The sequence below is a fragment of the Paenibacillus sp. W4I10 genome, assembly GCF_030816325.1.
GTDB classification, from domain to species: domain Bacteria; phylum Bacillota; class Bacilli; order Paenibacillales; family Paenibacillaceae; genus Paenibacillus; species Paenibacillus amylolyticus_B.
This window is the reverse complement of the sequence record NZ_JAUSXX010000001.1, coordinates 6,459,207-6,516,877: the sequence shown is the minus strand read 5'-3', so window position 1 is coordinate 6,516,877 and position 57,671 is coordinate 6,459,207. Positions and strand designations below refer to the sequence as shown.

Below are 57,671 nucleotides of genomic sequence, written 5' to 3'. Positions count from 1 at the left end.
CGTTTGGAATCTCTTTCCCGGAATTCCTCTTGGAATCCAGACTACTACATGCGAAACAACTGCTCGCAACAACCAACCTTTCCATTAAACAAATTACGCTGGAAACGGGGTTCTCTCAATCAAGCTACTTCATCCGATGTTTTAAAACCCAGGAAAACGTAACACCTATGCAATTTCGAATGATGCACAATCATTCGTTATAGGCAAAAAGTTACTTCCTCAAGCTGACGTAAAAGAAGACTCTGCATACAACATGCAGAGTCTTCTTCGGTCATTTTTCACAAATGTTCATTTGTATCTTCGTCCTCGTCAGCCTTATATTCCAAAATATCTCCAGGCTGACAATCCAGTGCTTTACAGATGGCATCCAGAGTGGATAAACGGATCGCTTTCGCTTTTCCTGTTTTTAATATGGAAATATTGGCGATCGTGATCTCAACTCTCTCTGCTAGCTCGGTAACCGTCATTTTACGCTTTGCCAACATCACATCAATATTGATTATAATGGCCATATATTCACCTCAGACCACTAGGTCATTTTCTGATTTGATATCAATCGCTTCCTGTAACAATCTTTGGAGCACTGCGGAAAACACTGCAATGACCAATGAAGCAAAAATAGGAACCATTCCCATAAGAATGAGGCCTGGGGCATCATCTTTCTCTGCTACAACAAAAAGGAATGGCAACATCACAAAATAAAGACTACTAATTACAATAGCACAATATTTTATTGTTTTTAAGGATCTCACTGACATTAGAGAGAACGCTTCATTTTTGTCGATATAGCTCAGCAGACGGAATGCCTGGTACAGTGCAACGATAAACGGAATAACTGACACATACATAATAATCACTATGGGGTATAGCGCACCTGCATAATTCGGATTCACCGGATTGTTCGCTAACCAGGGTATGCCGAATATGCATAAGGCAAGAATGGGAACACCAATAAGCAACACAGCCAATTTTAAAAAGATGGTTGTACCTCGCTTCACAAAAAGCACCTCACTTGTTTTAAGTGATATGAATTTATCATAATATTTATCGTTTTACAATAAATTTTTATTGCAAAACAGATTTTATTTATTCTTTTGCCCATTAAGGAAGGAAGACCAAAAGATCCCCCCTCTTTGCTTCATTGATTCTTGGACACAAAAAAAAGTCCAAAGATAGCCACTGAATGTGGTTATCTTTGAACTCACTCACGTCCGCCAGAACAGCCCAGCCTCATCCCGTTCCACCTGCTCGAGCACATTTTCAAAATCGGAACAAGGTGTAATAACATCTACCGGATTCCAGCTGCTCTGTTCATCTCTGGCAAACACCTTCCACTGATTTTCTTCCCAGTAAAATCGGGCAATATGCATCTTCTCCCATTGATACCGTTCCTCGGCGGGTCTTTCTTCGGTCAGGATCAATTCATTGTCATTCATCACATAGGTCAACTTCACCATCGTACGCAGTGGCGCAGGAACCTTCTCGTGAATATAGCCATTCATCACCGACTGAATTCTTCGTAACGTAAACGAGTCCAACATGAAGATGCACACCCTTTCAGCAAAATACCACCCTTTGATCATGTTACCAGCTGGATTTTGTTACACCAGGAATCTGTCCTTGATGGGCCAATTCACGGAACTTAATCCGAGATACCTTGAACTTGCGTAGATAACCCCGCGGGCGGCCTGTCACTTCACAACGGTTCTTCAAACGAGTCGGAGATGCATTCCGCGGCAATTTCTGCAATGCCTCGTAATCCCCTTTTTCCTTCAATTCCCGACGCAGGTCCGCATATTTTGCCACGATCGCCTGACGTTGCTTCTCACGTACCACTTTAGATTTTTTAGCCATGAAATCCAGCTCCTTTATCCCTTGAATTTATGTTTGTAAATTGAACTAAAGAATATTTACACTGCACACTCCGATGACAGAACAACCTTCCGATCGCTGTTATCCCCAGATTTTTTTAATTCCTTTGATAAAGGGGAAATCCGGGGATAAAGGTGAAGCATATGCTTCCGATGCAGCTTTCTTTCAGAAAGCTTTTAGCTTCGCTTCTTCAGGTCCTTTCTGTCCTCTCTGACTTATACAGCTTCCACAGGCCATGGTAGGGGATTATCAAAATGGCCCCAGTCTGCCAGCATTTCTTCATCACTGAGCAGGCACTGGTCCAGCTCGTCTTCAATGCTGGCACGTTCCATGTCGATCCCGATCATGACAAGCTCCGTTTGACGATCTCCCCACTGGGCATCCCATTTCTCCAGAACATCCGGCTCGTTACGTAAAATCTCTTCCTTGTCCGTTTCCGGCAACGCCGCGACCCAATGTCCCGCAGGACCAAATTGAATGGATGGTCCCGCCTGACTCAGGCTTGCAGCAACATCCCCTTCGGCCGCAAGCCATACTAAACCTTTGGCACGTACCACTTCTTCCGGCCAGTAACTCATGAATTCAGCCAGACGGGAAGGATGGAACGGCTTTCTCCGGCGATAGACAAAGGAACCAATACCATATTCCTCCGTTTCCGGTGTATGCGACTCTTTCTCCAGCTCCTGAATCCATCCAGCGGACATGCTCACTTTCTCAAAATCAAAACGGCCTGTATTCAGAATCTCAGAAGGATTCACCTGTCCATTCTGGGTCCGAATGATCTTGGCGTTAGGCTGTAGCTTCCGGATGATACCTTCGAGCTTGTTCAGCTCGGTGTCATCGACCAGATCACATTTGTTCAGCAGTAGCACATCACAGGTTTCGATCTGATCAATCAACAAGTCTACAACATCACGGGTGTCCTCATCTCCGGTCGCCTGATTACGATCCAGAAGACTCTGTCCTGATCCAAAATCATGCCAGAATCGATTGGCATCCACCACCGTTACCAGACAATCCAATCGGGCCAGACTAGTTAGATCAATACCCGACTCCTCATCGGCGTATGTAAAGGTCTGTGCAACTGGAACAGGTTCACTGATGCCGGTGGATTCGATCAAAATATAATCATACTTGCCTTCGTTCACCAGCTTCTCAATCTCCTGCATCAGATCATCCCGCAAGGTGCAGCAGATACAGCCGTTCGACAACTCCACCAGCTTCTCTTCGGTTCGAGACAAGGTTGCCTCCCCCTTAACCAGCGCAGCATCAATGTTCACCTCACTCATGTCGTTGACGATCACCGCAACTTTGAGTCCCTGTCTGTTGTTCAACACATGATTCAAAACCGTCGTTTTCCCTGAACCGAGGTAACCACTCAGTACGGTTACCGGAACTTGCTTTTGTGTCATAGAAATCTACTCCTTATATTTGCAGTCTGTGTAACTTGGACTTTAATAGTAATTATTACGATTAACAACAATGACTATAATCCTGTTGCACGGTCGTTGTCAAACTATTTTTACGAAATAGTCCAGAAAAATGGATAAGAAAAACATTTATCGACGTACTTTCACAAAAGGAAGACCGCGTTCAGTTGTAGTTTTTCTTGCGATAATCGAATTGTCCTGCTCCGCTGAAAACTTATAAATGCTAGATATAAAAAAGACTCATGATCTGTCTCCTTCAGCTTTGTATCCTGACGATACGTCCCGGAAAATTCAGTTCATGAGCCTTTACTTTACTATTCAGCTTGCTACCACAGATCTGGCCTTATTGCCCGCTTCCATCCGTTGCCTGAATACCAACACCAGAACCATCGCTGCAATAGAGAGCAACGTGCAGATCATAAACATGGTCGAATACGAACTTACCTGTACAATAAGCCCCATCGCCAGTCCACCCAAAGAGAATCCAAGGTCATACGAGGACATGAAGATCCCCATGAGTACATATCTGGAATCCGCAGGCAACACAAAAGACAGGTATGTGGTTAATGTCGGGTACAACAGTGCCAGGGCAAAGCCGCTGAACACCGCGGAGAGATACACCAATGGCCCGATGATCTCCATTAAGCTAAGCAACTGGGTCCCAAGTGCAGCACACAGCATTAACCCTGCCATCAGCCAGGTATTCCAGCTACCGTCGGACGGAATTTTTTTACGCAAAATAAACCTGCACAGGATCACAACCAATCCCTGTATCGTCAGAAATACCCCTGCACTCGCCAGTCCAGTGGATACCATATACAGGGGAAGAAAGGTCGCTGTCGCCCCAAAGACGCAGGACGCAAACAACATCACCACACTGCTGATCAGCAGTGGCGTACTGCGCCAAATGCCGCCGAATGAACGAAACATGTCACCCAAGGTGTACGATTTATTCTGCACGGTACTCCGTGGCAGATCCACATTATATCCAATCAGAAGTGGCAGCGCCGCCAGTCCGATCATCAGCAGCGTAAACGCCAGATCACTGGCATTTTCCCAGATTTGTATGGCGAGGATCGGAATGACCAGAGAAGGAACCATCGTAAACAGGGTGTACATGGACAGCCCTTGTGCCCGGTCTTTGTCCTCCAGCTTTTCCACAATGCCTGCCTGCATCGTCATGGAGAAAAAGGCCGTAGCCACCCCTTGCAGGGCTCGCAACCACAGATACGTCTCCACACCAAAAACAACAAACAGCAGCAACGTCCCGGCGTGTAAAAGCAATAGCCATTGCATCACACGAAGCGGCCCGTGCTTACCCAGCAGCTGTGCTGCAAAAGGTCTCAAGAGCATACAGGTGAACATATATGCCCCCATCATCAGACCAATCTCAGCCTGATTCAATCCCGCGGCTTCGCTTCTCAAAGGCAGAATAATCGTCAAAGCTGAATTTGCCGCAAAAAATAAAAAGGCCAGCATATAAAACCGGATAAACGAAAAGGATACCGGATTTAATTTTCCATTGGATGTTGCCGTCATTGAAGCCTTCAAACGTTCGTCACCACTTTCTCTTCTGGCAGTCAATTCATAGATGTACCTGTCACGGGTCTACGCCGTTCATAGGCAAAAACGATCATTACCGCTCCTAGGATAGCACAAATCATGTACATAAATGAATAGGAAGAGAAGTCAGCGACGGGTCCCATAATCACACCACCCAGAGAAATACCCAGATCCGCCATCGCAATAAATAGGCCGATCAGAACGTTCCGGTTCAGCTTAGGCAACACAAAAGATAAATAGGTCGTGAGTGTCGGATACAGGATCGCCTGACCGATTCCCATGAATACAGCGCCCACATAGAAAAAGACCACCCCGCCTGTCACGGCAAAACTGACACATTGCGCAGCTACGGCGAGCAGACACATGGTGCCCATCATGAAAGGAGAATGCCAACTGCCATCAGACGGAATCCTTTTCCTAAGCATGATTCGAGCCAGCACCACCGTCCCGGCCTGAAGCATCAGATACACACCCGCATTCCCATTTGGTACTTGACTCGCATACAGCGGGATAAAGGTGGTAATCGCACCAAATACAACGGAAGCGGCGAGCATTAACACACTGCATCGAAACAGAAACGGATTCTTCACCAACTGACCAAAGGATTCCCACATACTGACGTTCTGCTCCGAAAGATTCTCAGCAGGTTGCTCCTTGTTTGGTTCCATTTTGGCGGTATATCCGAAGACACCCGTACAGACGGCAATGCCGATCAGAACCACTGTAAAATAATCCATACCACCCGTCTGCCAGATTCCTAACGCAATAACAGGCCCCACGATCCCCGGTATATAACTGAATAGCGAATAATACGAGATCCCCTGTGACCGATCTTTCTCCGGAAGTGCATCAATAATGCCAATCTGCAAAGCCATAGAAAAGAACGCTGTCGATACACCCTGCAAAATACGAGCAACCAAATAACCTCCGAGTCCCGTAAAGGTATATAAAATCAGCGCAAATCCATTGATGATCAGAATCAGACGCAATATTTTGATCGGACCATGCTTTTGAATAATCCGACCTGCCCATGGTCTGAAAAACATGGTTGTGAACATATAAGCGCCCATGATCAGTCCAATCGTTGTACCGCTCGCACCCAAAGACTCCCCTTGCAATGGGATGATCACGTTAAGAATGGCATTGGCACTGAAATATAGAAGAACCAGTATGTACAAGCGCAGAAAAGGCCAAGACATCGCTCCACTCACAATGGGTGTTCCCCCTAAAATGTAATTAAATGCTTCAATAATTTCTTCGCATAGTCTGACTGAACATCCTTTAGCTGCTCAATCGGAACGATCTCTTCAATCTGACCCTCTCTGAAAATGATCACCCTGTCACAGATATAGGCTGCCGCCTGTATATCATGCGTGATAAAGACGTAGCTCAGCTTGTAGATTTCCTTAAGCTCTTTCAACAATTGCAGCACCTGAATCTGAACAGACACGTCCAGTGAGCTGATCGCTTCATCGAACACGATGCATTTTGGGGCGGTGGAGATGGCCCTGGCAATGCACACTCTCTGAGCCTCCCCGCCGGATAGTTCATGCGGATATTTGGATCTATAGGAAGGGTCCAGTCCAACTTGGTTGAGCAACAGATCCACCTTCGCTGAGTTACCCTGATCCTTTCGCAGCTTTTGCTGCGCTTGCATCGGTTCCATAATGGCAGCTTCCACATTAAGAAATGGATTGATCGAAGACGTATAATTTTGAAAAACGGCGCTGATGTTACCCATCCGTGCACGTCGATCCTGTACGTCTTTACCATCCAGCGAGATCGTTCCACGATCCGGCCGTTCAATGCCGAGAATCAGACGGCCCAATGTAGATTTACCGCTTCCGCTTTCACCAATGATGCCCAAACACTCGCTCTGCGGGCATTCAAAGGTAACTTGTTTCAATACCTGTTGTCTGTGCTTGGAGAACAGTCCGCCTTGGTTATATGATTTTTCAATACCTTCCACCTTTAGCATCTATAAGTCCCCCTGCATCAATGCCTTGAAATGATTGCTCAGCTCCAATCGGATAGAGACCAGATACTGCGTATAGGCATGCTTCGGCTCTGTCAAAACAGAATGCATGCTGCCACGCTCGACGATCTTGCCGTCTTTCATGACCATCACGTCATCTGCAATCTTCTGAACGACGCCGAGGTCATGGGAGATGAACATCATGGAACAGCCCATGCGTTCGCGTAATTGAATCAATTGCTCCACCACTTCATATTGGGAGATCGTATCCAGCGCCGTTGTCGGCTCATCCGCAATAATCAGATCAGGCTCAAGCACCAATGCCAGTGCAATCATGATTCGTTGCAGCATCCCACCGGACAGCTGATGTGGATATTGATTCAGAATCTCGCGCGGATGTCTGAGCATGACGCTTTCCATGGCATTGATGATTTTCCGCTCAATCTCGCGGGTGTTCCAGCCAAAATGCTGCTGAAGCGTCTCCCGAATATGGACACCAATGACACAGGAGGGATCAAATGCACTCATGCCATTCTGCAAAATCATACACAGATGCTTGCCCCGCTTACGCCGCATCTCCGGTTCCGAAAGCTGGTTCAGATCTTCGCCCTGGAATAACATCTTGCCCGATTGGCGAATCCATGGCTTGTTCAGTCGCATGATGGCCCTGCACGTGACGGACTTGCCGCTACCACTTTCCCCCACGATGGCCATACAGCTTCCCTGTTTAACTTCGAATGAACTGTTATGAATGATCACTTTATCTGTATTGGTGTCCCATACTTTCAAATGTTCAACCTCGACTATATTCATAAGCGGCCTTTCTCACCTCACTTTCGTAAGACTTGTCAGACTTACCTTGAGAGGTCATCAATTTGGGGTCCAGAGCCACTTGAAGGGCATCCGATAGAAAATTAAAAGCAGACACGACCACCACAATGGCCAGGCCCGGTGCCAACATCAATTCAGGTCTGGAGAACATGACTTCCCTCGCCTCATTGAGCATCATGCCCCACTCCGCATGCGGAGCCTGGATTCCAAGCCCCAGAAAGGAAAGGCCGGAGATCTGCAACATCATCGAACACATGGAACCGCTGGCAATGACGGCAATATCGGCAAAAGTAACCGGAACAATATGTTTGGTTATAATTCTCAGATTAGGTGTGCCGGAGGCTTTGGCGAATTTTACATAATCCATATCGGAGAATTGCATCACAGATGTTCGAATAACGCGGGCAAACCAGGCCCATTTCATCCACACAAAGGCAATCAAAATGTTCTCCAGTCCTGCACCCAAAATGCCAACCACCGCCAGTGTCATCACGTATCCGGGAAAAGACAGCATAATATCACAGACTCTCATGATCCATGCATCCACTTTCCCCTTGAAGTAACCCGCGATGAATCCAACAATAGCCCCGATCAGAACAGATAGACTGAGCGCAACCAGAACCCATAACACACTTGGACGGATGCCATAGATAAGCCGGGATAATACACATCTGCCCAGATGATCATTGCCCAATAGATAATCCCAGGATGAGGAGGCATAACGAAGCTTCATATTCACTTGTCCAGGATCATGGGGCGCAATAAGAGGGGCGAAAATGCCCGCTATAATCATGACGATAATTACCATCAAAGAGGTCATGGCCAGCTTGTCTTTGCTCAGATTTTTCAATATTCGCATCAGAATTCCTTTCTCAACCGGGGATTCATCGCCGCATTAATAATGTCGGATAACGTATTAAATAAGACAAAGGTTACAGCCAACATCAGAACATACGCCTGGATAATCGGAAAATCCCTGCTTAAAATGGATTTCACGCTGAGCCTACCGAGTCCCGGCCAGGCAAATACATTTTCGATGACTACCGTACTGCCCAGCACGATCGGGATCGCCATACAAAAGATGGACACAGCCACCTGTAATGAATTTCTCAGAATATGCAGGGTAACTTTCTTCTCACTCAGACCGCTTGCCCTTGCATATAACACATAGTCCTCATTCATATTGCTCAGCATGGAACTTCGAACCGTTCGGAAGTAAATGCCCGTATAACTCACCGTGATTACGATCACCGGTAGAATGTAACTTCGATACGAGTCCATGCCGCTGGTAGGTAACAGGTCCAGCTTGACGGAAAAATACCAGATCATCATGGCTGCAAGCCAGTAGGATGGCATGGCGGTAAGGAAAAATGATGCACCTCTGACCGATCGATCCAGCAGCTTGCCTTCTCTCATGGCACAGATCACTCCCAGCAGAATGGACAGCGCAATAATGAATACCGATGAGACAAGTGTTAACTTCAATGTGTTCATAAAAGCAGGCCCCATCAATGACCACACGGGTTCGCCAGATACATAAGAGTTGCCAAAGTCCAACTGCACAACAGCCATGATCCAGTTCACATACTGGGTCATGAACGGCTGATCGAACCCCAATGCCTGGTTGGTCTGGGCAATTAATTCCTCTGTAATCTGCGGAACTTCCTGTGCCTGTAAGACAACAACCGCCGGGTCCAAGGGAGATAGATTAATCAGAACAAACGTTATAAATGAAATGATAATCAGTAAAGGGATGGTTAACAGAATCCTTTTGACGATATAACTTCCCATATCCATCTCCGCTCTATTTAAAATTCATTTGTTCAAATGGCAGTTCATATTGGGTCTGCTTGAATGAGATTCCATCGAGATTCTCAGGAGCGACTACGGTGACCCGCCCGTTGGTAATCGGAATGAACAACGCTTCATCATGGACGATCTTCATAATGTCGGCATACAGAGATTGGCGTGATGTCTCATCCGTGGAAACCATGACCGCATCGATTTTCTGGTACAGTTCATCCGCTTCGGCAATTCCGCTTGTCGTATGCTTGTATGCTGAATCTGACGTAAATGCAGCAATGGTACTCTGTGGATCATAGGCCAGTCCCCAGGTTTGATTAAAGAGCAGGTCATATTCCCCGGTGGCTCTCCGATTCGCAATGGAAGTGGACTCTTCGCCCATGATCTCAAGCTGAACACCCAATTCTTTCAGGGAATACTGGATCAATTCGGCCTGTATTTTCTGTGAAGACGAGTTGCTGTCATAGTATAATTTCATGGCTAAAGGCTGACCGTTCTTCGTTCTCACCACTTCACCGTCTGCCAATGTCCAGCCAGCTTGGTCCAGAAGATTTCCAGCCAATTCCGGATCATACTCCCGTTTCTTAAGGTCCACCTTGGCGTAATTGACGTTGGCTGAAAATAGCGTGTCCGCTACAGTCTGCGTTCCGTTGAAAATATCTTTACTGATCGTTTCCCGATCAATACCAACCCATAGCGCTTCCCGCACTGCCGTTTCCTGAACCGGACTATTCTGGCGACTGCTATTGGCTACGATCATATTCGTATTCATCGCTTCACTTCGAACCACTTGATAACCACCGGATTCAGCCAATTGGTCCATGGCTTCGACATCGATACTATCTGCTCCCCGGTCATCGGTGAACACAAAGTTGATCTCTCCCTTTTGCAATGCCAGGAATGTTGTTTCTCCAGCCGGAAGAACCTTGGATGTGATCTTCTTGATTGCAGGTGCACCACCCCAATAGTCTTCATTGGCTTCAAATGTGGCATTCTCTTCGACTTTATGAGCAGTAAGCTTGTAAGGTCCTGTACCGTGGAAACCACTTACCCCGTCTTTGGTTCCGCCATCTTTGAAATCCTTGGGTGATATGAAGACATAAGGTCTTGTCATGGACAATTCCACCAATGCCGGATAATAGGCTTCCGACAGCGTCAGCTCCACCGTATGCTCATCGATAACTTTTACACTCGTGATTTTGGTAGACAGCTTGATCCAGGCATGTTTTTCGGCATTCGCCTGTACTGCATCGATATTTTGTTTAACCGCCTCTGCGTTGAACGGCTCTCCATCATGGAATTTCACATCTTGTCGCAGATGAAAGGTATAGGTCTTGCCATCCTCGGAGATATCCCATGATTCAGCCAGCAATGGCTTGATTCCGTCAGGTGTGTTTTCCACCAGCGACTCATATACAATTCCTTGCGCAGGCATGGAACCTGTATACAGATGGGGGTTCATATCATTAATATCTTTGGCAGAAGCATAGATGAGTTCTGTTTGTACCTGGCTATTGGCAGGCTCCGTTTGGGCGCTCTCTTTCTCTTTTGGGCTCTGTCCGCATCCGGCGAGCAGCGCAATGGCAGACACCAGCAATAGTATGGATGTAAAAGTAAGACCCTTTTTCACAACATTTCCTCCTGATGATTAAGTTACAAGCAGACCTTGTAGGTTACATCGGACCACTCCGATTGCAGTACCATCTTCCGATCGCTGTTATCCCCAGATTTTTTTGATTCTCTTTTCCAAAGAGAAAATCCGGGGATAAAGGCGACCGCTTCGCTTCTTCAGATTCGTTCTGCACTCTCCGTTATGATGTAAACATCAGGTTCAACTTGATTAATTTGAGATGTAATTAACCCTATTACTCAAAGTCAAAGTCCGGTGCAGATCATGCGGATATCCTCGTCAAAGGATTGGATGACAAAGGCTTCGGACAAGCGTTGATTCGGGTGTGCGTCAGCCACTTCCTGAAGCTTCGCTTCATATCTGGCGATAAATTGATCAATGGTTGGACAGCTCACATCGAGATGTCTGGCTATGCCCTGAATGATTTTGATGCGGTAGTAATCTTCATTGGGCATACGGGGGATGTCCAGTTCCCCTTCGCGGTTCATGAACGTTTGACGGAATGGGACTGCTGAAAAGTCAAAATATTTGCCTTCCGAATCAGGTTCCGAGAATGGATCAATCAATAATGAGGTGTATCGTATGTATAATAAATACTCTTGATGAATGACCTGCAGCTGATTGAAATTCTCGATATCCTGGCGTGATATACTCTCTAATCGAACCGGATAGTTGTCATCCGTCATGAATTGAAGCAGGTTCACTCCCTGGATATGGAGTCGGTCCGTAATGTTCATAATCTCCTGCCACTGTGCCCGCATATCCCGTATCAAAACTTGAGTAATCGGGCCTTCGGGATACATCTTATATACATATTTCTGAATATCCGATGCTTCAAAGATGGCTTCTAATGAGAAGTCATTCATGAACAAGGGCGGATGAACGTACAACGAGATATTTCTCGTTTCCGCCTCCAGTGGGGATCGCATCACTTCCAGCGCAACACCCAAACGCTCATAACCTTCGCGTAGCTTACTCACCTGTTCAGACGGGTAACGAGTGGAACCGATATAAACCTTTTTCTTCACCCCTGTAGTAATCACATGATTCGACGGATGTTCGTGCATCCAACGGGTATCTCCAAGGTAGGTAGAGAAACTGACCACTTCCGGCTCTGCATTCCGCTCTCTCATATAATGGGTCACAAGTCGATTCGACCCAAACGTTGGAGAAACCAAAATGATACATTTCAGTTGTTTGATGAATTCATTTTTCATTTGCTCCAATACATCGATATAAGCATCCGTTGTTACAGCCAAAATGAGTGTGTCCCACTCACCATCAATGGTGTCATATCCCTTGAACACATGATCAACGAAACATTCACCTGCGAGCGATTGATGTTTCTCATTTTGAATGCTGACCTGAATACGTTGATTGCTCTCTTCAAGGGCTGAAAAAATCGATGCTGAACGAACCGATTGTCTCCCCGCAATGCCTATACAGCAGTTGAGATGATCTTTGAGCGTTACCGCAAGCTGAATGGATGCAGGGCCGGTTCCGAGTATCAGAATTCGCTGAAGATTACTCATATATGCCTCCTATATTCAAAGTTCAATCTGTAATCCATATGGACACACTTGGATGCACTTGCATACCTATGCTTTTTGGTACAACGCAATATCAAACACATCATCCGGGCGCAAGATCGTATCCACCAGCTTCCACTTGTTGCTGTCCGTCGCTTTCATCGGATAATTGAACAAAGATTTCAACTGATCACCGTATCTCATGGCTACAACCACCTGTGTATTCGTCAGAGCATGCAGTTGATCGAGCAGCTCATATTTAGGGGCCACGGTAGAGCTGAAAATGATATGGGTTGCTTCCCTGGTATAATCCAGATTCTCCAGCAATGTTGACTCCAAACGAATCTTCAAACCCGTGCCCAGTGTCTCCACCACTTTTCGCCCGAGGGTAATGGATTCTTCATCAATATCGATCCCTACGACCTCTGCACCTGTTCGCTTGGCGATGAGTAATGGTGTCATGGGGAATGAACCGGAGCCTACCAACAACACTCTGGAATCGGAGGTGACATGGAAGCTGCCGAATTCTTTATCGATACATTCTTCTATGTTTTTGAAATAATCGGCAATCTGCACATCCCCGTTCTCTAACTTCAATGCACGATATTTCTCCATGATCGCCACACACTGGGCGGATTTATTTCTTAACTGCCATACAAGCGAATCCAGTTCTTCCAACTCCGAATGCTCCAACTGTTCCCAGGCTGCCTTATTCTCCTGATTGGTCACAAAGCGGGAGTAGTCATTGATCACAGCTTCCAGCTCCGAACTATGCTGAATCGTATGATCATACTTGCTCGCGAGCTTATCGAATTTCTCTGCAAATTCACTCAAACATGTCTGAAAATGAACCAATGTGATCATTTCTTTTCCCCCAATACGTTGTCTCGATCATGTCATGTACCTCATGCGTTTATAACGCTCCATTCTGCTGGAGCATCTATGAAGGCTTTGCCTTGAGCCACGATGCCAACCGATCCTTCAATCGTAATACTCCCAAGTTCTGCGCCATCCCACTGGGCTACCACTTTGATCGCACCACCAGGCTGCTTGATGTACTGAGTAATTCCTCTCTGTTGGTTCCATGCGAGATAGGCTCCGACGGAGGCCGTACCCGATCCACATCCTCTCTCCCAGATCAGACTATCCAGCTCCGGAACATAGATGAGTGGAGCCATTTCTTCCAAGTGTGATTGATATAACAAGATACCGATCAGCTTATCTCCCAGGGTTAATCCCAGTAATCTTGCAAGGGTCTGTGCCCTCTTCTTCATCGTATCGTCAAAGTCATCGACTTCAATCACGATATGGATGAACTCAGCGTACCGGATGATCACCATATCGAGCTCGATGCCTTCATATCGAATTGTTCGCTGCTCGATCTGTTTGGGAACCGGCATGGTTACCTGGCAGTTGTATTCATGCTGCTGCTTCTTCACATGGCACATGATCAATTGATCGGTTCCGGAAACCTCCAGCATGATATCCATAGACTCCTGTTGTGCCAGTCCTGCTTCAGATGCGTGGTGTGCTGCAAGTGCCATACAGGCATTGCCACAGAACTCTCCTCCGGCCATTTCCAGACGGGCCACAGCTTCCGGTCTCCTCGTTGGTTCAATGAATCCCACTTGTTCGGCGTAAACGTTATCATACGACATTAGACGAGTCGCAATATGATTGTATTTCTCTGCTGCATGATCCGTTTTAACCAGAATCGTCATGTTTTGGGTGGGACTGAACTTGATAAAATCGATCTCCTGTTTCATCGCAGCGACTACTCCTGTTCTTCTTTTTTATCTAATAGTAATTATTACGATTAAAAGGTCGAGAAAAATATAGCACATCCTTTTGGGAAGCGTCAACAAATATTTCCATTTTAAAAAATAAAAATTTCAAAATACCTTTAGCTGCCCTCCCTATAAGAAAACCCAAACAGAGCTGACGCTTCTGCGCCAGCCCTAGCCATAACTATACCGTCTGATAAGATTCAGCGAATCGTCGTTCCTACCCGCTCTCACTTAAAAAAGGGAATACGAAAAACGGCTGCCGTCGAACGGAACCGTTTCGATCTGGATATGATCCAGTGATTCACTATACTCATCACTCTTGATGTGCTTGCACATTGTGCAGTGCTTTCTCAGCCAGTGCAGCCAGAAGATGTGCTCCCAACGGCAGCGACTGTTCATCCACATCAAAGCCAGGGTGATGCCACTCATGCGGGCCAGAGGTGCCCAGAAAAAGGAACAGGCCCGGAACTTCTTTTTGATAAAAAGAGAAGTCCTCACCTGCTGGAGAAGGTAGCGGTCTAACACTGTTTAATCCAATCTCACTTGCAACTTGCTCCGCCGCAGATGCCAGAGACTCATCGTTGACCACGGCAGGTGGTCCCTGAATCCAGCGAACCGTAGCCCGTGTGCCATAGGCTGCGGCCACACCGGCGACTACCTGATTGAAACGTTCGCGAATCCGTGCACGCACTTTCTCATCAAAGGTACGCACTGTGCCATCAAGGATCGCTTCATCGGGAATAACGTTCCAGGCTGTGCCGCTATGAAGCTTGGTGACGCTGATTACAGCACTCTCCTGTGCTCCCACATTGCGGCTTACGATGGCCTGTAATGCCGTAACAATATGTGCGGCAACCACAATTGGATCAATGCCGGCTTCAGGCACAGCTGCATGGGTGCCTACACCTTCCACTTTGACAACAAAACCGTCTGCTGCTGCCATCAATGCACCTTCCCGAATGCCCACCGTACCTACCTGGAGATCAGGCTTGTTATGCAACCCAAATACGGCCCGAACATCGGATAATGCGCCGCTCTGGATCACTTGCCGTGCACCCGTTGCTTTCTCCTCCGATGGCTGGAATATCAACCGTACTTTTCCCGGTAGAATGGACTCGCGCTGTTTCAGTAATCGTGCAGCACCAATTAGAATTGCCGTGTGTGCATCATGTCCGCAAGCGTGCATCTTTCCATCTACTTGGGAGGCAAATTCCAGCTTTGTCTCTTCCTGAATGGGCAGCGCATCAATATCTGCTCTTAGGGCAACCACAGGACCGTCCCCTTGACCTACTTCAGCGACAAGTCCTGTCCGCAGCGCATATTCGTCTGCAATACGGACGCCTTCCTCTTCCAGCCACCTGCGAATGGCAGCTGTCGTCTCCTTTTCCTCGCCGGACAATTCCGGGTTACGATGCATGTGTCGCCGAATGGTGATTAAACGTTCCGCGAATTCTTCCGCCCGTTCACCGTGAGGTTCATGCTCGGGGCCCTGCACTTGTTGCTCAGCCTGCTGTTTAGGCTGTTCCAGATCACTTTTCATCACACGGCCTCCCATTCGTATATATTCACTGCTATATTCACTGTCTACTTCTATCCGATTGCTGCTTCTTCCTTGGATTCCAGTGCAAATTCCCTTAGTCCCTGCTCTGCCAAAATTTCACGCAATAATTCGAATGAACGAATGCGCTTGGCAAAGTCCCGTGTAGCTGTAGTCACAATGAACTCTTCTACAGCAAACTCCTGCTGGAACTTCAGCAGTGCCTGACCTACGCTTTCCTTCGTACCCCGGGTCACACTTGGCTCCAAAATTTCGATCCGATAGGTTTCGTTTGATTGACGGCCGAATTCTTCCGCCTGTTCCACAGAACCAACCGTCAGCACCTTTCCACTCTCCAGATGAATCTTCACCAGCATATGCTCACTCGCAAGCCCTTCCGCTTCTTCCTCACTCTCGGCCACAATTAACGATATGGCTAGTGCAGCGTAGGGCTCCCGTCCCTGGGAACGATCAAATTGTTCACGATATACACGGATCGATTGAAGCGCTACCTCTATATTACTGTTAATGAATAGTGAAAAGACATATGGAAGTCCCAGTTCCGCAGCCATGCCTGCACTATCAACACTGGCTCCAAGTACGTACAGCTCCGCTGGAATGTCCGACACAGGCGAAGCGCTGAGACCTGCAAGTGGATGTGATGGATCTTCAAGCGGCTCATTGTGGATGTATCGTTTCACCTGAACAATTTTCTCTTGAAGAGATGCGGCTTCCTGAATACCTTCCTGCAACGCCTGTGTCGAACGTGGTAACCCGCCTGGTGCACGACCGATTCCCAGGTCAACTCGTCCTGGTCCGAGCGCTGAGAGTATGTTGAAATTCTCGGCGACTTTGTATGGACTGTAATGCTGGAGCATTACTCCGCCAGACCCCAGCCGAATCCGCTTTGTATGCGCAAGCAAGTGGGAGATGAGTACTTCCGGGGAGGAACCTGCAACATGCCCTGAATCATGGTGCTCCGACACCCAGAATCGATGGAATCCAAGCTGCTCTGCCCGCTGTGCCAGCTCAATCGTATGCCGAAAAGCATCCACTGCCGTTTCCCCTTCATAGATGGGAGTCTGATCCAAAATGCCAACACGAATACTCATATCCTTCTCCTCCTTGATTGTGCTGAACCGCTGTTCTTGAATCACTACTAGGTTGAACTAGAGATGTTACACTTTATCACTCCGATTGCAGTACCATCTTCCGATCGCTCTTATCCCCGGATTTTCTGTACTCCCTTGGTCCAAGGGAAAAATCCGTTGATAAATGCGTACGCTTCGCTTCTTCAGATTGGTTCTGCACTCTCCGTTTTGGTGTAAAAGTCAGATTCAACGTTAGACGCTTTATAATTGCCGCAGCAGTTCCCCGAAAGGCTCTGCCAATGGCGAATATTCTTCTTTTAACGTGACGACGCTGATCTGCAACGATACACCTGCGACCTCATGTACCTGAATGGGGAACAGCTCCTGATTCTGCACTTCCTTCTTCACCGTGAGCCCCGGGAGAAAGGCAATGCCTGCCCCTTGCATAACCAGTTTCTTCGCCGTCTCCGAATTATCGACATGATATGTAATATTCGGCGGATGTTCCAGCGAGTCGAAAGCCCGGTGAATGCGAAGCCAGTCCAGTGAACCACATTCAAAAAAGACCAGTTGCTCATTCCGGATGGCTTCCATGCTGACATGCCCGCTCTCAATGAATGGATGCCCTTTGTACACATAGAGCTGGATAGGATCTTCATAAAAAGCAACCGTACGGATCGCAGGGTGCATGACCTTGCGCACAAAAGCAAGATCGATCTCCTGACCAAGCAGTTTGGCAATCAGCTGATCCGTCGTTGCTGTCGTCAGTTTGATATTAATTTCGGGGTAAGCATCCTTGATCTTGGGTAGAAAGTCGGGAATGACATAATTGGATACCGATACTGTACTACCGAGCCGAAGAGCATCCGGTGTTGTCCTGCGCTGCTGAATCTTCTGCTTGCCCTTCTGAATCACTTGCAGCACTTGCTGCGCATACGGCAGGAATTTCCGACCTTCCTCTGTCAGCACGATTTGCTTGCCAAGCCGATCAAACAACTTGCAGCCCAGCTCCCTTTCCAGTGACTGAATGCGAGCTGTGACCGAAGGTTGGGACAAGAAGAGTACTTCGGCAGCCTTATTGAAGCTTCCATAATGATTGATATATACAAATGCTTCAATATTCTCGATATTCATGAGTGCCTCCGTATCCACGTCCGCAGACGTTTGATCTTATATTGATTTATCCAATATATTTACTTGGTTTTACGATATCGTAATCCCATCCTTTTCCAGTGTCAATAACAATTCATCCAGTGAGCGATCCAGACGTGTAGTAATATCCGCAGAGAGCACAAATTTCCCATCATCCAGTCGTTCGATTCCCTGATCCACAGCATACACGCCACCCAGAATATGTCTTCCACCAAGGGCTGCCAGTACAGGCTTCAATGCATAATCAATGGCCAGCAGATGAGCAATGGAGCCACCGATGGCGAGTGGGAGTATCAACTTACCCCGTAACCCTTCTTGCGGAATCAGATCCAGGAACAGCTTGAGCACTCCCGAGTACGATGCCTTATATACCGGCGTAGCCACAATAACTGCATCCGCGGCTTCCACGACAGCAAGTGCATCACGAATGAATGAGCTGTCGAACCGGGCTTGCACCAGATCCTCAGCAGGCAGATCCACAACGTGAATAACTTCGACGGTAATGCCTGCCTCCGTTAATTTTTGGCTGCTGTAATCCGTCAGACCTGTCAAACGCGAACGTTTGGAAGGTGATCCGGCAATAATGACAACATGTGACATGAATATCTCCTCCTTGGAATAGCGGTCAAGCCGCTCCTTTTACTTTGGGGTCCAGCCGATCGCGAATATCGTCTCCAATCAGATTAACCGCCAGTACAAACAAAGTGATCGCCAGACCCGGGAACGTACATATCCACCAGGCAACCGTCAGATAACCCCTACCTTGCGAGAGCAATGCGCCCCAATCCGGTATTTCCTTCAACACCCCAAGTCCCAGAAAACTGAGTCCGGAGCCGGTTAAAATTGATGTCCCTACGCCCAGCGTAGCCATGACCAGCAGGGGTGACAATGAATGTGGCAGTACATGTTTCCAGAAAATACGTGCATTGGAACCGCCCAGTGAACGTGTCGCTGTAATGAAAGGCAGACCTTTAACTGATATGACCTGCCCACGCATCACCCGTGCGTAGCCCGGAATGGAGGAAACCGCAACAGCCAGTGCAATGTTTATCAGTCCTGGCCCGAGAGCAGCTGCAACAGACAATGCCAGGAGCACGCCGGGTACAGCCATTAGAATATCGACAGCCCGCATCGTGATGGTATCAACAACGCCTCCGGCATAACCGGAGATAATACCAAGCGCACTGCCAACAATGCCTCCCACAAGCACCGAGGCAAATCCAATGAGCAGCGAATCCCTGCTTCCATGCACAACCACACTGAAGATATCCCTGCCAAAATAGTCCGTCCCGAACAGATGCGCAGCAGAAGGAGCCTGCAGGATAACATCCGTCATCATCTGAGTTGGATCATAGGGCGCAATCCAGCCCGGTACAATCGCACATGCCACGGTAAACACCACCACCAGCAATGCTGCATAAAAGAATAATCGGGATACCGCGAATGAGACGCGATAACGCCAAGGGCGGCGATTCCACAGACGGATACGTCCTACACTGCCCGCCCATGCTTTTTTGTCACCAGCCAAAGGTTTCATGCTCATGAGCAACAACTCCTCCTTTCATACTCCGCGTCAGGACACTTCTGACTGTTCCATCCATGATTATGTGCGGACTGCACGCCGAACCCGGGGATCAATGTACGAATACGAGATATCCACTAGCAAATTCAAGACCACATAGATAATGGATGTAAAGAAAACAACCCCTTGCACCACTGGCAGATCCTTGGCCATTAGAGCATCGGCAATAATTCGACCGATTCCTTGTCTGGAGAAGACAGTTTCCACCACAACGGTTCCCGCAAGCAGATCACCAATCAGCATGCCGATTACCGTTACTGCAGGAATAAGTGCATTACGTAGTGCATGACCATACATGATGGCACGTTCCGAAAGTCCTTTGGCCCGTAACGCCACGATAAACGGTTCATTGATCACTTCCAGCATGCTGTTCCGTACCATCCGTACGATAAATCCTGCACCCACGAGACCCAGTGTGGCAGCCGGAAGAACCAGTGAGCTGAATCCGTCGGAACCCATCGCCGGGAACCAGCCAAGCTGTACCGAGAATAACAGGATGAGCAGAATCCCCGTCCAGAAGGTTGGCATGGAAATGCCGAACAGTCCAACGAGCCGGGCGACGAAATCAATCACGCCATTGCGATGAATCGCAGACAATACACCAAGTGTAATTCCAATCGTGATGGCAATGATCGAGCTGAGTGCGGTCAAAGCCAGTGTGGCTGGGAAATGTTCCAGGATTTTTGGCAAAACCGGATCCGAATTGATCATTGATTTGCCGAAATCGCCACGCAGCATATCACCGAAATAGTTCGCAAACTGGATGTAAAACGGTTGATCCAGTCCTAGCTGGACCCGCAGATTCTCGATCATCTCCGGGGTAGCCGAGGACGGATCCAGCATGAGCAGAACCGGATCACCCGGCAGAAGATACATGATGCAGTACACCAGCACCGAAGCTCCGAATATAACCAGAAGCGATGTTGCAAGTCGTGACAGTATCGTTTGAACCATACCGGGATATCTCCTTCCTGTATCTGGATTGGTCGTTCCTATAGTGCGTGTTCAAAAAGACCAGTTTTCAGTACCGAGAAGATGGAATGAAGCTAGAAATGGAGTAGCGGAGCGTAGGAAACTACGTGAGCAACGGACATTTCGGCTGAATTTCATATTCGATGCTGATCATGCCATTAGGCATGACTCGTGATCAAAAGTGGACTTTTTGAACAACCTCTGTTAGGGCTGAATGCGAACATCATTAAAGAGCGGATACCCCAATGAATCAAACTTGATGCCTTCGACCTTTTTGGATGCTGCGACCGTATACGGGAATACATAGATCGGTAGAATTACCGCTTGCTCAATCAGGTATTGCTGGATCTGATTGTATATCTCGACACGTTTATCGGGATCTGTCTCAACCGCTCCCTGCTCTAACAGTTCATCGATCTTTGGATCAGACAAACCGGACAATGTCGGACGCTCGCCCTCTGCACTCGTATGATAGAAAGCGTACAAGGCATTAGGATCAGAATTGACCTGACTGTTGCCATAGAGATCATAATCCCAGTTCTGATAGATGACTGTTGCGATATCTTTTGTAACCTCGACTTCAACGGCAATGCCAACCTGTTTCAACTGTTGTTGGATAATGGCAGCAATGTCATTACGTTTCTCCCGATTGGGCGAACCATCGACATAACGCAGGGTCAGCTTCTGGCCGTCTTTGGCACGAATACCGTCAGCGCCTTTCACCCAGCCTTGTTCATCAAGCAGCTGATTGGCCTTGTTGATATCCGGGTTAATGCTACCTTCCAGCGATGCATCATAACCCAGGATTCCAGGAGACAGTGCAGACCATGCTCGTTCGTAGTTGCCCAGATACAATGTTTTAACTATCGATTCCACATCTACAGCGGATTGCACTGCCTGCCTTACTTTCACATCATCCCAAGGCGCTTTGCGCAGATTGAAAAAGAGTGTGTACGGCAGTCCAACCGTATTGGCCTGTAGCAATTGCTGGTTCGGATCGTTTTTTAATGCAGCGATATTTTGCGGTGGAACCGTCTCGGCAGCGAGTACCTGACTACTCTGTACACTTCCGATACGCGTTGCTTCTTCCGGTACAATTTTGAATGTGATCGTATCCACATGTGGTGTAGCTTTATTTTCAACCGTCTCAGGTCCCCAGTTGTAATCCTTGTTTTTGGCAACGACGATATCCGCATTTTCATCCCATTTCACAAAGGTATACGGACCTGTGCCCACCGGATTTTTACCTAGCTGGTCACCATATTTTTGGGCAGCCGTAGGGGATACGATCCCCAGAAGTGCCTGGCTCAAGTTGCCAAGAAAGGCTTGCGATGGTGATTCCAGATTTACCTTGATCGTATATTCATCAATGACTTCGGAGGAGCTATAGGGTCTAATCAGGGCCAGAGAATTGGCAGCTTTGGTGGCTGGGTCGATCACCCGGTCCAGATTGTATTTCACGGCTTCCGCATTAAACGGTGTACCATCGTGGAACTTCACGCCTTCACGCAACTTGAACGTATAACTCTTGCCGTCCTCGGATACGCTCCATTCCGTGGCAAGCCAAGGTTTGATGGAACCATCAGGCAGCTGCACGACCAGATTGTCGTAGATCGTTCGGATGGCACGCACCGTTACGGCAAGCCCACTGCGATGAGGGTCCAGCGTATCCGGTGAAGTTGCAAGTGCAAAAGTCAGTTTGCCTCCTTCCGCTTGCCCGGTCTGACCCCCGCCTGATGCCTGTGCCGTACTGTTCGTACTGCCTCCCGCTGCTCCGCAACCGGACAATACCATCACCAATACTGCTACCAATGCCATATATTTCATCCATGAGATAGACCTGTTCATATCGCTTCCCCCTCTGTGTATACAGGTGTCATTAAATTGATGTTTATACCAATACTCTATATATCCCATGAGTTAAGTCGGTTTTAAGATAGTACGAAACGTAGTGTACATTGAATAGGGTTCATCTCAGTTATGCCAAATCAGATACAACTTGCTTCTTTGCAGCCGTGTTACGATTAACCGGAATCTGTACCCCAAGATTCCCCCGCAAAGTATCGTGTTCATAGTCCGTACGATACAGACCGCGTTCTTGCAGAATCGGAACAACCAGTTCCACAAAATCAGACAATCCACTTGGCAGCTCCGAAGCAATAATGAAACCATCCGCGGCTTCCGTCTCAAACCATTCCTGAATCTTGTCAGCGACCTGCTCCGGTGTGCCCAGGAATTTGCTGCGTGGTGTTGCTGCCCGCAGAGCTACTTCACGCAAGGTCAATCCTTGCTCTTTGGCATCCTTCTTGATCTTGTCGGTTCCACTGCGGAAACTGTTGCTTCCAATGCCATTCAGCTCCGGGAATGGTTCATCCAGCGGATATTGGGAGAAATCATGATGTTCGAAGAAACGTCCCAGATAATCCAGCGCTTTATCAATGGTAACCAGGCTCGCGATCTCCTGATATTTCTGTTCAGCTTCCTCTTCGGTCTGTCCAACAATGGGATTGATGCCTGGCAGAATAACAATATCCTGTGAAGAACGTCCATAGGAAGCCGCACGTGTTTTGACATCCTTATAGAATGCCTGTGCATCTTCAATCGTATCGTGTCCGGTAAAGACAGCATCCGCTTCTTGCGCCGCCAGCGTTTTGCCATCTTCCGAAGAACCTGCCTGGAAAATCACCGGCTGTCCTTGCCGTGAACGGGCAATATTGAGCGGACCTTGTACGGAGAAAAACTCTCCTTCATGATTAAGCGTGTGCAGTTTGGATGGGTCGAAGAATACACCGCTCTCTTTGTCTCTTACAAAGGCATCATCCTCCCAAGAGTCCCACAACCCTTTGGTTACCTGTAAATATTCCGCGGCAATGCGATAACGTTCCGGATGCGAAGGGTGACTGCTCTTGCTATAGTTCTTCGCTGTACCTTCCAGCGGAGAAGTCACGACGTTCCAGCCTGCACGGCCATCACTGATCTGATCGAGGGAACCGAACTGTCTGGCTACGGTGAACGGATCACTATAGGATGTCGAGAGGGTACCCACCAGTCCAATGCGTGAAGTAACGGCAGCCAAAGCGGAGAGGATACTGATTGGTTCGAAGCGATTCAGGAAATGCGGAATAGATTTCTCGGTAATATACAGACCGTCTGCGATAAAAACAAGATCGAACTTGCCTTCCTCCGCTTTCAGTGCCTGACGTTTGTAGAATCCAAAGTTAACGCTGGCATCCGACAGAACCTCCGGGTGTCTCCATGTGGTGTTGCTTCCTCCAACCCCATGAATAATGGCTCCAAATTTCAAACTGCGTTTCGCTGTCATATGCACTCCGCCTTCCTTGGATTAGAAACTTCAAAAGAATGATCAAGGGCCAACTGAACTGATTACGTATGCGAAATAACTTAAAAGTTAACTATTCCTATGAGTTTGGTTTGTTTTAATTTCACAAATCTTATCACTGCCCCGTAAAAGGGTCAACAGCGTGACTAATAGATTTTTTCTATATGAACATTGAAGATGTAAATAAGACCATTTACATCCCAAGTGAGCCTTAGGTTATGAACGTTCCAGCTGCTGTACAAATGCGATCTTGCATCATGCAGCAGCCGGAACGGATTGCTTCAAAGGTATATATCAACTCCCGTTAGACTGCTGCCGCTTCGTCCGCTCGTGCCAGAAGTTCAGCCAGCTTCTCCAGATCAGGTTCCAGCAAGGCTTCAAACTTGCCGTCCCCTCCCACTTCAATAACGGGTACATGCCGAATGCCATATTTTGCTTCAAGCACATCACGCAGCACGTCATTACCCTGCACTTCAATGTTTTCAAAAGGCTGGTTTCGCTCTGTCAGAAATGCTTTCACTTCCCCGCAGAAATGACAGCCTGTTTTGCTCCACAGCACGACTTTTTTGGTTGATGATGACATCGACATACCTCCTGATTAGTTTTAAGATCAAGATCTGGGCCATTGAATATGAAAGCCCTAGACCTTCAATTCCCATCTGTTAAATAAGAATTATGGCTCTAAATGTACTCCTGTGCCCTTCCTGCGTCAATGGATCTGTTAATAGAATAAACCTATAACCAAATAGAAAGATTAAATTATAAATTTGAAAGATGGCTTATTTTACAGGAATGAATCGCTATTGGCCCTTCCTAACCTGTTTAAAAGCTTGTTTTGCTAAATCAGTGTAGAACTCGATCTGATCCGGACTTCGATCTATGGCCCACCTCAGGGTATCAAAAGCTTTCAATAACAACACATACCTGGCTTGATTCAGTACACGCTCTTGCTCTTGTGTACTTGTCCCATATCCTTCTAAAAACGCTTTCAATTCTTCCTTGTCAGGACCCTCACCCCTTAGCTGGCATTGCATGAGTTGAGTGATATCGCCATACGGCACGACGGTGACCTCCGCATTCCCCCAGTCCAGAAGGGTAATCTCACCCGTTGAACTTACGATTGTATTCTTCAAGGAGAGATCGCCATGGCATAAACCAAAGCGGAACTTTTGCAATTTCAATTGTTCGAACCATTGCCTTACGAGCTGTGATTCCTTCATCGTAATGACACCAAGCTCAATCAATGGATCTTGCTCCGTGAGACTATTGATATTGTATTGCACATATCCTTGCCAACTGCCATCTGATCCTGCATGAGGGGGAGAGTAAAATTTGTTTTGTACGGGATCGTGCATTTCCCTCCCGAAACCTGCCACCGGGATGGATTGCATACGTTGTGTGTACTCACCGAGTTTCCTCCAAATCACGGACGTGGGCACTGTTGTATCCAATCCGTTGTCCCCTTCCACATACGTTTGAATCATATAGGCATGTTCAGCGTTGACCCCAACGGACAATGTCTCTGGCCCAGGAATACCGGCACTCGCCGCTTGTTCGATGCACCATTTTTCTTTCACAAAGGTAGAATATGTATCTGGATCGTTCATGCGTACAACCACTTTATGACTTGCTGTCTCCACCAGACAGACCTGATTAACAAAACCTTTACCCACGATATGATGTGAGCATGTTACTTGTTCCAGCAGAAACTCACTGGCAATCTGTTCGGCTTGTCTGACTATAGAATTCTTCATCCCGCTTCCTCCCTATCCCTATCTCATGATTCCAAGTTACGCTTGGGTGATAACTGCGTTGGTCATATTGTAAAAGGAATTCGTTGATCTTTCAATTTTTCGGATGCGGAATGAATCAGAGCGATTACACAGGACACCGCTACATTTTCCATTCCGCATCATGCTGCTGATTCGCATAAACAGATCGCCTGACATTACAGATCTGGGTTCAAGAGCTGAGGTGGGGCGATAATAGGCCAGCCTTCTTCCATCGAATTCAGTTGGTCCGCAGATACGCTGATAATATGCCCAGAATGTACACCCCAACGTTCTGCCGCATAGACCGATACAAATCGTCTCCGCTTGTCTCCGCTGATCTGATATCGAATCTCGGGTGCATCCACTGTGGCAACAATACTTCCTTCTGCCCAGCCATTGTGAGAACCATGAACCGCTGTCGTATGCACCTGTTGTGATTCCCTCGGCCATCCATGCAACTCCCCCGCTGATATCAGTGCTTCTCCGGCAGGAATGGCGAGCAGATCCGGCTTGGCAACCTGAACAGGAGATATTCCACGCGGTACAGGGATGTTCAGCTTACGCCGCCGACCGCCAGTTAAAGTATAGACATCTCCTTTGGCATCGGACAGGAACGAACCTTCCGGGTAGAAGTCATAACTGTGTCTGAACTGTAATGCTGGATCTTGGCTGCCCTGCGTTGAGATTCGCTGACGCGGATCCATTGGGGTTGTGTCACCTTCCTCTTGTTGACCGGATGGGGTACCAGAGGTTTGTTGTCTAGCCAAGCGGCAGGTTTCGGCAACCAGCGCATGGGGATCTCCCCACTTTTGGCTATAAAACTGCTCGTTATCCTTATTCACTACAGCAAAGTCTTGCTCACCCAAGGCTTTCATACTGACACTTCCGAAGTGGTGGATAAAGGCATCCCCGGCTACCGCAAGTTGGTATCCTGCCAGCTTCACCCGGATGATCCAATCGTCATCTTCGAAATTGCCCACCGCGTACCCTTCGTCCAGATAACCTACCCGTTCCAGCAGCTCCCGTGAGAACAGCCAGCAGAATCCGACCAGGCGATCGGTTATTCGATGTTTGTCTGCATCCGGACGATTATGTGTGGCGGCAAAAGACCACATCTCTTCTACCTCTCGGTACGGAACCTCAATCTGCTGATCCCCGCCAATATAGTTGGTCACCGGACCCACCACACCAATCTTCGGATCACTTGCAAGACAAGTCATCATGTTATCCAGCCAGCCCGGAGTAACGAGCGTATCGTTGTTCAGCACGATGATATGTCGTCCTCTCGCCATCATCAGCCCATGATTGACACCTCCGGCAAACCCCCGGTTCTTATCGAGGGCAGCCACCCTCACCATACCACCTTTGCGGAGCATGACCTCGGCAGTTCCATCCTTGGAGGCATTATCCACAACAATGATCTCGAAGGGGGCAGGGGTATGCTTTTCGATACTCGACACACATTGCAGCACATATTCCCGCTGATTGTACGTGGGGATAATGATGCTAACTCCTTCAAAAACAAGACCAAACGAGCTCTGTCCCTGGCGGACACCTTCGTTGTATCCTCTGGTATACCCCTGTTTGTAGAGCCTGGCGCCTTTGGCTGTGCGCCTGCTTTTGCCTTTACGTCTGGATTTCCGCATTGAGCGACGACCTGCTGCATGCAGGACTGCCATGGCAGGTCGCGAGACATCGTGCTGTGTGGCACGGCGGTCCGCTTTTTTTTCACTGCTTATGCTGTCATTCCGGTTGTTTTCACTGTGGCTGTTGTCACTGCGAGTGCTGATATTTGGAGTGATGTTGTGATGACTGTGGCCATTCCGACGGATGACGTTTCGAGCATTAACCTTGTTGTTACGACCATGACGTCCTTCCCCGCGCTGTTGATCGGGTGTGCTCATGTTGCTCCCTCCATTTCCACTTGTCCGTGAGGCTAACACGCACATGACCAGCCCCCGGACGGTCCACTAGAGTTGAAGCTCTCCTGTTACCAGTTTGTCAGCCAAATGTCCAAAATCCAGAGCGACCTTGCCGAGTTCACCTGCAATTCGCCGACACAGAATGACCGCCGGAATTCCCGCCGCCACCAAAGCGATATCAAAAGCATGTTCTGCGGTTTGCTGCATTACCCTCGGAATATCCATGACTCCCGCCACAGAACCAATGATACCTGTGACATGAATCCCCCGGTTATGCAGCAGTGCCGCAAGCTCTGGTGCCTGGCTGCCTATGAGCAGAACCCGCCGTCCTTGCAGCAAGGGCAACACCAGGCCGGACTGATGCAGACTGTAATTGATCGTGGAACTGGTCAATTTCAGCTGGGACCAGTCGATCCCGAAGTGGCGCAATACCGGAAATAACAGCCCCTGGAATGTCGGCGCCCGCGAGATCGGCACGCCAACCCAGTCGGCGGCCTGTATGGCTTCCGCAAGCATCGCGCGGATGTCTGGCGTTGAGCATGGCACCCCTGCATAGGGCAGAAACGGTGCCAGCTCCTGCACTTCCTGACCTGGCAGCACCGTATCGGCTGCCAGCGTGAGCAGTTCGCCATCTCCGAGGCGAACGACAGACAAGGGGCGCTGCGCATCCAGCGCCGCCATGATGTGTCCAGCCATCTCATGCGGGCTGGACAGCCGGGTCAGGCTGGGCGCATATTGGCGGAATCCCGCCGCGATCAGATCTGCCGCCGCCACGGCAGGCAGAATGTGATCCGGAGGGATGTGCTGCGCCACCAGCGCCTCCCCGCCGGCGAATACGCCGGCGCGGTAGCCCTCGGCGTAGCCGCCGGGCACGGCCTCCGCCTGCACTGCGTGCTCCGCGGGCGGAGGCGGCAAACCCTTCGCGCTGCCCGCATTCGCGGCGGCAGCGCCTCCCCGCCCCGCGGGGGCGACACCCTTCGGATGTGTCGCCTGGCGCGGGGCGGGGCCAGCACCGCTGGCAGGCATCGCCTGTGGCGTGCTGGCTTGCGGTGCTGGCATGGGCGCACGGCGCATCGCCGTGCGCTGCTTGGCGCGGGCAGCGGCACGCCGGCCCCGCGCTGGTGCAGGCCTGCGCCCAGCAGTAGCCTGGCGCAGGCCGGCTTTGCCTTTGCCGGTGCGGCTGGCTCTTGCCGTTTTGCCTGCTCTGCCAACAACACTGCCTGTGCTGCTCGCTTTCCTTGCAGCAGCCTTATGCGCTGCGCCTGCAGATGTACCCGCTTTGGTCAGGGTACTACGTTTCCCTGACTTCACACCTCTGACTCCTGCAGACCCTGTATCTGCTGCTGCCGGAGTGCCACTGCCCATAAATACGGCCGGGTGGATGCCCCGGGGTTTACCCGACACGGAGGCCCTAGCAGCCCCGGTGCGTGTCACTACTCTCACGCCATTCCCTCCTTTGGCATGCACGAGGATTGTCGCTGCGCAAAGCGCCGGAGCATCCTTCCAGCTCCGGCGCAGAGTGTTCTGCTCCCATGGGGCACCGCACAGCGGCAGCATCAGTCGCATATATTTTAGGGCAATTGTCCTTTCATACGGACAGCTGCTTCCTGGAGCGAATCAAATGTACCTGCATCACTCCAGTATTTCTGCAAAATGTCGTATTCCAGTCCGCCAGCAGACGCGTAGTGATTATTCACATCCGTAATTTCAAGTTCTCCACGCGCAGACGGCGCAATGTTGCGAATCAGGTTAAATACATGATCATCATACATGTATATGCCCGTCACACAATAAGAGGTTTTCGGCTGGCTTGGCTTCTCCTCAATGTACGAGATTCGCTCTGGATGCTTTGGATCAAAAACAGGCACCCCGTAACGTCTTGCATCATCCACCTCTTTGAGCAGAACTCGCGCTGTACCAGCAGGTTGCTGCATGTAACGGTCCACATAAGGCTTCAGATCATCGCTGAAGAGATTATCACCGAGAAGCACTACAAATTTTTCGCCAGGAAGAATAAAGGAAGTTGCCAGATCCAATGCTTCCGCAATCCCGCCTGCCTTTTCCTGAATGCGATAAGTCAACTTCACCCCATGCTCCGCTCCGCCACCAAGATACTCTGTATATAACCCGGCGGAATGTTTGTTGATCACAATCAATAGTTCATCAATGCCTGCCTGGCGGAGCCTGTCGATGCCATACATAATCATCGGATGTTTACCGACTGGAAGCAGATGTTTGTTAATGAGCCGGGTCAGCGGATACAGTCTAGTTCCTGTTCCGCCGGCAAGAATTACACCTTTCATTCCACGTTCCCTCCTTCATCGGATATGTCCATATATTCAAGCGGATCGACATGCCATTTGTTCATAAAAATCGAACGATTACGCTCAAGCAGCTGTTTCCACGCTACCGGATCTGTCTTCTGGAAGCTGGCACTTCCCTGATGATGCACGAGAACATCTCCACATACCAGCAGGCGATATCCCTGCAATCTTGCTCTATAACAATAATCGTCATCCTCATAGTGTCCCGGAGAATATGCCTCGTCAAGCAGTCCAACCGATTCCACGACATCTCGTTTCATCAGCATGCACAGACCGACGATCCGGCGTACTTCCCTCCACCTTGAAGAATCCGCAATATTATTGGAATTGGCCAACTCCTGAAAATGTTCCATATCCCGAAACTGAAGTTCAATCTGCTGGATGCCGCTTGCATAATTCGTAACAGGACCCGTGATACCAATACTTGCGTCACTGTACAGAGCCGTTCGCAGGTTCTCCAGCCAACGGGGCGTGACCGTAACATCATTGTTCAACAGCAACAGCTCATCCCCGCAAGCTGCACGAAGTCCAGCGTTACACGCTGCCGGAAACCCCCGATTGTCCGGGAATCTTACAAATCGAATTCGCTCCAGCGCACAATATTCAGCCGTTCCATCCGTCGAACCGTTATCTACCACGATAATTTCATATGACGCAGGATCGCCCGAGTATTGACGTATGGCATCGATGCAGGGCCTGATCAGATCCAGACCATTGTAAGTTGGGATAATCATACTCGTCAGTGTCATTAGGCGTTCCTCCTGTAAGCCACTTCTACACGGGAGAGTGTATGTGCCTGGGCTGGATTTCCAACCTGTACCCAGCAATGTAGCCAGTGCCTCCAGATGATCTCCGATGATCAATTTGGCGACATCATTCCCACTTCCCGTGTTACCAGGACGCAACCGATTGGAACGAATAACATCCACCTGACTTGGTGCCGAGACGTTCATTCCATGCTGAATAGCTAGACTTTGTGCTTTAGGTGGAACGGCCAGTGATGCTGGCTTCACGGTCTGAATCATACGACGAGATAATGCATGAGGCACGGCTGTCATGGAGTTGGAACCAAGATCTGCCCTGCCTAATGTTCGGTTCAGATATGCTTTGATCCGGCTTACCTCATCCTGCCCGGCAAACGCAGGAAGCAAAGACGTCAGATTATTCAACGCCACATCCTGTCCCCGATCAACCGCGAACAGAAAGGGTGCAAGCTGTTCAGCCGAGACGACCATATCTCCATCCACAAAAAGTACCGTCTCCGCATCCGTCATCTTGACTCCAAGTGCCCGGCCCACATCATGTCCTGCCCGATCCGGTTCATAGATTACTGTAAGTCCCGGCTGCCTTAGTACCTGCTTCAAACTGTCATCTGTCGTTCCATTCAGTACCACAATAATATCCGTCAGAGGCAACCGCTTTAGTTGCAATAACACCTGCCCCAGTGTGTGTTCCTCATTACAGGCACAGACAACGGCAGCAGCCGAATGACGAAGAGGTAGCGGCAAGATCTGGAATGAATGTCCCGAGGCCTGAGCATAACCTTGCATAAATGCCTTACCTGCCTTCAGAGCTAGCTCGAAGTTGCTTAGATCCGCAACATTCGCCTGTGCATTCCATACGAGACGTGCGTGTTTTTCTGATACTGTGTTGTTCGCCTTTGCCTCGCTTCCTGCAACTTGCCCCGCTTTCCACATCAAGTGCAGATCTACTTGGCCAGACTTTGATGGGCTTCTTCTTGTTTTTTTAATATCTAAATGTTTCTTGTTCCTAAGACGCTTGTTCATTACTGTTCTTCCTGCTGTCGTTTGTCTATTTGTTGTCCGCCTGCGGCGGACAACCCCTGAACGTCCCTTCATTTCCTCACCTCCAGCATGCTGCATCATCCGATGCGACATGCTTACCTCGCCAGGTTGCGAACACGTTGCAGATCGGTATAACCTCCGCGGGGACCGAGCGTATCCGTAATCCACTTGATCGCTGCCATATGATCATTCAGTACCACTTGACTGAGCGGATCAGGTCCGCTCCGCTTCTTGATTCGTACTGCATTCATTCTACCCACAGGTACGTGATGAACAGCGCGTACCCGAAGTCCGCCGATCACTGCCTTCGCTTGTGCGAGTGGCGGAACTTCCAGTGAGGATATCCCCATGACCTCAAGTCCTTTTCGGCTTATTGCATGTGGAATAGCTGTCATGGATGCCCCCCGGAGATCGGATCTTGCGAGTATGCTGTTCAACATGTGTTTGGCCTCCACTACCGGATGAACGGGATGATGAGTGACCGGCCCATGGTAGTCGTTAAGCGCCACATCCGTTCCCTTCAGCACAGCCTTCACGTAAGGCGCAAGATGCTCTGCGGGAATTGCGATATCTGCATCAGTAAATAACAATACCTGACCGCGCGCCTCCGCTGCGCCTACTTTTCGTCCTCCATCATGCCCCAGCGCTTCTGCATACGTGAGCACTCGTGCTCCAGCCCGTTTGGCTGCGTTAGCCGTACCGTCTGTTGAACCATTCACAACGACAAGCACTTCAGCATCACGGCATATCCGCCGCGCTTCACGGACAACTGCACCAATCCTTTTCTCCTCATTCATGGCAGGAATAATGACCGAGAGTATCGGTCGCCGAGAAACATCCCTGTGTGAAGGAGCATCACTCATGCCATTTTCCGCTCCATTCTCTACTCTATCCTCAGCCTGTGACATCAACTGTTTGGATGGAATAACGAACCTATAGGCCTTTGTACCCTTTTTGTGTCCAGACTTCCATCTTCGTTTCTTCAGCACTGTTTTTCTTCGTGTCACATTGGATCGGGTTGCATAACGTGCTGTGGTACGGGTTTTGCGCAACAGTTTCACCTCCCGCATTCGATCATCGGCATGCCAAGGGAGTACACGTTATTCTATGTATTCGTGGAGCAGTGGAAACGGCGTTTGTCCTTGCACTAAGCAGGTTCTCCCTGTGAACACGAGGGTACAGGCCTTGCTTTTAGACAAAATACGCCAAAATATGTGAAAAACGCTACCTCTCCCCTACTTCAGATACAATTTTAAAAAAAATCTAAATTTGTATCTTTTCCAAAGTTTTACATTGTGATAATATACGTTCCAAGCAGTTTTATTTACAAAAATAACCTTGTGGTGAACATAAGTTCCCATATATTTTTTAAATCAATTTATTGACCTTAGGTTGATTAGATTATGACCTCATTCACAGAACCTGTTAAGCAGATACATTTTACTCTTGAGAGGAGTGATGCCGTTCAGAACACACTGCCTTTGTCATTTACGCAAACCCGGATTGAACACCCCAGTTTTCCGTGAACGTATCTTCTACCTGCGCAATTGGACAACCCCCGGCTTTCTGAAAGAGGAACACAATAGACGATTAAACCTTCGGGCTGAACTGAATAAACGGTTATCCTTTTTGTTTGGTGTCGTGCTTAACACTTCCCGAGCTAAGGCCAAGCCGATTTTGTTCCAATCGTTTCTTGTCTTATTCCACGCTTCAGGTTCAGCCCCACGCTCCGCGCTGCCCAAGTTGCAGACGGAATTCCAACCGAGACTGGCATGAACATTTTCCAACCAAAAAATAAGTTTAAGAATGGGAGATTTTACTATGAAATTCGCCAAAGTTATGCCAACAATTCTTGGAGGAGCTCTTTTGCTCGCTTCCGTATCCTCTGCTACTGCAGCTCCAGTGTCTGATCAATCCATTCCACTTCAGGCCCCTTATGCCTCTGAGGAGGGTATTCCATTGAACAGTGGAACAGATGACACCATCTTTAATTACCTTGGACAGCAGGAACAATTCCTGAATTCCGATGTGAAATCCCAGCTCAAAATTGTCAAAAGAAACACAGATACATCTGGCGTAAGACACTTCCGCCTGAAACAGTATATTAAAGGTATCCCGGTTTATGGTGCAGAACAAACGGTTCACCTGGACAAAACCGGTGCCGTGAGTTCAGCACTTGGCGACCTTCCACCGATTGAAGAACAGGCCATTCCGAATGATGGTGTAGCCGAGATCAGCGGAGATGACGCGATCCGCATTGCAACCGAAGAAGCAACCTCACGGATTGGAGAGCTTGGTGCCGCGGAGATCACACCTCAAGCTGAATTGAACATCTACCATCATGAAGAAGATGGTCAGACGTATCTGGTTTACATTACGGAAGTAAACGTACTGGAACCTGCCCCTCTACGGACCAAATATTTCATTAACGCAGTGGATGGCAGTATCGTATCCCAGTTTGACCTCATTAACTTTGCCACTGGAACAGGTACAGGTGTGCTTGGAGATACCAAAACCCTGACAACCACCCAATCCGGAAGCACCTTCCAACTGAAAGACACCACTCGCGGCAATGGCATCCAAACGTACACGGCAAACAATGGCTCCTCACTGCCTGGTAGCTTGCTCACAGATTCGGATAATGTATGGACTGATCGTGCAGGTGTAGATGCTCACGCCCATGCAGCTGCCACGTATGATTTCTACAAAAGCAAATTCAATCGTAACGGGATTAATGGTAACGGATTGCTGATTAGATCCACCGTACACTACGGCTCCAACTACAATAATGCCTTCTGGAACGGAGCACAGATTGTCTTTGGTGACGGAGATGGAACGACGTTCCGATCCCTGTCTGGTGATCTCGATGTTGTGGGTCATGAATTGACGCATGGTGTCATTGAGTACACAGCCAATCTGGAATATCGTAATGAACCAGGTGCACTCAACGAAGCCTTTGCCGATATTTTTGGTAATACGATCCAAAGCAAAAACTGGCTGCTCGGTGATGATATCTACACACCTAACATTCCAGGAGATGCGCTGCGCTCCCTCTCCAATCCTACATTGTATGGTCAACCTGACAAATACAGCGATCGCTACACAGGCACACAGGACAACGGCGGTGTCCATACCAACAGTGGTATCATCAACAAAGCTTACTACCTTGCTGCTCAAGGCGGAACACATAATGGTGTGACTGTCACCGGAATCGGCCGGGATAAAGCGATCCAGATTTTCTACAGCACACTGGTGAACTACCTGACACCAACGTCCAAATTTGCCGCTGCCAAAACAGCTACCATTCAAGCAGCTAAAGATCTGTACGGAGCAACTTCCGCTGAAGCTACTGCTATTACCAAAGCGTATCAAGCTGTAGGCCTGTAAAATCTTATTTTAATGAACTTATAATGTACTCATCATAATGGTAACAAAACGTTCAGACACCCCTCACCGTCCGAACGGATTAAGCTTAGATCAACCAAAAGCGGTGTCCCGGACAACTCTGGACACCGCTTTTGTCATTTATTTATTACTGATACAATCCTGCACTATCCTTGCGAAGGTCCCGCAGCAATCCATGACAACAACCCGTACGTATGCTTGCAATCTGCTGTACGTGACACTTCAAGTACCGCTTCATCCTCACTCTGCGAGAGCAAGGAAATCTGGAATCCCCGATCATTACTCATGCCCACAATCACATAATGTTCTGAAGCAAATGACTCTTCAAAAACAACGGTTACCTCTGTGCTTCCTTCACTCTCTGGCAGTACAAAAGCTTCCATTCCGAATTGTTGTACAACCGGTTGCTTGCTTACGCTGCGAACGGGTTGGAAGGCCAGATGTTTGGCCTGAACTGCACCCGATTGCAACTGGCTGCTGCCCACGGCATCATCACACAGATGCTCTTGTGTAATCGATTGTTCACTTAACATAAACTCCGTAGTTCCAGCGATCTCCTGTGACCGTTCAAGCTGTGGTTGCTGAGCCTGATCTGCCTGATCTGCCTGCTCCGTCGTGAACAAAGCTGCCGATGGTTCGCCAAGCTGATCTGTTTGGGATATCAACTCTTGTTGTTGCTCCAGACCAGCACTCGGTAATGCCTCGACGGTTACCCGCTGTGATTGCTGTACACCTTCATTTTCTGGTTGAAACAATCCCTCTTGTCTTTTGATAGCTGCCAGTTGCTCCAGCGTTTCTCCACTGAACTGACGAATCGCATTCCATATCTCTTCGCTCAGATGCGCTGGACCTACAATCCCCACATTCAAATGATTAGAGGTAATACTCTGCTCACTCAGTTTGCTGCCGTTCACGCTGCCATCGGCCAATTTGGCACTGGTGACAGACCCATTTTGCAGATGAACCCCGCTTACTGCTTCCTCTTCCAGATGAGTTGTGCGAATACTGCGCTCCTGAATATGATCAGCAAGAATCGTTCCATCCTGAATATGACGAGTTTGCACACTTTTGTCTGCTATGTGGATAGCCGAAACCGCACCTTCAAGCAATTTATTACCGTTTACACTGCCGTCAGCCATTTTGGCACTTGTTATGGAACCATTGTGCAGGTGAATCGCACTTACCGATTCCGCTTTGAGGTGGGAGATCCCAATGCTTCGCTCTTGAATATGGTCAGCATGTATGGCTCTCTCTTGGATATGACGGGATTGCACACTTCCATTTGCAATGTGGACATCCGACACCGCATCTTCAAGCAATTTGCTGCTGCTTACACTGCCATCGGTCAGTTTGGCACCCGTAATGGACCCATCTTGCAGATGAACCGCACTTATTGCTTCTTCCTCTATATGGGACGTACCGATGCTATGCTCCTGAATATGATCAGCAAGGATTGCTCCTGCCTGGATATGGCGAGTTTGCACACTTTCGGATGCGATATGGCTCCCGAATACAGCATCTTCGAGCAATTTGCTGCCGTTTATGCTGCCGTCAGCCAATTTGGCACTTGTGACCGACCCATTTTGCAGATGAACGGCACTTACTGCTTCCTCTTCCAGATGGGTTGTGCCGATGCTTCGCTCCTGAATATGATCAGCATGAATGGCTCCTGCCTGAATATGCCCGGATTGCACACTTTCCGATGCAATATGAATCCCGGATACCGTACCTTCGAGTAACTTGCTGCCTGTTATACTGCCATCCGCCAGTTTGGCACTCGTTACAGATCCATTTTGCAGATGAATCGCACTTACCGACTCCTCTTCCAAATGTGCTGTGCCGATGCTCCGCTCTTGAATATGATCAGCATGAATGGCTCCTGCCTGAATCTTACTGGATTGCACACTATCGTCTGCAATGTGGATATCCGATACGGCTCCTTCAAGCAACTTGCTGCCGGTTACACTGCCGTCGGCCAACTTGGTACTTGTTACAGATCCATTTTGCAGATGAATGGCACTTACTGCTTCCTGTTCCAAGTGAAGCATGCCAATGCTGTGCTCCTGAATATGGTCAGCAAGGATTACTCCTGCCTGGATATGGCGGGATTGCACACTTTCAGAGGCGATATGGATTCCCGACACCGCATCTTCGAGCAATTTGCTGCCGGTTACACTGCTGTCGGCCAGTTTGGCACTGATGACAGACCCATTTTGCAGGTGAATCGCACTTACTGCTTCCTCCTCCAGATGGGTTGTGCCGATGCTGCGCTCCTGAATATGGTCAGCATGAATGGCCCCTGCCTGAATATGCCCGGTTTGCACACTTTCGGACGCAATATGAATCCCCGATACGGTTCCTTCAAGCAATTTGCTGCCGTTTATACTGCCATCCGCCAGTTTGGCACTTGTTACAGATCCATTTTGCAAATGAATCGCACTTACTGACTCCTCATCCAGATGAACTGAGCCAATACTGCACTCTTGAATATGCTCAGCAAGGATTGCTCCTTCTTGGATATGACGGGTTTGCACACTTTCATTGGCAAGGTGAGTAGCCGATACGCTTCCTGCGGCTAATTTACTGCCATCCACACTACCCGTTGCTAGTTTGGAGCGTGTTACAGATTCATCCTGCAAAATAATCGTACTTACCGCTTCTTCTTCCAGATGAGACGTTCCGATGCTGCGTTCATGGATATGATGAGGAAGAATTTCACCATCCTGAATATGACGGGAATGCACAGCTCCTTGCTGCAGGTGAACAGCACTTGTCGACTCTGCCTGAAGATGCAAACCACTGATCAAACCTGGCTGAAGGTGAGCCGCTGTAATGGATAAAGGTGCCAGATGGTCTGTTTCGACAGCTCCAGGTGCCAAATGATGCGATGTGACCACCTGTTCAGCAATATGCTCCTCATGAATGATGTCTGCCTTCAGATGCTGTGAGCCTACAACTTGAGTTCCCAAATGTTCAGATTTCACGCTGCCTTCAGCCAGATGGACGGATTGTACAACGGATGGCTGCAAGTGTTCGCTACCTACAGCAGCCTGTTGCAGTTCTGTTGCGGATACCGAGTCTGCTGTCAGATGGTCCGCACTTACGGACCCGTGCCGAAGTTTGTTGCCCGTAATACTGCCATCAGCGAATAATTCCGGTGAGCGTATTTCTTCCGACAGATGTTCCAGTGAAACGGAATGCTGCTTCAGGTGATACCCACGAATGGTTCCTGCTGGAATATGTTTGGCGTTAATGCTCTCTGCCATAATCTTGGAAGAAGTCACGCTGCCGTCTGCCAGTTTAGCTGACGTGACAGCAAAATCCGCCAATTTATCTGTTGCAACACTCTCTGGTGAAAGCTTGGGGGAGGTAACCGCATGATCTGTTAGATGAGGCGGAAAAATGGACCCACCCGCCAGCTGGGCTGAAGTTACACTATCAAGAGCCAATTTGTCAGTTGTGACCGCGGCCCGTGCAATTGCATCCGTTTCAACACTGCCCGGCTGGAGATGAGGTACACCTACGGCATGTTCTGTCAGGTGTTCCGATTTCACTGCATAAGGTCTCAGGGCCTCGGAACCCACGCTGCCTGGAGCCAGATGTGTACCTGTGACTCCACCATTCGCAAGATGCGAGGATATAACACTTCCCGGGGCAAGTGCTCTGCTACTCACCGATGCCGTTCCAAGCTTTTCTGTTGTCACACTTCCATCCGCGAGTTTAACGTCTGTAACAGCAGCATCCTGCAATTCATACGTACCCACGGCCGACTCTGCAAGATGCCGCTCACACACCACGTCGTCTGCAAGAGCGTCTCCGGACACACTTCCGGCAGATAGATGAGTTGCCTCGATGCTTCCACTTGCAATGTGAATGGAGTGAATTGCAGAATTGTCCACATGTACCGGTGTGATTCCCCGATTCGCGATGTGTTCCGCACGAATGGACCCCTTGGCAAGATGTTTACCTTGTACGGCTTCATCCGCAATTTTGGAAGAAATGACGCTCTGATCAGAGATCTTGGATGCCGTAATGGACTGCTCCAGCAATTTTGCTGTTCCCACAGACTGGTCTGCCAGTTTGCTGCTGGTTACTGCACCTTCCTTCAAATGCTCACTGCCCACTTCTCCATTGCCAATCTGCTCCTTGCCAACGGAATGAGCGCGAATCTGACTTGATCCGATTGAACCGTCCAGGAGATGTCTTCCAGTTAGTGAACCCTCAGCTAAATGTCTTGTTTGTATGGATCCATCCTCTATCTGGTCACTTCCAATACTGCCACTTAATAGTTGTGAACGACCGACAGACCCTTCTGCCAGATGTGTCTGTTTAACAGCACCTGCCTGAATGTGGTGAGACTCGATGGAGTGTTCTTCGATTTTGCTGCCTGTGACTGCAGCTTCGCGAATTTTGGATGTAGTCACTGCATCGTCAGCCAGTTTGGAGGTATTCACAGCTCCCCCCGTGAGATGTCTTGTATCCACCCCGCTAATCGCGATCTTGTCTCCAGTTACGGCATGATTCTTGATTAATTCTTCCGTTACCAGCATCCGGCTGAGATGTCTTGTGCCGATGGAACCGTCGGCAATTTTGGCCGAATCGATGACCTGGTTGCCAAGCTTCTGAGAAGTAATACTGCCATCTCTGATTTTCTCACCTGCAATAGAAGCATTTCGTATTTTGTGACCAGACACAGAGCCGTCAATCAGGTGCTCCTCAGATACAGACGCTTCCGCAAGTTTCGCCGAAACGATGGCCCCGTCGGCAATGTGAATGCTGGTCACCGCATAATCCTGCAATGCTTCACTGCCGACCGCATCCGGTTTCAGCTTGGAGGCATCCACAGAGAAAGGAGCCAACTTGCTCTCCGTAACAGCAAATTCACTCAAGTCGTCCGTGTAGATGTAGTGTCCGGTATGACCCGGCATCTGGTTTTGGTTCAGGATTTGCAGCCGATCCTTACTTGTTATCTCCTGCTTGTTGATGTCCTGCTCTTCTTCCAGAGCAACCGGAGCCAAGCTGCTAACCTGAATCTGCTTTTCCGTGCTATCTTGTGTCTCAACTTCCTTGCTATCAGACTCTAGGGGTTCCGGCTTGATTTTGGCTTCGATCTCTAGCTCTTCCAGCTCGTTTGTTGAAGCAGGTAGCTCCGTTGGTTCAAATAGGAATTCTTCCGACTCCTGAACAGCTCTCGAATCCCTTTTATTCGTATTCAAGCGTTCTTCCCTATTCACAGTGAAACCTGAGTTCATCTTGTCTGCCCGGCGATCAGTCAGTTCCAATTCCTTAAATTTCGGGCTCACATGCCGCAGTTTCGGCGTCGGAACCTTCTTTTTGCCATTTTTACTCATGCAGCTTGCTCCTTCCTCTAACGTTCGTCTCCGGCATCATATGCTTCCATATGGGCATCTGCCACTTCATTTATGACTTTTACGGATTCCAGAGCACGAATGTACAGGCGTCAAGACAGGAAGGTTCGATGATCTTCGTGGAAATAGGCGTGTCAGGGCAGCAGAGGAAAGGCGGCTGTCCACGCCCCCGTCCCAGTCATGTCATAGGATATTATATCTAGGTCGTGTCTGAAAACTTGCTGAAGTGCATCTTTCACCGTCTTTTCGCCCCCTGCTACGTCACTTTCCCTTGACGTGCTCCGGCACGCCTGCGGAAAACTTCCTTGTTTGAAACGAAAATTTCGGCAAAACCTGCTTCCTTCGGAGTTTTAGACACGCCCTGAGCAAGCACTAGTGCTTGGCGATGCATCTTACACACCGGTCTGCGTTATCGCGATGTCTGAGCCATGCGGTGACAGGCCGGCATTCCATGATTGGACGATCCATGGTCGCGATAACATCGAAGGAGGAACGGTCATGCTCCAAGAAACGATCGGCATTATGTTCGATTCACGCATGTACCGGGGGATACCGGCCGGAAGGACCGGTCAGGAATCACTCGCGAATTATGAACAGGCAGCGGCCAGTTATGGATTAACTCCCTGCTTTTTGAGGCTGGAAGATATCGATTCGGATCAAAAAACATGTCTTGCCTATGTAAAAAAAGAAGGCAGATATGTTCGCGAGCGCATGCCACTGCCCTCCGTCATTCATAACCGATCACTCCAGCTTCGCCGGACGGAACAGCATCAGATTACCAAGCTGATGTTGCAGGGTATCCAGGTATTCAACGTTCGCAACCGGTACCGTAAAGATCACATTCATGACATGCTTCATCAGGACCTCGCCTTGCGAGAACACCTGCCCCATGCAGCTAAAGCTACGCCAGAGTCTCTGGCCTATATGATGGAACAATATGATGACCTCGTCATCAAACCATGCAGCGGCAGCATCGGTCATGGTATTATGCGAGTCTTTGAGCGAGATGGACAGTGGAAACTAACCTGTGAGACGAAGGCTGCACGCAAAGGGTGGGCTACCTTCCGATTGAGCAAAGGACAGCTTCCTTCCGCCACCCTAAGGCGGATCTTTCGCCATGCCTACCTCATTGAAGAGCGTATCCCACTGGTACGTTATGAGGGCAGGCCGGTAGATTTGCGGGTATCGGTACAACGTGGCGGCGATGGTCTTTGGGGAATAACAGGCATGTTTGCCAAAGCGGCTCCTGCCCATACGTTTGTCAGCAATATCGCCCAGGGAGGTAAAGTCATGAAGCTCGCAGAGGCCCTTGGATTAGGAGAATCTGGCTTTGACCTGGCTCGACTGGAATACAGAATCGGACTCGTTGCACTTCGAATTGCCCAGAACCTGGCGGCCAGTCTGCCACATCTGGCTGATCTGGGTCTTGATCTCGGGATAACGCGCAGCGGCCAGATCTATTTTATTGAATGCAATGGACGGGATCAGCGTTACGGTTTTCGCAAGGCGGGAATGTCGGAACACTGGAAGGCAACGTACAGCAAACCAATGGCTTATGGGCGTCTGCTGCTGGAACAGAATTCGAGGATTCCGAGACAACCGCAGACATACGATAGGAGACTATATTGATTTCGTGTGCATTCTGTGTCAATATTATGCAGAACGGCCGGTCTTGCCGGCCTTGAAGTTCGCATTAACCCTAAGGGGGATATTCATGGCAAAAACGCTGTTGCGATTAATGACCGAGCTTTCTTCGCGCAAATGGATCTCCCGGACAGTGGGAGCCTTCTCCAAAAGCCGGGGAAGTAAGGCATTTATCCCTTATTTTGTCCGGACCTACGACATCCCTGTTCAGGAGGCCGAGAAAGACTGGAAGGAATACCGTTCACTGAACGATTTCTTTACCCGCAAATTAAAGCCGGGCATGCGCCCGTTAGAACTTTCAGAGCATGCACTGATCAGCCCGGTAGATGCCAAGATTACGGCAGCCGGTCCAATATCTGCAGGGACACTCCTGAATGTTAAGGGACAAAATTATACACTTGCTGAATTATTAAACCATTCTCCCCATCTGGAGAAGTACAAGCACGGGTACGGGTTCGTCCTCTATCTCAGCCCTCGCGACTATCACCGCATTCATGCACCTGTCAGCGGCCGCAAAATAGAGAGTGAACACATCAAGGGCAAAGTTTATCCCGTGAATGACTTTGGCCTGACCCATATGAGATCCGTGCTTAGTCGAAATGAACGGCTCATTACGTATATCGCACACGATTACGGTGAAGTGGCGGTTGTCAAAGTAGGTGCGATGAACGTGAGTAGCATACAATATGCTGATACGGACACAAGTACCTGGGCACAGGGCGATGATCTGGCCTATTTTGAATTCGGTTCCACCGTTGTTCTGCTGACGCAGAGTGGCACATTCGAACCAAACCCGGGCTTACAGCCAGGCGATTCGGTCAAAATGGGTGCATTGCTTGGTCGTTTGAAACCGAAGAACTAAATGAGTCCATACGCAAATAAAGAGGATGGCGCAGCACCTGTAACCAGGTATTGCGCCATCCTCTTTATGCATTCATATTCATCCATGTATACATGCAATACGAAGCTTCGCTCCGTCGTTATTGGTCTGCTGAGTTCTCCTCAAAACCACACATCTTGCAAGTCCTCTGCCGGTTTGAAGCGACGCAGACGGTTCCGGAAAATATTGCATCCCTTCGTAGAGCATCCCCGGTTGCGGACCCGACGTTTTCCGTTCATCACAAGTTCCCCCTTTTTGGTCATCTGGAATGCTAGATAATTACCCTTGCGTTCCAGACTTGAAACGGTTTCCTGTTCTTCTCATCAGAATTTTAACGAATCTCGGACGGGCTTTTGCCGGTATATTGCTTGAACTGACGACTGAAAAAGAAAATATCCCGGTAACCCAGAGCATCCGCCACTTCGGTCACATTCATGCCGGTATGCACCAGCAGATGTTCCGCCCGTTCAATACGCATGCGGATAATATAAGATTGCACCGATGATCCCACCAGTTCCTTGAACTTGATCGAGAAGTATCGGGGCGATAAGCCAGCCCGCGCAGCCAGATCTTCCACCCGATGCGTAATCCCCGGATGCTGACGCACATAATTGGCGACCTCCTGGATGACATCGGACAACTGGTTGCTTACCTTTTTCTCCACAGGTTCTTCCGTATCGGCGCGCAGCAAATGAATCATCAATTGCTTCAGAATCAATCGGCTCTCTTCATCACGTCCGTACACATCCGATAAGAACAGTCTTACATAACGTGCCAGCAAATGCTCAAACTCCACCGTTTCCTGTACTTCGCGATAGGACTGGGGAACATCAGCAACAGGCACGTCCACATCAAAATGAATATACGTAAGTACCAACGGTTTTTGCTTATTATGTGTTGCAGTAGGATGATCGCCTGGCCTGAACAAAAAACAACTACCCTTGCCAACTTCATACGACTGGTCATTCAGTATAAGCGTTCCTTCACCACTCCATACATAAAATAAATCATAGTTTTGCATCGGTTTTTCCCGTTTCTGCCACTTCCAGCCCGGTTCACAGACAATTTTGGCGACAGCGGGCAAAATAACAAATGATGACGGCGATGCCTGCAGCATGTCGCCACTCCCCCTTGATAGTTAATCTCTCTGCATATGGCATCCTTCTGATCTGAATCTCACTTCTTCAATCCAGGCCATATGTATTTCATCTATATAAGTTGAACTAAAGAATATTTACACTTGCCACTTCGATGACAGAACAACCTTCCGATCGCTGTTATCCCCAGATTTTTTTGATTCACTTTTACAAGGTGAAAATCTGGCGATAGCGTATGCTTCCGATGTAGCTTTCTTTCAGAAAGCTTTCAGGCGAGCGCTCCTCTTCTTCAGGTTATTTCTGCCCTCTACGTTTTCGTGTAAATGGTTAGTTCAACTTTTATAGTGTCATTCAATACAACTTGCTCATATATGATCTCTGCTCCTAGGAGCGAAATGTCTTATCCCATTATACAGCGGAATTCACCGAAACGAAAATGTGCACTTCTCCCAGGCTAACCGCATTCGCCGGATTCCCTCTGTCATCTCTTCTTTCTCCAGATGTGCAAAAGCAAAGCAGGCCGCCGGATGACCTGAAGTCAGCCGATATCGCTCTGCATCACGAAACAGTATGCCATCCTCCTCAGCAAGCTTTTTAAATCGCTGATAACTGTCCACATCGCCATTCCAGGTAGCGTAGATATGCAGTCCTGCATCACCAAGCTGCATCGTGAATGCTTCCGGTAACTGTAGTTCCATCTCTCGGACAAAAAAATCATGCCGTTCACCGTATAACCGGGTTAACCGTCGTAAGTGCCTCAGGTAACCTCCTCTGGTCATAAATTTCGCCAGTGCGCGCTGCTCTAACAGCGCCGGAGGTACCGGTTCATACAGCGCCTTGGCGGCAAGGAGAGGTTCTACCAGGCCAGGCGGCAGTACGGCATAGCCAAGTCGGAACGAAGCAACCATCGTTTGTGAGAATGAACCAACGTAGATGACGCGCTGTTCACGATCAAGCACTTTGAGGGGTTCAATTGGTCTTCCGCCCCATCGGAATTCACTGTCATAATCATCTTCAATGATGACCGCATTCCGCTTTGAGGCCCACTCAAGCAAGGCACGTCTTCTATCCAATCCCAATACGGCCCCTGTTGGAAACTGCCGGGTAGGGGTGACAAATAACGTCTGTGCCTCCCAAGGCTGAGGAATAATGCCTGCGGCATCCACCTCTGCCGGGATGATATACCCACCACAGGACTTGACGGCATGGGCAATGCCCGGATACCCCGGATTCTCCAATACAACTGCTGTATTCTCCGTAATCAGCAATTGAGATAGCAGGGTGATGCCTTGCATTGAACCACTGAATAATACAATCTGAGAGGGTTCAGCCTGAATACCACGTGTCCATCTGAGATGGGAGGCGATGGCCTCACGTAACTCCGGATCACCGGCTACACCGCTCGATTCTCGCCAACCACTGCGATGAACCGCAGCGAGTGCACTCTTCCACTCCCCTAACGGGAAATGTTCGGCAGGCATGCGCTGCATTTGAAAATTAATGACGGACGGCTTCGGTGAAGACATCTGCGTCCGCAGGACTTCATTTTGCGTATTCAACCTCTGTACTCGTTCCCCCCAGGCAGACAGCTTGAGAACGGCTTCCTGTTTTTCATTTTCTTGAGTGGATAATGTTTCGGTTACAAATGTACCTCTTCCCCGATGTGCATGGACATAACCATCCGCAAGCAGCATGTCGTATACCTGAGCTACCGAACCACGTGACATCTCATATTGCTTTGCCAGCTCACGGGTGGAAGGAAGCCGCGTGCCTCCCACCAATGTACCTGCATGAATGGCATCACGTAACGCATGGTACAGTGCCTCATACTTGTATCGATGCTGAAGTTCATAGGTATCCATCGGCAGCCACAATTCCATCGTGCACCTCTCTTCATCCGTCTTCATTTCTAATCCCTGACCAATTGGCCTACTAAAGTGAATGTAAATTGGATCTATTTCATTGTCAATGTATGAACTATGGTTATCCATAAGATATGGCGTTCTATTATACATTTCAATGATGGGGGAATACACATGAGACGGAAAGAATTCACAGTAGATGAAGAACAGGAGATTACCGAGTTTCTGGATCAGTGCTCCTTCGGGTTTCTGGGAACGGTCAGTCCGGACGGACAACCACGTGTTACACCACTGAATTTCGTTTATATGGACGGTTGCTTTTATTTCCACGGCAGTCTGGCTGGCGAAAAGATGAAACAGATCAAACAGGATTCGTCGGTCAGTTTTACGGTTGCGGAAGAGTTCTCCCTGATTCCATCCTACTTCAATGATCCCGAGCTTGCTTGTCCAGCGACTTCTTTCTTCAAAAGTGTCATGGCTTTCGGTCAGGCAGAATCGGTTAAGGAACTGGATATCAAAGGCAAGGTGCTTCAACGATTCATGGAGAAACTCCAGCCGCAAGGCGGATATGTGCCCATTGATGCTACTGACTCACGCTACACAGGGAACCTTAAAGCTGTAGCCGTTGTGAGAATCGTGCCAGAACGAATCAGCGCCAAGTTTAAATTTGGACAAAATTGGTCTATCGATCGCTTGGATCATGTCCGTGGTGAACTGGAACAGCGCAATGAGGGGCGAGATGTCGAAACCGCAGCAATGATGCAGAAATATTGTCCATTTCATCAGCAATAAGTTTCATTTCTTGAGGATACTCCAAGGTTGAATTCAACGATAACCTACCCGGAAACCCTCTGCAACAACGCGGTAAAGCGATATAACTGTCATATTGCGTAATTTCCGTGACGGGGGCATGTCAAGGTGATATAATGTTAGGCAGTTGAATCACAAAGACTTGGAAGGATGAAAAGAATGAATCCACTGGCTGAACAGTTGAACGAAAGTATTCAGACAGGCAGCAGTCACGTCTACTCCATGCTGTCACAGCTTGGCAAAGAAATTTATTTTCCTAAAGAGGGGATTTTGAGTCAATCTGCTGAAGCAGCAAGCTTGGCCAAGACCCATAATGCCACGATTGGTATCGCCCTGGAGGGTGGTGTGCCGATGCATCTTCAGGTTATTCAGGAGAAGCTCTCTGCATTCCAGCCAAAGGATCTGTATCCTTACGCTCCACCTGCAGGCAAACCTGAATTGCGGACCGTCTGGAGAGACAAGATGCTGAAGGAAACGCCTTCCCTGAAAGGCAAAACGTTTGGCAATCCAATAGTAACCAATGCATTAACCCATGGACTAAGTATCGTAGCCGACCTGTTCGCCGATGAAGGGGACGCTGTCATATATCCGGATAAAAACTGGGAAAATTACGAGCTGACCTTCGGAATTCGTCGTCATGGCCAGTTAGTTCATTATCCCCTGTTCGATGATCAGTTGAACTTCAACAGTGATGGTCTGCTTCAGGCTTTGCTTGATCAAAAGGACAAAGGTAAAGCGATCGTCCTGCTCAACTTCCCGAATAACCCAACAGGTTATACGCCTGGAGCGGAAGAAGCAGATGCAATTGTGAACACGATTCTTCAGGCAGCTGAAGCCGGCGTTAACGTGGTTGCTGTAACAGATGATGCCTACTTCGGACTGTTCTTCGAAGATTCCATTCATGAATCCCTGTTTGGCAAACTTGCCAACATTCATCCACGTGTGTTGACTGTAAAAGTGGATGGTGCAACCAAGGAGGAGTTCGTATGGGGCTTCCGCGTTGGATTCATTACGTATGCTCATGAAGATGCAGCCGTTCTGCATGCATTGGAGCAAAAAACACTCGGTATTATCCGGGCAACAATCTCCAGTGGCCCGCATCCTTCCCAGACTTTTGTACTGGATGCGCTCAAAGCACCGGAGTTTGAAGCACAGAAACAGGAGAAATTCGAGATTATGAAAGGCCGCGCCAATAAGGTAAAAGCCATTCTCGATAGCGGCAAGTATGGAGATGCATGGGACTATTATCCGTTCAACTCCGGTTACTTCATGTGCCTGAAGCTGAAAGAAGTTGGCGCTGAAGAACTTCGAAGCCATTTGCTGCACAAATACGGTGTGGGTACAATTGCGCTGGGTGAATCAGATCTGCGAATCGCCTTCTCCTGTATTGAAGAATCCGGATTGGAAGATCTGTATGAAACCATCTATCGTGGAGTTCAGGATCTGCGGACGACTTAGTTAAAACAGACAGTAGCGAATTAACGCAATTTCAATAGTTCAGGGGAAAGAGGATCATGTCTGAACCCTGAATGATATAAGAACCCTCTGTATGCCGGGACGACGTTACATGTCTCCGAATATACAGAGGGTTCTTTTGGTGTTTTACAACTCACCAGATATCACTTACCACACCGGGACAGCTGCCCAAAAGCTCGAATTTCTAGCTTTACCGGGCATCGGCCCAATCAGCCTAACCCCAAGGCACATAATATACGATGTACGCAAGGGCGTGCCAAACAACCACTTGAAAGGGGAATGACCATGTCTGGAGTTGAAGATACAAGAGGCGGTTATGGATGCGGCGGTTACGGAGGATTTACTAACACAGGTGCTATTCTCGTTCTGTTCATCTTGCTCGTGATCATCACTAAATCGTTCCTCTGTTAGTACCAAAACACACTTGCGCGAGAACCAAGTGATCTGATTGCATGATTCCATTACAGCACAAAGAAGGGTATACCGGGATACAGCCCGGCATACCCTTCTTTTGTTATCTTTTGTACCTCTCACTGATGAACCCAATGTAATAATCCAAGTTGGTCAGGTGTCCGATCGATTGTTTACTCGTCTTCTTCTTCCTTCAACCACTTGTTACCTTGCGAACGCCGCATAATTACAATTACCAGTATGCCCAATACGAGTGCCACTCCGGTGATGCTTAGTCCGCTCACTCCAGCAACTAACATAGGCAGCCACATGAGTAATGCAGCCAATGCGTGCAGATGGAATATGAATCCCAACACCTGAGAACGACGACTTTCTCCCGAGATCGGATAGATCATAATCCAGAACGATTCACTATGACTGCGACGCAGCGCACCAAGTTGTACACCTGCAAGCAACAGGAAGAACAGATACACCCCGACACCAAAGTAGCTGCCTGCTGTCCACCAGGATAGTAACATGCCCAGTACAATTAGACGTAACACAATCGAGAACACTTCAGTTCGAATAAACGTTTTGGTTATTAAGTAACGGTAAGCTTTTCCCGCGTTCCAGGGAAGACCGCTCCCCAATTTGCTAAGCCAGCGACGCGAACTTACTTTCTGTCCGGATGAAGGCACATCCACGAACCAGCCGAGCGTCCGCATAACCCTGCCAGCCTGCCCCTGCTCCACCTGAATCAGACGTTCCCACGCCACCCGATGTTTTACCGGGATACGCAAGGCGACTATGTAGACGACAGCCAGCAACAACAGGAACCATACGCTTCGCTGTGGTGGTTGCCATAACCAGGCGCCAACCGCCAGTACAGCCAGTGCCCATCGCAAGAGACGGTATCCTCTTGATGCCCCGACCTGAACCATTCTTAGCTCTTGCCATGCTCCATAACTGGACAGCCCTTTCCACAGCAGCAGGAATACGATGAACCAGCCAAATGGCCGTGCATCCAGATCTGCTCTGACATAGAGAGGCCACAGTGTAACAAACACAAGCAGTAGGCCCAGACTTTTATAGATGATGCCCCGGGCAAAGCTGTTCTTCAAATATTCCTGCATCCGGTATTCCTGTGGCCGCAGGAATACAATATCTGCTGGAAGCAGATATGTACGATAACTGCTAAACAGCACCAGTGGCGCCAGCAGTAGCAATGCAATCCAGCGAATCGGAAATTCCGCCGGAATGTTCTGGACAAACGATGTATACCAGGCGGAGAACGCAATGACGAGAAATAAAAAGACCATAGCTACACCGCTCTGGATCACATAACCCAGATAAGGAAGAATTCCGTTCCAGAATCCTGTGCGTCTTTGCTTCCATAGCAGCTTGAGATCCATACTCAATCCCTGCCTTGTACGAGGGAATAGAACATGTGCTCCAGCGTGGCATCCGATTCCCCGTATTGGGAGCGCAGTTCATTCAGCGTCCCTTGAGCAATAACCTGTCCACGGTGCAGTACGATAAACCGGTCACAGTAATTTTCAATCGTGGACAGAATGTGTGAACTGAGCAGGATGGATGATCCCGAAGCTTTCATCTCCAGCATAAAATCAAGCAAGGAGCGAATACCGAGCGGGTCCAGCCCCAGGAAAGGCTCATCAATGATGTACAGTGGTGGTCCGGCCACAAAAGCACACATGATCATGACCTTTTGCCGCATACCCTTGGACAGGTGAGTCGACAGACTTGTACTTTTTTCATTCATACGGAATAATTGCAGCAATTTCTCCGTACGTTGCTTGAAGTCAGCCTCTGACACATTGTACGCTCTTGCCGTAAACTCTAGGTGCTCCATTACCGTCATCTCATCATACAGTTCAGGGGATTCCGGTACAAATGCCATCGCTGATTGGTAGATCTGCGCATCCTCGTCCCGCTTCTTGCCCATCACTCGCACTTCACCCTGTTGAGGGGTCATCAAGCCGAGAATATGTTTCATGGTAGTACTTTTGCCAGCACCGTTTAATCCGATCAGTCCGACCATCTCACCACGTCCGACTTCCAGATCGATACCGTGAAGGACCGGCCGTTTGGCACTATAACCTCCGCTTAACCCGCTGATTTGCAGAACAGGCGATTGAACGTTTTCCATCTATCCCTGCACCCCTTTCGTCAGATTCTATTCTTCGGAGCGTGGCGTTTTGTCTTTGCTCCACTTGGGTGCTCCTTTGTTTTTACGATCCTGGTCGCGCTCCGTACGGCCTGTATTGCCAGTTGGTTTGCTACCTGCTGGACGCGAATTGGAGATTGTAGCTCTGGTTCCCCCATTACGATTGCCCTGACCTGGTTTGCGATCTCTGGATTGTCCTGGTTTTCTGGAGAACGAATGTCCCTCAGGCCGCGTGTCCGGACGCGGGTCAGCCTCCAGTACTTTACCGCCAAAGAGTACACGTTCTGACAGTTCAATTCCGAGTTCGCGTGCGAATTTACGCATAATAAAGATCTGTGTTTCATCCACAATGGACAAAACGATACCCGAACGTCCCATCCGGCCTGTACGACCTGCACGGTGAACATAGTGCTCCGAGTCAAAGGCAGGATCATAGTTAATGACCATTGGCAAGCCTTCGATATCCAGTCCTCTGGCAGCCACTTCGCTGGCAATCAGCAACTGAAGTTTGCCATTACGGAAGGCAGACAATACGTTACTGCGGGTCACTTTGTCAGCATCTCCATACAGCGCAGCAGCGGACAAGCCCAGATGATTCATTTTTGCTTCAACTTCACCAATATCTTCGGTTGCATTCACAAATACGATTGCCCGATCCGGATTGTACTGTCTAACCAGACGACGCAGCATGTCAATTTTGTTGCGGTTTTCTTCTACAAAATAATAATGCTCAAGGCCCGCAGCTGTAGCTCGATCCGGTTCAATTCCGATCTGAACAGGCTCTTTCATCTCACGCTTTGCGAGTCCAGCTGTATGCTCATCAATGGTTGCTGAGAGGAAGATCAGCTGACGGTCCCGCAATGCGCTCTTGAGTACAAAGTTCACGTCACTTACACCGCCAAGCTGGAACACTTGGTCCGCTTCGTCGATAACAATCGTAGAGACGTTGTGCATTTTCAGTTTTTTGAGTGTAATCAATTCCTTCAGTCGTCCCGGTGTACCCACAACTAATTGCGGATGCTCACGCAACTTCTCGATCTGACGTTTAGCCGCTGCGCCACCAATCAGACCCAATACGCCGATCTTACGTTCTTCCGCATAACGCTGCGCTTCACGTACAATTTGCATCGCCAGCTCTTGCGTAGGTGCAATAATGAGTTTCTGCGTACCTTTGATATCCATTTTGATGGATTGTAACAGTGGCAACAGATATGCCAGCGTTTTTCCTGTTCCTGTCTGGGATTTGGATACGACATCCCGGCCTTCCAAAATAACCGGGATCGTCTGAGCCTGTACAGGTGAAGGTTCGTTAATGCCATGTTTCGCCAAAACGGCCTCCAGATCCTGTTCCACGCCAATTGAAGCAAATGTTTGATTCGTCATGTATGTCCATCCTTTTAATTTATTCATTTTGATGCTAGCCCTGCTTGTATTTACTAAAACCGAAGCCTGTCATCACATTACCTTTCATTATATGCGAAAAAAGCCCGTGTACCAAATCTTATTCCAGAATTGTATGTATACACGCCAAAAAAAAGAAAAGCCCCTCGGCGGAGCCTTTCTTTCATTCCGTATATGATGCCTCTTATCACATTTACTTCTGATTCATTACACCGTGCGACAATCGATCTGCAAGACGAGGAAATAGCTGGTACAGCCATATGCCAGCAGAAGCAAGTCTTGGCAGATTCACTTCTTCCTTGCGCTTTTTCATCGCCCGAACCATATGACCCGCAACGTCTTCCGGTTTCAACATCATCCAACGTACATTATTCACATAATTGCCAGATGGGTCAGCCCGTTGGAAAAATGGTGTATCAATCGGACCTGGATTAATCGTTGTCACCATGACGCCAGTCTTGCGAAGCTCTTGACGCAGCGCATTGCTAAATCCGAGTACAGCGTGTTTCGTAGCTGTATAGGAAGCGGATTTGGCCGTACCGATTTTGCCAGCCATGGAGGCCACGTTCACAATCTGACCTTTGCCACGTTCCAGCATTTGTGGAAGCACTGCTTTGGTGCAGCGGACAATGCCCATGTAATTAACGTCCATCATCTCATCGAATTCCTGTACAGACATCTCTGTCATCGCTGCGAATTTCCCGTAACCTGCGTTGTTCAGCAAAATGTCGATTCGTCCGTATTTATGCAATATCGCATCCACAGCTGCCTGAACCTGCTCACTATCCGTAACATCAAGTGTGAGTAATTCATGCTGCCCTTTCAGCGAGGCACCAATCTCTTCCAGCTTGTCCCGCGAACGGGCAGCCAGAATCGGGATGGCTCCTTCTTCTATCAGCATCTGCGCACACAGCGCACCGATACCACTCGATGCACCTGTGATAAACACTACCTGATCTTTCAGCATCCGTGATGTCCTCCCGTATTGAACACATATTGCCTCTTGAGGCGTATGGTTCTATTCTACGAGATCATGACCTGAATATCCATCTCACCAATGCCGTCCATCAACAAAGGAATGCTCAGTGCTTTCGTTGCACTAAATGTAGTCAGATGTTCGGACTTCATCACTTGTGGAGGTGTAATATCGACAACAACACCTTGGTTTGACAGGATGGTGCTGGCATTACCACTGATCATATTACCCAGTTCCGAAATCGCACTTTTGCTCATTTCATCCATTTCTGTAATGACAAAACCACCCATCATCGCAGATACAATTTTCAATGCAACTTGTTCATTGATTCCAAATACAATGTTTCCGCTAAGTTGTCCGGTCATTCCGATCACGATCCAGACATGGTCTGCAATGTACTCTACATTTTTCACGCCAAGACTCCCGGTGGAAGGCGAAACCTGGATGAGCTGTTCAAATACGTTCCGTGCCGATTCCAGGAAAGGATTAATCACTTCCGCTTTCACTGTCTATGTCCCCCTCACACTGGGTTATTGGTCACACACCAAAAGTCCCATATTCATTAAATTTATTATACTTTATCACGTACAAGAATTCATTAAGAATTCGTTAAATCATGTGTACTATAATTTATCGTCATCCATAGGGCAAATGTTTATAGCTGATTCTAGTGAATAAACAGAGCTTTTTACTTCTTTTGAAGAAAGCTTTTTGTTCATTGTGCGTGGCAAAAGGCATTTAGGACTTTATTACTGCTTCTCACAACTGTTAAAAAAATCAAATTCTTGTATTCGCGTTTTTTTCACAGTCTCTTGAACTACTTTTGATCATGACAATTGCCTTCATTGCTCTGCTGTCCTGAATCACCTATAATTTAAGATAACGGAACAATAACCAGTTACGGGATTTCGTCGCACCAAACACTACATAATCAAGATACTTTGCCTGCAAGGAGGTCACCTATGAACATAAGCCAACTGGAGACACTAATTACCATTTCCAAAACGATGAGCTTCCGCAAAGCGGGAGAACTTCTGAACCTGACCCAGCCTGCCGTCTCGGCCCAGATCAAAAGTCTGGAGGACGAATTCAGCACCGTTCTTGTGGACCGGAACCAACCCGTTACCCTTACAGACCGTGGACAGGTATTTCTGGAGCACGCTGAACGGATGCTCGACATCGTCGATGAGTTGAAACAAAAATTGTCCGATCTTGATGAAACGCCTCAGGGACGTATCGTGTTAGGCACAACAACTTCCATTGCTATTCAGATCTTGCCAAGGGTGTTATCTTATTTCCAAGATCAATTCCCGCTGATCAAAACCAGTATCCAATCCCTTCCGTCATCACAGATCTATACCCAGGTCGAAAATGGCCTAGTTGATATTGGTATCGGTTATCTCACGGAGCGTAATCCCAACCTGAATACATCTGTGCTGTACTATGACACATTTGAACTCGTGGTATCTCCTTCCCATCCGCTGGCTAAGAAAAAACATGCTGCAGTGGATGTGCTCCGGAGTACACCATTGATTCTGCTGTCCCCTGATACAGTAGGCCGACGGTTTACGGAAACCATCTTCAAGAAACATAATATTGAACCTAATATTGTAATGGAATTATCCAGCAGCGAAGAAGTGAAACGGATGGTCGAGATTGATCTCGGAGCAGCTGTCATCTCCAAACAATCTGTTGCGCATGAGTTGCGTCAAGGTACATTGCGTATGATACCCTTAAGTGAGCTGGAGGTCAGTCACCCTGTTGGTGTCATCTATAAGTCCAGTCGTTACCTCAACTCAGCGATGCAGCAATTTATAAGTGACCTCAAAGGCATGCCGGAAACCCAATTCATCAGTTCAGAATGACAATGAGCCATGAGAAAGGAAGGATTCCATATGAAATTTGATCTTCATACACATCATTTTCGTTGTGGTCACGCAGACGGCAACATCCGCGATTATATAGAGGCAGGTATTAAGGCAGGACTTCAGGCCATCGGTATCTCGGATCATACGCCATACTTTGGCAGTGAGCTTGAGCAGGCATTTCCCCGGATCGCAATGGGTAAGTCTGAATTGCAGCATTATGTGAAAGAAGTCCTTGCTTTGAAAGAAGAGTACGCTGGTAAAATCGATGTGCTGCTCGGCATTGAATCCGACTACTTCCCTGCTTATGCAGAATTGTACCGTACCACACTGGGACAGTATCCTTTTGACTATATTATTGGTTCAGTTCATCATACTGAGGATGTAAGTATCTTCAACAAAACCCGATGGAACGGACTGAGCATTGCTCGCAAAGTTGAAGTGAAAGAAAGCTATTATTCATTGATCCGGCAATCGGCTCGCAGCGGTATGTTCCAGATCCTTGGACACATTGATGCGATGAAAGGAAACTATCCACCTTTCTCCGAAATTATCGCTGATCAGGCCATTGATGAAACGTTGCAGGTCATTGCAGAATCCAACGTAGCGATCGAAATTAACACATCTGGCAAAACCAAACTCAGCGGTGGATGGTACCCGTCAGATGCCATTCTGGAACGGGCCCATCATTATGGAGTGAAGGTGACATTTGGATCGGACGCTCATAAACCACAGCGGGTGGCAGACGAGCTGGATGACGTTCGTACACGTCTCAAGGAGATCGGATTCACCGACTGGGTGTATTTCAAAGAGAAACAGATGCAGGTTGTGTCACTGTAAAAAATATAGAACCACAGAGAAACCCCACAGCGTGAACAAGCGCGTTGTGGGGCTTTTAGGTTTAATTCTAAATTAAAAATATTATATAAGTTAAACTACATATTTACACGATAACGGAGGGGACAGAATAACTAGAAGAAACGAAGTGTTCGCCTAAAAGCTTTCTGAAAGAAAGCTGCATCGGAAGCATACGCTATCAACAGATTTTCCCTTTTCAAAAGGGAATCAAAAAATCTGGGGATAACAGCGATCGGAAGGTTATTCTGTCATCGGAGTGGCCAGTGTAAATACTCCACAGTTAACTTATATGGACAAAAAAATGAACCCGCTCGCGCGGGTCCCAACAGCATTATCTATTATCAAAAAGGGGGTCATGAGATAAGTTTACCCCCTGTCTGTTAGAGTTCAATTGCAGCTATATTTCAATTGTGTAACAAATGATTGAAGTTCGATTCATTCACGTTTGACTACTCTTACTCTATGTCATTACGGCTTGTCAGATACCAGGGTTTGCAGGTCTTTTTCCTGAAGCGGGCGGGCGTATTGTTCCCGGTACATACTGTACACTTTAACATCCATCAGGGATTCTGATCCCTCGTCATCCTCATCATGCAGTCCGAACGAGGGAAGACTCCGCTCATAGGACATCCCTATTTTGCTTAACACCCGTTGTGAAGATACATTGGCCTCATAACAACGTGCTTCCACCCTCCCCAGATGAAGATCGTCAAATCCAAACTGCAACAGCCGCTGTACCGCCTCGGTAGCCACCCCCCTGCCCCAACAGGACCTGTTCAGGATATAACCAATCTGTGCGGTACCATTCTGATCATTCCAGTGCTGGAATGAGGTGATCCCAATCACTTGTTCCTTGCCTCTCCAGCAGATCCCATAGTGTAACGAATCCAGCTTGGCGCTGCTGCTCCGTATCTGGTTCAATAACCGTCTCGCCCTGATTGGCGTGGGCTGGCTTCCCCTATTCACATATCTTATGACTTGAGGATCGGAGAAGAGTTCCGATAATGTGCTGTAATCACTTTGACGTAATGATCGCAGGACAAGACGCTCTGTCCACAAAGCCGGCAGACCTTGAACCAGCATTTTTCGGGTAAGCATGACAATCGCTCCTTTTGCCTAAACGGGCTCTAGTCCGGTAAGACAAGCATGCTCTGATGATGATCCGGCGTAATACCATTTGAACTGATCCACGAACTTTAGTATTCGCATTTTAGTATTAATATATTGCATCATTCAATTCCTCACGTTAAAAGGCCCAGATGCTGACTACTCCTGCAACCCGCGATAGATACCCGTACGAATCTCACGAATATAGAAATCCAATGCAGGAACATTCGCCGACTGTGCAACCTGTACTTCTCGCTCAATATCATAAGGCACCCGCACAAATTGTACATTGAACGGGGTATTGTTATCGTTGCTGTCTTCACCCTCCAGAATACAGTAGGAAGCTTGGGGAAGATCGAGTGGATTACCAACACTGCCTGCATTAAACAGTAACTTGCCGTTCATATACTGCAAGTATGCGTTATGCAC

General features: G+C 48.4%; 50 protein-coding genes and 1 pseudogene (2 of these 51 cut by a window edge). 10 read left to right on the top strand and 41 right to left on the bottom strand.

Going from position 1 to position 57,671, the window contains the following annotated elements; all coding sequences use genetic code 11:
• Positions 1–203, top strand: the 3' end of a protein-coding gene (locus QF049_RS29225) for a helix-turn-helix transcriptional regulator (protein WP_307542438.1). 649 nt of this gene lie to the left of the window's left edge; the window shows 203 of its 852 coding nt (coding positions 650–852); its start codon lies off the left edge, out of view; its stop codon occupies positions 201–203.
• 75 nt (positions 204–278) lie between these two features.
• On the opposite strand, the gene QF049_RS29220 is transcribed toward QF049_RS29225, so the two are convergent.
• The 31 genes and pseudogenes from QF049_RS29220 to QF049_RS29070 form a co-directional block, all read right to left on the bottom strand.
• A complete protein-coding gene (locus QF049_RS29220) occupies positions 279–512 on the bottom strand; it encodes a helix-turn-helix domain-containing protein (RefSeq protein ID WP_076211193.1) in 234 nt (77 codons plus the stop codon).
• A 9-nt stretch (positions 513–521) separates the two neighbouring features.
• Positions 522–998 (bottom strand): DUF2975 domain-containing protein, encoded by a 477-nt coding sequence (locus tag QF049_RS29215; RefSeq protein WP_307542436.1) that lies wholly within the window; start codon positions 996–998, stop codon positions 522–524.
• Between the two features lie 207 nt (positions 999–1,205).
• Positions 1,206–1,583: a DUF3024 domain-containing protein gene (locus QF049_RS29210; RefSeq protein WP_105601207.1), complete on the bottom strand. Its 378-nt coding sequence runs from the start codon at positions 1,581–1,583 to the stop codon at positions 1,206–1,208.
• Between the two features lies 1 nt (position 1,584).
• Complete coding sequence (gene rpsN, locus QF049_RS29205) at positions 1,585–1,854, bottom strand: 30S ribosomal protein S14 (RefSeq protein ID WP_036605831.1); 270 nt, start codon at positions 1,852–1,854, stop codon at positions 1,585–1,587.
• Between the two features lie 233 nt (positions 1,855–2,087).
• A complete protein-coding gene (locus QF049_RS29200) occupies positions 2,088–3,284 on the bottom strand; it encodes a GTP-binding protein (protein ID WP_307542433.1) in 1,197 nt (398 codons plus the stop codon).
• A 336-nt stretch (positions 3,285–3,620) separates the two neighbouring features.
• Positions 3,621–4,853, bottom strand: a complete 1,233-nt coding sequence (gene cntE / locus QF049_RS29195; protein WP_307542430.1) for a staphylopine family metallophore export MFS transporter CntE — start codon at positions 4,851–4,853, stop codon at positions 3,621–3,623.
• A 29-nt stretch (positions 4,854–4,882) separates the two neighbouring features.
• Entirely contained in the window at positions 4,883–6,076 is a 1,194-nt protein-coding gene (cntE, locus tag QF049_RS29190; RefSeq protein WP_307542428.1) for a staphylopine family metallophore export MFS transporter CntE, read from the bottom strand.
• A gap of 14 nt (positions 6,077–6,090) precedes the next feature.
• On the bottom strand, positions 6,091–6,843 hold the full coding sequence (locus QF049_RS29185) for an ABC transporter ATP-binding protein (protein ID WP_307542426.1): 753 nt from the start codon (positions 6,841–6,843) through the stop codon (positions 6,091–6,093).
• A complete protein-coding gene (gene cntD / locus QF049_RS29180) occupies positions 6,844–7,653 on the bottom strand; it encodes a staphylopine uptake ABC transporter ATP-binding protein CntD (RefSeq protein WP_307542424.1) in 810 nt (269 codons plus the stop codon).
• Positions 7,634–8,530, bottom strand: a complete 897-nt coding sequence (gene cntC / locus QF049_RS29175) for a staphylopine uptake ABC transporter permease subunit CntC (protein ID WP_307542422.1) — start codon at positions 8,528–8,530, stop codon at positions 7,634–7,636. Before cntC ends, cntD begins: the two co-directional genes overlap by 20 nt.
• Positions 8,530–9,462 (bottom strand): nickel/cobalt ABC transporter permease, encoded by a 933-nt coding sequence (gene opp1B, locus QF049_RS29170; RefSeq protein ID WP_307543478.1) that lies wholly within the window; start codon positions 9,460–9,462, stop codon positions 8,530–8,532. The genes cntC and opp1B overlap by 1 nt, the downstream gene beginning before the upstream one ends.
• Before the next feature lie 13 nt (positions 9,463–9,475).
• Complete coding sequence (gene cntA, locus QF049_RS29165) at positions 9,476–11,104, bottom strand: staphylopine-dependent metal ABC transporter substrate-binding lipoprotein (protein ID WP_307542420.1); 1,629 nt, start codon at positions 11,102–11,104, stop codon at positions 9,476–9,478.
• Between the two features lie 245 nt (positions 11,105–11,349).
• Positions 11,350–12,636 carry an opine metallophore biosynthesis dehydrogenase gene (locus tag QF049_RS29160; protein ID WP_307542417.1) on the bottom strand — a complete coding sequence of 429 codons (1,287 nt, stop codon included), beginning with the start codon at positions 12,634–12,636 and terminating at the stop codon, positions 11,350–11,352.
• A 66-nt stretch (positions 12,637–12,702) separates the two neighbouring features.
• Entirely contained in the window at positions 12,703–13,497 is a 795-nt protein-coding gene (locus tag QF049_RS29155; RefSeq protein WP_307542415.1) for an SAM-dependent methyltransferase, read from the bottom strand.
• A 41-nt stretch (positions 13,498–13,538) separates the two neighbouring features.
• Entirely contained in the window at positions 13,539–14,399 is an 861-nt protein-coding gene (locus QF049_RS29150; protein ID WP_124117594.1) for a histidine racemase CntK family protein, read from the bottom strand.
• A 334-nt stretch (positions 14,400–14,733) separates the two neighbouring features.
• A complete protein-coding gene (locus QF049_RS29145) occupies positions 14,734–15,960 on the bottom strand; it encodes an amidohydrolase (protein WP_307542413.1) in 1,227 nt (408 codons plus the stop codon).
• Between the two features lie 50 nt (positions 15,961–16,010).
• Positions 16,011–17,069 (bottom strand): LLM class flavin-dependent oxidoreductase, encoded by a 1,059-nt coding sequence (locus QF049_RS29140; protein ID WP_307542411.1) that lies wholly within the window; start codon positions 17,067–17,069, stop codon positions 16,011–16,013.
• Positions 17,070–17,309: 240 nt separating this feature from the next.
• The gene (locus QF049_RS29135; protein WP_091020874.1) at positions 17,310–18,182 is read right to left on the bottom strand and encodes a LysR family transcriptional regulator; all 873 of its coding nucleotides are present in this window, start codon (positions 18,180–18,182) and stop codon (positions 17,310–17,312) included.
• A gap of 69 nt (positions 18,183–18,251) precedes the next feature.
• Positions 18,252–18,800: an NADPH-dependent FMN reductase gene (gene ssuE / locus QF049_RS29130; RefSeq protein ID WP_307542407.1), complete on the bottom strand. Its 549-nt coding sequence runs from the start codon at positions 18,798–18,800 to the stop codon at positions 18,252–18,254.
• Between the two features lie 25 nt (positions 18,801–18,825).
• Positions 18,826–19,743: an ABC transporter permease gene (locus QF049_RS29125; RefSeq protein ID WP_307542405.1), complete on the bottom strand. Its 918-nt coding sequence runs from the start codon at positions 19,741–19,743 to the stop codon at positions 18,826–18,828.
• A gap of 60 nt (positions 19,744–19,803) precedes the next feature.
• Positions 19,804–20,736: an ABC transporter permease gene (locus tag QF049_RS29120; protein WP_036605816.1), complete on the bottom strand. Its 933-nt coding sequence runs from the start codon at positions 20,734–20,736 to the stop codon at positions 19,804–19,806.
• A gap of 222 nt (positions 20,737–20,958) precedes the next feature.
• On the bottom strand, positions 20,959–22,602 hold the full coding sequence (locus QF049_RS29115; RefSeq protein WP_307542403.1) for an ABC transporter substrate-binding protein: 1,644 nt from the start codon (positions 22,600–22,602) through the stop codon (positions 20,959–20,961).
• Positions 22,603–22,732: 130 nt separating this feature from the next.
• Positions 22,733–24,076, bottom strand: a complete 1,344-nt coding sequence (locus QF049_RS29110) for an LLM class flavin-dependent oxidoreductase (RefSeq protein ID WP_307542402.1) — start codon at positions 24,074–24,076, stop codon at positions 22,733–22,735.
• Between the two features lie 322 nt (positions 24,077–24,398).
• Positions 24,399–24,677, bottom strand: a complete 279-nt coding sequence (locus QF049_RS29105) for a glutaredoxin family protein (RefSeq protein WP_036605813.1) — start codon at positions 24,675–24,677, stop codon at positions 24,399–24,401.
• A 217-nt stretch (positions 24,678–24,894) separates the two neighbouring features.
• The gene (locus QF049_RS29100; protein WP_307542399.1) at positions 24,895–25,848 is read right to left on the bottom strand and encodes an aminoglycoside phosphotransferase family protein; all 954 of its coding nucleotides are present in this window, start codon (positions 25,846–25,848) and stop codon (positions 24,895–24,897) included.
• Positions 25,849–26,042: 194 nt separating this feature from the next.
• Positions 26,043–27,770, bottom strand: coding sequence for a glycosyltransferase family 2 protein (locus tag QF049_RS29095; RefSeq protein ID WP_307542397.1), 1,728 nt, complete (start codon positions 27,768–27,770; stop codon positions 26,043–26,045).
• Between the two features lie 66 nt (positions 27,771–27,836).
• Positions 27,837–28,484 (bottom strand): GT-D fold domain-containing protein, encoded by a 648-nt coding sequence (locus tag QF049_RS29090; protein WP_307543476.1) that lies wholly within the window; start codon positions 28,482–28,484, stop codon positions 27,837–27,839.
• A gap of 875 nt (positions 28,485–29,359) precedes the next feature.
• Entirely contained in the window at positions 29,360–30,091 is a 732-nt protein-coding gene (locus QF049_RS29085; RefSeq protein ID WP_307542395.1) for a sugar phosphate nucleotidyltransferase, read from the bottom strand.
• The gene (locus QF049_RS29080) at positions 30,088–30,861 is read right to left on the bottom strand and encodes a glycosyltransferase family 2 protein (RefSeq protein ID WP_091037791.1); all 774 of its coding nucleotides are present in this window, start codon (positions 30,859–30,861) and stop codon (positions 30,088–30,090) included. Before QF049_RS29080 ends, QF049_RS29085 begins: the two co-directional genes overlap by 4 nt.
• 429 nt (positions 30,862–31,290) lie before the next feature.
• Positions 31,291–31,662, bottom strand: a pseudogene (locus QF049_RS29075) (glycosyltransferase); the annotation flags it as partial.
• A 350-nt stretch (positions 31,663–32,012) separates the two neighbouring features.
• A complete protein-coding gene (locus tag QF049_RS29070; protein WP_307543474.1) occupies positions 32,013–32,978 on the bottom strand; it encodes a glycosyltransferase family 2 protein in 966 nt (321 codons plus the stop codon).
• A gap of 442 nt (positions 32,979–33,420) precedes the next feature.
• Between QF049_RS29070 and QF049_RS29065 the strand changes: the two genes are divergently transcribed.
• A complete protein-coding gene (locus tag QF049_RS29065; RefSeq protein ID WP_146118070.1) occupies positions 33,421–33,693 on the top strand; it encodes a hypothetical protein in 273 nt (90 codons plus the stop codon).
• A gap of 45 nt (positions 33,694–33,738) precedes the next feature.
• Positions 33,739–35,304 carry a M4 family metallopeptidase gene (locus QF049_RS29060; protein ID WP_307542391.1) on the top strand — a complete coding sequence of 522 codons (1,566 nt, stop codon included), beginning with the start codon at positions 33,739–33,741 and terminating at the stop codon, positions 35,302–35,304.
• Positions 35,305–35,468: 164 nt separating this feature from the next.
• On the opposite strand, the gene QF049_RS29055 is transcribed toward QF049_RS29060, so the two are convergent.
• Entirely contained in the window at positions 35,469–40,673 is a 5,205-nt protein-coding gene (locus tag QF049_RS29055; protein ID WP_307542389.1) for a WIAG-tail domain, read from the bottom strand.
• Between the two features lie 516 nt (positions 40,674–41,189).
• Between QF049_RS29055 and QF049_RS29050 the strand changes: the two genes are divergently transcribed.
• Both QF049_RS29050 and asd read left to right on the top strand, forming a co-directional pair.
• On the top strand, positions 41,190–42,320 hold the full coding sequence (locus tag QF049_RS29050; RefSeq protein WP_307542387.1) for a YheC/YheD family endospore coat-associated protein: 1,131 nt from the start codon (positions 41,190–41,192) through the stop codon (positions 42,318–42,320).
• 85 nt (positions 42,321–42,405) lie between these two features.
• Positions 42,406–43,197, top strand: coding sequence for an archaetidylserine decarboxylase (gene asd / locus QF049_RS29045; protein ID WP_047841263.1), 792 nt, complete (start codon positions 42,406–42,408; stop codon positions 43,195–43,197).
• A gap of 349 nt (positions 43,198–43,546) precedes the next feature.
• On the opposite strand, the gene QF049_RS29040 is transcribed toward asd, so the two are convergent.
• Complete coding sequence (locus tag QF049_RS29040; protein ID WP_169480586.1) at positions 43,547–44,332, bottom strand: AraC family transcriptional regulator; 786 nt, start codon at positions 44,330–44,332, stop codon at positions 43,547–43,549.
• Between the two features lie 402 nt (positions 44,333–44,734).
• The gene (gene pdxR / locus QF049_RS29035; RefSeq protein WP_307542383.1) at positions 44,735–46,192 is read right to left on the bottom strand and encodes a MocR-like pyridoxine biosynthesis transcription factor PdxR; all 1,458 of its coding nucleotides are present in this window, start codon (positions 46,190–46,192) and stop codon (positions 44,735–44,737) included.
• A 156-nt stretch (positions 46,193–46,348) separates the two neighbouring features.
• Between pdxR and QF049_RS29030 the strand changes: the two genes are divergently transcribed.
• The 3 genes from QF049_RS29030 (at position 46,349) to QF049_RS29020 (ending at position 48,871) form a co-directional block, all read left to right on the top strand.
• Complete coding sequence (locus QF049_RS29030; RefSeq protein WP_307542381.1) at positions 46,349–46,966, top strand: pyridoxamine 5'-phosphate oxidase family protein; 618 nt, start codon at positions 46,349–46,351, stop codon at positions 46,964–46,966.
• 177 nt (positions 46,967–47,143) lie between these two features.
• Entirely contained in the window at positions 47,144–48,442 is a 1,299-nt protein-coding gene (locus tag QF049_RS29025) for an aminotransferase class I/II-fold pyridoxal phosphate-dependent enzyme (protein ID WP_105601251.1), read from the top strand.
• Between the two features lie 303 nt (positions 48,443–48,745).
• Entirely contained in the window at positions 48,746–48,871 is a 126-nt protein-coding gene (locus QF049_RS29020; protein WP_206759599.1) for a YjcZ family sporulation protein, read from the top strand.
• Between the two features lie 173 nt (positions 48,872–49,044).
• Here the strand turns inward: QF049_RS29020 and QF049_RS29015 are convergent, their stop codons facing one another.
• The 5 genes from QF049_RS29015 to QF049_RS28995 all read right to left on the bottom strand — a co-directional run bounded on the left by QF049_RS29015 (position 49,045) and on the right by QF049_RS28995 (position 53,918).
• Positions 49,045–50,262 (bottom strand): ABC transporter permease, encoded by a 1,218-nt coding sequence (locus QF049_RS29015; RefSeq protein WP_307542377.1) that lies wholly within the window; start codon positions 50,260–50,262, stop codon positions 49,045–49,047.
• Positions 50,263–50,264: 2 nt separating this feature from the next.
• The gene (locus tag QF049_RS29010) at positions 50,265–51,017 is read right to left on the bottom strand and encodes an ABC transporter ATP-binding protein (RefSeq protein WP_307542376.1); all 753 of its coding nucleotides are present in this window, start codon (positions 51,015–51,017) and stop codon (positions 50,265–50,267) included.
• Between the two features lie 27 nt (positions 51,018–51,044).
• Positions 51,045–52,418: a DEAD/DEAH box helicase gene (locus QF049_RS29005; protein WP_047841268.1), complete on the bottom strand. Its 1,374-nt coding sequence runs from the start codon at positions 52,416–52,418 to the stop codon at positions 51,045–51,047.
• Between the two features lie 211 nt (positions 52,419–52,629).
• Positions 52,630–53,403 (bottom strand): SDR family NAD(P)-dependent oxidoreductase, encoded by a 774-nt coding sequence (locus QF049_RS29000; protein ID WP_307542373.1) that lies wholly within the window; start codon positions 53,401–53,403, stop codon positions 52,630–52,632.
• Positions 53,404–53,459: 56 nt separating this feature from the next.
• Positions 53,460–53,918 carry a chemotaxis protein CheX gene (locus QF049_RS28995; protein WP_036605799.1) on the bottom strand — a complete coding sequence of 153 codons (459 nt, stop codon included), beginning with the start codon at positions 53,916–53,918 and terminating at the stop codon, positions 53,460–53,462.
• A gap of 456 nt (positions 53,919–54,374) precedes the next feature.
• Here QF049_RS28995 and QF049_RS28990 point away from each other — a divergent pair, with 456 nt between their 5' ends.
• A complete protein-coding gene (locus QF049_RS28990) occupies positions 54,375–55,277 on the top strand; it encodes a LysR family transcriptional regulator (RefSeq protein ID WP_036605798.1) in 903 nt (300 codons plus the stop codon).
• A gap of 30 nt (positions 55,278–55,307) precedes the next feature.
• Complete coding sequence (locus tag QF049_RS28985) at positions 55,308–56,117, top strand: histidinol-phosphatase (protein ID WP_307542371.1); 810 nt, start codon at positions 55,308–55,310, stop codon at positions 56,115–56,117.
• A 486-nt stretch (positions 56,118–56,603) separates the two neighbouring features.
• Here QF049_RS28985 and QF049_RS28980 read toward each other — a convergent pair whose 3' ends face one another.
• The gene (locus QF049_RS28980) at positions 56,604–57,233 is read right to left on the bottom strand and encodes a GNAT family N-acetyltransferase (protein ID WP_307542369.1); all 630 of its coding nucleotides are present in this window, start codon (positions 57,231–57,233) and stop codon (positions 56,604–56,606) included.
• Between the two features lie 168 nt (positions 57,234–57,401).
• Positions 57,402–57,671, bottom strand: the 3' end of a protein-coding gene (locus QF049_RS28975) for a metallophosphoesterase family protein (protein ID WP_307542367.1). 462 nt of this gene lie beyond the right edge of the window; the window shows 270 of its 732 coding nt (coding positions 463–732); the start codon falls outside the window, past its right edge; it ends in the stop codon at positions 57,402–57,404.

Excerpts from the sequence above, each read along its gene's own strand:
- QF049_RS29220 (WP_076211193.1), bottom strand. The coding sequence starts at position 512 with ATGGCCATTATAATCAATATTGATGTGATGTTGGCAAAGCGTAAAATG.
- QF049_RS29210 (WP_105601207.1), bottom strand. The coding sequence starts at position 1,583 with ATGATCAAAGGGTGGTATTTTGCTGAAAGGGTGTGCATCTTCATGTTG.
- rpsN (WP_036605831.1), bottom strand. The coding sequence starts at position 1,854 with ATGGCTAAAAAATCTAAAGTGGTACGTGAGAAGCAACGTCAGGCGATC.
- QF049_RS29200 (WP_307542433.1), bottom strand. The coding sequence starts at position 3,284 with ATGACACAAAAGCAAGTTCCGGTAACCGTACTGAGTGGTTACCTCGGT.
- QF049_RS29185 (WP_307542426.1), bottom strand. The coding sequence starts at position 6,843 with ATGCTAAAGGTGGAAGGTATTGAAAAATCATATAACCAAGGCGGACTG.
- cntD (WP_307542424.1), bottom strand. The coding sequence starts at position 7,653 with ATGAATATAGTCGAGGTTGAACATTTGAAAGTATGGGACACCAATACA.
- cntC (WP_307542422.1), bottom strand. The coding sequence starts at position 8,530 with ATGCGAATATTGAAAAATCTGAGCAAAGACAAGCTGGCCATGACCTCT.
- opp1B (WP_307543478.1), bottom strand. The coding sequence starts at position 9,462 with ATGGGAAGTTATATCGTCAAAAGGATTCTGTTAACCATCCCTTTACTG.
- QF049_RS29160 (WP_307542417.1), bottom strand. The coding sequence starts at position 12,636 with ATGAGTAATCTTCAGCGAATTCTGATACTCGGAACCGGCCCTGCATCC.
- QF049_RS29155 (WP_307542415.1), bottom strand. The coding sequence starts at position 13,497 with ATGATCACATTGGTTCATTTTCAGACATGTTTGAGTGAATTTGCAGAG.
- QF049_RS29150 (WP_124117594.1), bottom strand. The coding sequence starts at position 14,399 with ATGAAACAGGAGATCGATTTTATCAAGTTCAGTCCCACCCAAAACATG.
- QF049_RS29145 (WP_307542413.1), bottom strand. The coding sequence starts at position 15,960 with ATGAAAAGTGATCTGGAACAGCCTAAACAGCAGGCTGAGCAACAAGTG.
- QF049_RS29140 (WP_307542411.1), bottom strand. The coding sequence starts at position 17,069 with ATGAGTATTCGTGTTGGCATTTTGGATCAGACTCCCATCTATGAAGGG.
- QF049_RS29135 (WP_091020874.1), bottom strand. The coding sequence starts at position 18,182 with ATGAATATCGAGAATATTGAAGCATTTGTATATATCAATCATTATGGA.
- ssuE (WP_307542407.1), bottom strand. The coding sequence starts at position 18,800 with ATGTCACATGTTGTCATTATTGCCGGATCACCTTCCAAACGTTCGCGT.
- QF049_RS29125 (WP_307542405.1), bottom strand. The coding sequence starts at position 19,743 with ATGAGCATGAAACCTTTGGCTGGTGACAAAAAAGCATGGGCGGGCAGT.
- QF049_RS29120 (WP_036605816.1), bottom strand. The coding sequence starts at position 20,736 with ATGGTTCAAACGATACTGTCACGACTTGCAACATCGCTTCTGGTTATA.
- QF049_RS29115 (WP_307542403.1), bottom strand. The coding sequence starts at position 22,602 with ATGAACAGGTCTATCTCATGGATGAAATATATGGCATTGGTAGCAGTA.
- QF049_RS29110 (WP_307542402.1), bottom strand. The coding sequence starts at position 24,076 with ATGACAGCGAAACGCAGTTTGAAATTTGGAGCCATTATTCATGGGGTT.
- QF049_RS29105 (WP_036605813.1), bottom strand. The coding sequence starts at position 24,677 with ATGTCATCATCAACCAAAAAAGTCGTGCTGTGGAGCAAAACAGGCTGT.
- QF049_RS29100 (WP_307542399.1), bottom strand. The coding sequence starts at position 25,848 with ATGAAGAATTCTATAGTCAGACAAGCCGAACAGATTGCCAGTGAGTTT.
- QF049_RS29095 (WP_307542397.1), bottom strand. The coding sequence starts at position 27,770 with ATGAGCACACCCGATCAACAGCGCGGGGAAGGACGTCATGGTCGTAAC.
- QF049_RS29090 (WP_307543476.1), bottom strand. The coding sequence starts at position 28,484 with ATGGCTGGACACATCATGGCGGCGCTGGATGCGCAGCGCCCCTTGTCT.
- QF049_RS29085 (WP_307542395.1), bottom strand. The coding sequence starts at position 30,091 with ATGAAAGGTGTAATTCTTGCCGGCGGAACAGGAACTAGACTGTATCCG.
- QF049_RS29080 (WP_091037791.1), bottom strand. The coding sequence starts at position 30,861 with ATGACACTGACGAGTATGATTATCCCAACTTACAATGGTCTGGATCTG.
- QF049_RS29060 (WP_307542391.1), top strand. The coding sequence starts at position 33,739 with ATGAAATTCGCCAAAGTTATGCCAACAATTCTTGGAGGAGCTCTTTTG.
- QF049_RS29055 (WP_307542389.1), bottom strand. The coding sequence starts at position 40,673 with ATGAGTAAAAATGGCAAAAAGAAGGTTCCGACGCCGAAACTGCGGCAT.
- QF049_RS29050 (WP_307542387.1), top strand. The coding sequence starts at position 41,190 with ATGCTCCAAGAAACGATCGGCATTATGTTCGATTCACGCATGTACCGG.
- asd (WP_047841263.1), top strand. The coding sequence starts at position 42,406 with ATGGCAAAAACGCTGTTGCGATTAATGACCGAGCTTTCTTCGCGCAAA.
- QF049_RS29040 (WP_169480586.1), bottom strand. The coding sequence starts at position 44,332 with ATGCTGCAGGCATCGCCGTCATCATTTGTTATTTTGCCCGCTGTCGCC.
- pdxR (WP_307542383.1), bottom strand. The coding sequence starts at position 46,192 with ATGGAATTGTGGCTGCCGATGGATACCTATGAACTTCAGCATCGATAC.
- QF049_RS29030 (WP_307542381.1), top strand. The coding sequence starts at position 46,349 with ATGAGACGGAAAGAATTCACAGTAGATGAAGAACAGGAGATTACCGAG.
- QF049_RS29025 (WP_105601251.1), top strand. The coding sequence starts at position 47,144 with ATGAATCCACTGGCTGAACAGTTGAACGAAAGTATTCAGACAGGCAGC.
- QF049_RS29020 (WP_206759599.1), top strand. The coding sequence starts at position 48,746 with ATGTCTGGAGTTGAAGATACAAGAGGCGGTTATGGATGCGGCGGTTAC.
- QF049_RS29015 (WP_307542377.1), bottom strand. The coding sequence starts at position 50,262 with ATGGATCTCAAGCTGCTATGGAAGCAAAGACGCACAGGATTCTGGAAC.
- QF049_RS29010 (WP_307542376.1), bottom strand. The coding sequence starts at position 51,017 with ATGGAAAACGTTCAATCGCCTGTTCTGCAAATCAGCGGGTTAAGCGGA.
- QF049_RS29005 (WP_047841268.1), bottom strand. The coding sequence starts at position 52,418 with ATGACGAATCAAACATTTGCTTCAATTGGCGTGGAACAGGATCTGGAG.
- QF049_RS29000 (WP_307542373.1), bottom strand. The coding sequence starts at position 53,403 with ATGCTGAAAGATCAGGTAGTGTTTATCACAGGTGCATCGAGTGGTATC.
- QF049_RS28990 (WP_036605798.1), top strand. The coding sequence starts at position 54,375 with ATGAACATAAGCCAACTGGAGACACTAATTACCATTTCCAAAACGATG.
- QF049_RS28985 (WP_307542371.1), top strand. The coding sequence starts at position 55,308 with ATGAAATTTGATCTTCATACACATCATTTTCGTTGTGGTCACGCAGAC.
- QF049_RS28980 (WP_307542369.1), bottom strand. The coding sequence starts at position 57,233 with ATGCTTACCCGAAAAATGCTGGTTCAAGGTCTGCCGGCTTTGTGGACA.